This is a genomic window from Streptosporangium sp. NPDC020145 (genome assembly GCF_040631275.1).
Classification (GTDB): domain Bacteria; phylum Actinomycetota; class Actinomycetes; order Streptosporangiales; family Streptosporangiaceae; genus Streptosporangium.
In genome coordinates this window covers 1-56,299 of sequence record NZ_JBEXZT010000029.1, presented here as the reverse complement: position 1 = coordinate 56,299, position 56,299 = coordinate 1, and the positions used below count along the sequence as shown (strand labels likewise).

Here is a 56,299-nt window from a genome sequence, read left to right as displayed (position 1 = left end):
AAAATAAGTTACCGTGAGCCTCTCAAGCCAGGAGGCACCCCCGATGACCCACATCTACAGCCCCACGGTGAGACGACGGCGCCTGTCCGCCGCACTACGTCGAGCCCGTAGTGACGCTGGCCTCACCGCCGAAGCGGCGGCCAAGCTTCTCGGATGGCCCGCATCCAAGGTCACCCGGATAGAACGCAACGAGTGGCGAAGACCCACCGTCAGCGATGTGACCGACATGCTCGACGTGTACGGCGTCACCGATGAGGCCGTACGGAAGGCGATGAGCACCCTGGCCCGTCAGGCACGTGAACGGGGATGGTGGGAAGGGGAGCTACGTGCCGAACTGGGAGGCAGCCTCGTAGAGTTCGAAACCGAGGCATCGAAGATCCGCGTCTTCCAAGCCCTGCTCGTTCCAGGCCTGCTCCAGACCGCCGACTACGCACGTGCTGTCTTTCGCGGCGGCATGATTGTTGATCAAGACATGGTCGAACGGCGCGTTCATGCCCGTCTCGCTCGGCAACAGATCCTGGAACGCGATCACCCCCTGAATCTGTGGGTGATCCTCGACGAGGCGGCACTCATCAAGCACGTGGGAGGCCCTGCGGTCATGCGTGCACAAATTCACCACCTGATCGACATGGCGGCTCGTCCGAACATTGGCATCCAAGTGGTTCCGAACACGGCAGGCGCTCATGCGTCCATGTCAGGCGCGTTCACGATCCTGTCGTACCCCACCCCGGACGACCCCGAGCTTGTCTACATCGAAACGGGTACCAACGGAGACCTGTACCTCGAAGGAACAGAGGAAATTGAGCGCTATACGCTCAAATACGACCACATACGAGGAAGCGCCCTATCAGTGGAAGCCTCAGTGGCGCGCATGATGAACCTGGCCGAACAACTGAAGTGAGGAAAACCGTGGATCGCACCCAGGCCCAGAACCTCACCTGGCGCAAGTCCTCCCTGAGTAGCGCAGATGGAGGCGATTGCGTCGAGGTGGCCTCACTACCCGAAGGTGGACACGCCGTTCGCGACAGCAAGGACCCCTCCGGCCCGGCCTTGGCGTTCACCCCCGCCCAGTGGCGCTCGTTCATCGGCCGCGTAAGGACCGGCGCCTTCGACGCCTGAGCATCTTCACTCTTGGACCCCGGCACCCACACGGGCGCCGGGGTCTTGCATGTGCGATGGGACGCTCACACAGTGAGGACCAGGAACCCGACGAAGGCGAGGAACAGCCATGTCCCCTGACCTGACCGGCGCCCAGTTCCGCAAGTCCAGCCTCAGCGGCGCTGGCGAGAACTGCGTTGAGGTCGCCACCAACCTCCCCGGCCTGGTCGCCGTCCGCGACAGCAAAGACCCCTCCGGTCCCGCCCTGGCCTTCACCCCCGCCCAGTGGCGTTCGTTCGTCGGCCGCGTGAGCACCGGCGCATTCGCCGCCTGATCTCTCTTCGAGGCCCCGGCACCGTACGGCGCTGGGGCCTTGTGCATGTCAGGGACAGCTCACACAGTGAGGACCAGGAACCCAACGAAGGCGAGAAACAGCCATGTCCCCTGACCTGACCGGCGCCCAGTTCCGCAAGTCCAGCCTCAGCGGCGGCAACAACGACTGTGTGGAGGTGGCCACCAACCTCCCCAACCTGATCGTCGTCCGCGACAGCAAAGACCCCTCCGGCCCCGCCCTGGCCTTCACCCCCGCCCAGTGGCGCTCATTCATCGGCCGCGTGAACACCGGCGCCTTCGACGCCTGATCACCCGTTCCCCCGCGAGACCCTGCCGATCCGTAATCGCCTGAAATGGCGGGGAAACCCGGGCGGCGGGCGGAGCGTCTGTCTTACGGTGAGGGGCCGTGGCGGAAGGGGTGGGCGAGTGGAGATCGAGCTGTCCAAGGCGGTCGAAGGGCTGCGTGACGAGTTGCTGGAGGCGGCGGTCACCGGAGCGGGCAGCCACATCGCGTTCGCGGTGGGGCCGATCGAGCTGGAGTTCGCCGTGGAGTTGAAGGCCGACGCCAAGGCCAAGGCCGGGTTCAAGGCCTGGGTCGTCTCCGCCGACGCCGAAGCGGGGGTGAGTCGGGCACGGACCCACACCGTTCGCGTCACGCTCACGCCCAAGCACCGCGACGGCGGTGACCTGCTGATCACCGACACCTCCGGGCAGATCGCCGGGCCGGGCGAGGTCGGCGGGCACCTGGGCCGCTGACTGTCCGGCCTGCTGTTCGACCAGTCCAGGGCCTCGGCGCCGATGCCGGGGCCTTCTGCGGAAGGGAGCGCGGGTGCAGCGTCAGCGGGTGGTCGCCGTCGTCACCACCACCTCGGTGGCCGCGTCCGGGCGGGGGTCGGGGTATGTGGTCGGGCCGCGACTGGTGCTGACCTCCGCCCATGTGACCGGCCCGACCGGCTCGCCGGTGGAGGTGTTCCATCCCGGACATCCGCAGACCTACTGTGGGCGCGTGGTGTGGTCGGGCACACCAGGTGGGTGCGACGACGCCGCCCTGGTCGTCATCGACGACCAGGCCTGGAGGCCGCCGCCGGGCCGGGCGGTGTGCTGGGGCCGCACCCTCACCTACCGGCCCGGCATCCCGTGCGAGAGTTGGGGGCTGCCCGCCCTGGTGCAGCGCGAAGGTCGTCCGGCTGATTTGCTGCAGCCCTCCGGGACCCTCAACCCCGGCGACCGCTACGTGGGCGACCGCTACGTCATGGCCGTGACCGGCACCGCCCCCGAAGCGCCGATGGACGGATCCTCGCCGTGGGCGGGCATGTCGGGGGCGGCGCTGTTCTGCGGGGACCTGCTGGCCGGGGTCATCACCGCCGATCCGGCAGGGCGCGGTCACAGCCATCTGGAGGCGGTGCCGGCCTACGTGCTGCACCACGACCCGGCCTTCCGCGCCGTGCTGGGCGAGCACAGCGCGATCGAGGAAAGGGAAGGGGTGGTGCTGGAGCCGATCGAGTTCCAGCACCTGGCCGAAGCGGCCGACCCCGCCGCAGTCGTCGTGCCCGGCGGGATCGGGGTCTCACCGGCGGGCCTGCTGCGGGCGCGCCGCCAGATCGTGCCCTTCCACGGCCGCCAGGACGTCCTGGCGCGACTGAACGCCTGGGCCGACCTGCCGGGGTTCGGGGCGCTTCTGTTGCACGGTGTGGGCGGGCAGGGCAAGACTCGCCTGGCCACCCACCTGGCCGGGCAACTGGCCGCCTCCGGGTGGGGCACGCTGTGGCTGCGCCCGAACGCCTCCCCTGCCGATCTGGCCGTGATCGCCGACACCGCCGCCGGGCTGCTGGTGGTCATCGACTACGCCGAATCACGCACCGATCAGGTCACCGCCCTGCTGGAGGCCGCCACCCGCCTGGAGAGCCCCTGCCCGCTGAAGGTACTGCTGGTGGCCCGCACCGCCGGCTCGTGGTGGCACAGCCTCAAACACGCCTCCCACACCAACGGGGCCCTGCTGGAGCACGCTCCCCTCATTGACCTGCAGGCCCTGGAGCAGAACCCGGCAGAGCGCGGGCACGCCTACCGCCAAGCCGCGCTCGCCTTCGCCCGCGCCCTGCAACAGGCGCCGACCCTCGCCGGGGCCGGGGAGTCATGGAGCGCCCTGGCCGCCGCCCTGCCCCTGCCGGCCGCGCTGGACGCGGCGCAACGGGGCAACGCGCTGACCCTGCACATGAGCGCGCTGGCCGATCTGCTGGACGCCGCCACCGGCGCAACGGCTGTGGACGGCGGCCACGAGGCGGGCTGGGCGGAGGCGGCCGGGGTGGAGGACCGGCTGCTGGAACACGAGGAGCGTTACTGGAGGTCCGCCGCGGTCGTCTTCGGTCTGTATGACCGTACCCGCGATGGGCTGGTGCTGCCTCAGGTCCTGACCGATGCCCTGGCCGCAGCCATCGCGTTGGGCGCCGCCGACCACTCCCAGGCCCTGGCGCTGCTGGCCCGTCTCCCCGCGCTGGCCGAGCGGTCGGCCGTCGAACGCCGTGAGCGGGTACGCGACTGGCTGGCCGCCCTCTACCCGCCGACCGACCCTCACCAGCCCTGGGGGACACTGCAGCCGGACCTGGTGGCCGAGCGTTTCATCGGCCGCCACCTGCTCACCCGGCCCGGCCTGGCCGACCGACTGACCATCGGAGCCGATACGGCCCAGGCAGTGCAGTTGCTGACCATCTACACCCGGGCGGCCGGCCACCGCGTCTTCGCCAGCAGCCTGGACGCGGCGTTGACCGCGTTGTGCGCACGCCAGGCTGCGGTGCTGGTACCGGCGGCGATCGAGGTCGCTCCCCAGGCCGAACGCCCAGCCCCGTTGCTGGACGCCCTGCAGCAGATGCTGAACGTTCCCGACCTGCCGCACACCACCGTGCAGGCCTGGCATGACCACCTGCCGCAGTACAGCCAGGTACTGGCCGGATGGGCCGTCGACCTCACCACCCGCCTGACCACCTGGCACCGCGACCACCAGGACCTGCCCAACCTCGCGATGAGCCTGAACAACCTGTCGGCCTGGCTGGGGGATCTAGGGCGGCGGGAGGAAGCCCTGGCCGCCATCGAAGAAGCCGCCGGTGTTTACCGGGAACTAGCCCGGACACAACCGGACGCCCACCTGCCCAACCTCGCGATGAGCCTGAACAACCTGTCGGTCCAGCTGGGGAAGGTGGGGCGGCGCGAGGAAGCCCTAGCCGCCATCGAAGAAGCCGCCGCCATCTACCGGAAGCTGGCCCGGGCACACCCGGACGCCCACCTGCCCAACCTCGCGGGGAGCCTGAACAACCTGTCGGTCCAGCTGGGGAAGGTGGGGCGGCGGGAGGAAGCCCTGGCCGCCATCGAAGAAGCCGCCGGTGTTTACCGGGAACTAGCCCGGGCACACCCGGACGCCCACCTGCCCGACCTCGCGGGGAGCCTGAACAACCTGTCGGTCCAGCTGGGGAAGGTGGGGCGGCGCGAGGAAGCCCTGGCCGCCATCGAAGAAGCCGCCGCCATCTACCGGAAGCTGGCCCGGGCACACCCGGACGCCCACCTGCCCGACCTCGCGATGAGCCTGAACAACCTGTCGGTCCAGCTGGGGGAGGTGGGGCGGCGCGAGGAAGCCCTAGCCGCCGCCGAGGAGGCCGTCGCGATCCGCCGGGGCTTGGCCAAGGCTAGGCCCGCGGTGTACCAGGCCGAACTGGAGCGGTCCTTGGCTGTCATGGAGTGGCTAATCAGGACGTAGGGGCAGTGATCATCGGCCCACCACAGGCGATCAAGTCCACGCGTCCGCGCGGGCCAGCCGACGCCCGCCGGAGCGTCGTCGCGCTCCCCCGCCACCTGCGCGCGACCCGTCGGCGCGCCCGGGGTCGAGTGGCCCCGCCTTCGCACATCTTCTGATTAGACACACATCTAATTTGACACACCTCTAATCCGTCGGGCATCCTGCCGACGAAGCTACTTAGACAGGCTTCGAAGCAGCGCGGACCGGTACGGCCCGTGTGAACGATGAGGAGAGGCACCATGAGCGGATGCTGCGGTCCCACCACCGTCGAGCTGGAGGCCAGTCGCCAGGCCGTACGGCTCGATGACCTGCCCGTCGTGGTCATCGGCGCGGGGCCGGTCGGGCTGGCCGCGGCGGCTCACCTGGCCGAGCGGGGCCTCGACTTCGTGGTGCTTGAGGCGGGCGAGCGGGTGGGCGCGTCGGTGGCCCGGTGGGGTCACGTCCGGGTGTTCAGCCCGTGGAAGTACGACATCGATTCGGCCGCGCGCCGTCTGCTGGAGGCCGGAGGCTGGAACGCCCCCGATGAGGAGTGGCTGCCGACCGGGGCCGAGCTGATAGAGGACTACCTGGCGCCGTTGGCCGCGTTGTTCGGTGACCGGGTCCGCACCGGCGCGAAGGTGACGGCGATCAGCAGGCTCGGCTACGACCGGGTCCGCACCGCCGGTCGTGAGCGGGCGCCGTTCCTGGTCCGCCTGGCCGACGGCGGCGAACTGCACGCCCGCGCCGTCGTCGACGCCTCCGGCACCTACGTCACCCCGAACGTGCTCGGCGCCTCCGGCCTGCCCGCGCACGGCGAGGCCGACGCGGCCGACCTGGTCGACCACGCGCTGCCCGACGTGCTCGGCGCCGACCACGACCGCTACGCCGGTAGGCATGTCCTGGTCGTCGGCGCCGGTCACTCGGCCGCCACCACGCTGCTCGCCCTCGCCCAGCTGGCCGACACCCCGATCACCTGGGCCATCCGCGCGGGCGACGCCACCCGCGCGTACGGCGGCGGCGAGGCGGACGCGCTGCCCGCGCGGGGAGCGCTCGGCACCCGCCTGCACGCCCACGTCGAAAGCGGCCGCATCCGCCTGGTGACCGGCTTCTTCACCCACGCCGTCGAACGCGACGGCGAGCGGGTGCGGGTGATCAGCCGTGACCCGTCCGGCCACGAACGGAGCGTCACGGTGGACCGGATCGTCAGCGCGACCGGTTACCGCCCCGACCACACCATCGCCGGTGAGCTGCGCCTCGACCTGGACCCGGTCCTGGGCTCCACCCGGGCCCTCGCGCCGCTGATCGACCCGAACGCGCACTCCTGCGGCACGGTGCCGCCGCACGGCGCCGACGAGCTGGCCCACCCGGAGGACGGCTACTACGCCGTGGGGGTCAAGAGCTACGGCCGCGCCCCGACCTTCCTGCTGGCCACCGGCTACGAGCAGGCCCGCTCGGTGGTCGCGGCGCTGGCCGGCGACTGGCAGGCCGCCCGGGACGTACGGCTGGACCTGCCCGAGACCGGCGTGTGCTCCTCCGGCCTGGCCGAGGCCCAGGAACAGCGGGTCGGCCTGGCCACCGGGATCAGCGGCGGCCTGCTGTCCACCCCGCTTCCCCTCGCCACCGTGAGCGCGACCGCCGGGACCTCCCAGGGCGGCGACTGCTGCGGCTGACCCGAGCACCCCGAACGTCCCGCGTGGGCTCCCTACTCGGCGTGCTCGACCGTGGTTTTCGGGAGGGCGAGCATCACGAGTGCCGTGACCAGGTAGAGCGCGGCGGAGACGATCAGGACGACGCCGAGCGCGTGGCCGTACTCGGGCAGCCCCGGTGCTCCGGTGGCCGAACCGGTGACGGAGGTGAAGAAGACCGTGCCGAGTACGGCGATGCCGACGGCGCCGCCGATCTGGTTGACGGTGGACAGCACCCCGCCCGCCGCGCCCGCGTCGCGGCCGGGGACGCCCGCGAGGACGACGTTGACGAGAATGGGCGCGGCGAGACCGAGCCCGAGGCCACCGATGAGGAGTGCGAGGGCGAGCAGCCAGTACCCGGGATCGTCGCCGTCCCTGACGAAGGACCACAGGACGAGCTGGGAGGCCGCGACGGTGAGCGAGCCGGTGACCAGGAGCGTTCTGCCCGCCCTGGCGGCGAGGGCGACGCCGAGGCCGGAGGTGACGATCGAGCCGAGCGCGTACGGAAGGATCACCAGGCCGGTCTCCCACGCGGTTCGGCCGGTTCCGTTCTGGAGGTAGACCGAGAGGGTGAGGAAGTACGACCCGATGCCGCCGAAGAAGAGCACCGAAGCGGCCAGGCCGACCGTGAAGGCGCGGATTCGCAGCAGAGCCGGGTCGAAGACGGGTTCGTCTCCACGTCCGGTGAGGCGGCGCTCGTGGACGAGGAAGATCGCGAGCACGATGGTTCCGGCCGCCAGGAGGGCGTAACTGCCCCAGGTCCATCCCCATGCCTCGGTCTGGACGATCGGCAGCAGCAGGAGAAGGATGCCCGTGGCCGCCAGGAGCGCGCCGGGGAGGTCCAGCCGGGCGGTCGAGGCGGAGCGGGACTCCGGCAGGACCTTCGCACCGACGACGAGCGCCAGGATCGAGACGGGCACGTTGATCCAGAAGATCGTGCGCCAGCCCAGGCCGAACAGGTCGGCGTCGACGAGCAGCCCGCCCAGCAGCGGGCCTGCGACCGAGGCGAGGCCCTGGACCGCCCCGTAGGCGCCGAACGCCTTGGCACGCTCAGCCGGGGCGAACGACGCCCGGATGATCCCGAACACCTGCGGGACCATGATCCCGGCGGTCAGTCCCTGCCCGGCGCGCATGCCGATGAGCGTCCCCGGATCGGCGGCCAGCGCGCACAGCGCCGAGGTGACCATGAACCCGGCCAGTCCGATCATGAACAGCCGCCTGCGGCCGTACCGGTCACCGAGCCGTCCACCGGTGATCAGGCCCGCGCCCAGGGCGAGGGCGTAGGCGGCGATCGTCCACTGGATCTGGGCGTCGCCGGCACCCAGGTCCTCGGCGATCGCCGGGGCCGCGACGGTGACGATCGTCGCGTCGAGAAGGTCCATGAAGGAACCGAAGAGCACCACCAACAGCGCGGCGCCGGAGACGGGTGCCGGAACGGCCCCGATGGTGCGAATGCCCTTTCGGGGGCTCGGGGAACTGGGGGAATCGGTCATGTCGACCACCGTCGTCGGCGTAGTTGCCATCGAGTGGCCGCTATCGGGGGGAGAATCGAAGAATCATGGCCACCACCTCCGCGCGGGCGCTCAAGCTGCTGTCGATCTTCGGGATCGGCGCGACCCTGAGCGCCGAGGAACTCGCCGCCCGGCTCGGGGCGTCGGTGAGAACCGTGCGCCGCGACATCGACACGCTCCGGGACCTCGGGTACGAGATCGAGGCCGTCCGTGGAGCGGGTGGCGGGTACCGGCTCGGCCACGCCACCCGCCTGCCGCCGGTCGTCTTCGACGAGGACCAGGCCGTCGCCGTGGCCGTCGCGCTCCAGACCGTGCCGACGGTCCTGTCCGGCATCCGCGAGAACGCGGCCCGTGCCCTCGCCACGCTGCACCAGGCGATGCCCACGCGCAGCCGCCTGCACGCGGAGGCGTTCACCGTCTCCTCGGCCCGCAACTACTGGGAGTTCCCCGCGCCACCGATCGACGCCGAGATCGTCCGCGCCGTCGGCAGCGCGATCAACCGGCGGCACCTCGTCCGCGTGGACTACACCGGCGACGGCGCACCCGTCACGCTCACGCTGGAGCCGCACGACCTCGTGGTCTGGGCCGCACGCTGGTACCTGGTCGCCTTCGACCCGGACGCCGACCGATGGCGCGCGATGCGCGTGGACCGCTTCACGCCGCACACGCCCACGCACACCCCCTTCGTCCGGCGTGACATCCCGCACGGCGATCCCGTCGCCTTCGTCATGACCGCGCACGACCGTGGGGACGCCGCCGCCGAATGGCAGTGCCGTGGCTCGGCCGTCCTCGCCCTGCCCGCCTCGACCGTCGCCAGGTTCGCCCCCGGTGGATCGACGGTCGAGTACGACACCGAGAACACGTGCCGGCTCACCCTCGGCGCGTGGTCATGGCCGGGGCTGGCGGGGCTGCTCCTCACCTTCGACGCCGACATCACGGACATCGAACCGGCCGAACTCCGGCAGGCCCTGCACTCCCTGCGCGCCCGGATCGGCAGAGGGCTCGAACCCGCCGCCCCGCCTCGGCCGGAGCGGTGACGTCGCGGGGCGGGGTACTCGAAACGGGCCGCTCGCGATGCGACAGTTGGACCGCGCGGCATCATCCGTAGGCGACGACAGGGTGGCCATCATGCCTCTTGAGGGCGAGTACGGGCCGAGTCCGGCTCAGTGGATACGCGAACAGGTCGAGCTGTACGAGAGTTCGGACGGCACGCGGGGGACGACGCTCTGGGACACGGGGCTGCCCGTCGTCATCCTCACGACGCGCGGCGCGCGGAGCGGCAAGCTTCGTAAGATCCCGCTGATGCGCGTGGAGCACGAGGGGCGGTACGCGGCCGTGGCCTCCAAGGGCGGCTTCCCGCGTCACCCGGACTGGTACTTCAACGTCAGGTCCGACCCGCGCGTGGAACTCCGGGACGGCGCCGTACGCCAGGACATGACGGCCCGTGAGGTCACCGGGGACGAGCGGGCCGAGTGGTGGGAGCGCGCGGTCGCCGCGTACCCGGCATACGCGGAGTACCAGGAGAAGACAGACCGGGTGATCCCCGTCTTCGTGCTGGAACCGGGTACCTGACACCGGGAGGGCGTGTCCCGTTTTCCCAGGTCGGCATGTTCCCTACGTGAGCCGGACACGCGGATTTCACGCGCTCGTGGTCCTGGCCGGGGACCGTTCGACCTATGAGCGCCCTCCTCGCCTCCGCTCTGCTCACCTCCTTCTTCTCCCCCGCCAACGCCGTCACAGGCACCGCCGGGGAGCACGACGGCCGGGCACCCTGGAGGAGGACCGGCCCCACGAATGAGGCCGGTGCGCCAGACGACTCCCCCTTCCCCAACACGCCCTGCCATGTCCTGGGCGTGTGTGGGAGCCGTCCTGCGGAGGTATGCGGCCCGAGTCCCTCCTACCTGAGCCGCACGCTTGAGTACGGCGGGCAGCGGGTGGGATGAATTTCCACCGCCCGCCGTACCGGCTTCAGGAGCGCAGCAACCTGCGCAACGCCGTAGACCGGCTTGAGACAACGGCCTGAACGGCCCGGGAGCCGGACGGTCCTGGCCTGGGGGGCGCGGGCGACGGCCATGGCCCGGATGCTCGACGGCACCGCCGGAGACACCTGGGCGGCCAGCTTTCGGTCCAACTCCTCGGCCGACCCGGCCCGCACCAGCAGCACGTCCCCGGGACCCGGCCTGCCGAACAGAACGCTCCGGTAGGCGCTCCACAGACCGGTCCCCGATTTGTGGAACACCAGCCAGCCGGAGTGGACCCGCTGTACGGCCTCGCAGCTCTGCCGCGCGATACCCGACGTCATGCCGCCCTCCCACCCGGCTTGACGACGTCACCGACCTGTTCCCGCACCAATCTCCGCAGCTCAATCAGTTACGCGTGACTCAGGTCGGTAATATGCGGGAAGTCCAACGGTTCCTCCGTCTCTCGTTGTTTGACACCCCGAGATTCCACGGCAGGAACCGTTGCCTTTTCGTCGCCTGATCAATCCTTTACTCAAATCCAGAGGAACTCGGACCACCGCCCCCGCGCAGCCCCATGATCAAGAACAACGACAAAACCCCTTATGAATAAGCCTCCTAAATTGTAATCGTCAAACGACCCCTGGAGCCCTATCAGGGTCCAGGGGTGTTCAAATTCACATCTAAAGAACTATTTCTTTTGCGATCTTGACTGTCCAGAGTATTAGGCGAACAGGAATATCGCCAACTTGGGGGTCGATGCTTACCATGGCGTCTCGCCACTCCCTCCCTTCGCGAAGGGAGATGGCGAGGAAGGACCCGTGCTTCCATAGGGTTGGATCGCGGAATTCTATTACGCGTTCCTCGATTTTTGTATCGAAAAAGTCAATGACCTCTATAAGTCTGCCCTCGAATGTCTCGTGAGGCACTCTCTTCTCCTAGTCCAAGAACGTCACGAAGCTGCCTGAGAGGGTGAACCTGGCCCCGCGACCGTCGGGAAGGCGCATGTCTATCACATCCTGCCACTGGCCACCCACGCGCCCACGTGTGTTGACCGATGTAGTGCCAGGATTGGTAAGGAACTCGTCGAGCATATCTTGGCCAGTCTTATTCCATGCTTCAGAGTTCTGTCGTCCAGTAGGTGTGGGCCACCCATTTGGATTTCCATCCCTCCCTGCATGTTTCTGAAGTGCGCGTCCTGCGACTGAGTATCCGCCGCGATCTGGCAGCATTCCAGACGACGATGCTGCATTCGGGTCAAGCCCGCAGGGTCCAGCGTTGTGAACCAGGACCGGCGTATCCCCCGCCAGCACATAGTACGTGTGGATGTCGGCGATGGTGAGGTTGTGGACGCGCTGTTGGGCGGTCCAGTGCTTGATTGCGGTTACCCGGGTATGGGCAGTGGTGGAAGTGCGCAGCCACATGCCCGAGGCGAGGTGGTCGGCGTTCACCCAGCCGGGGCCGTACTGGACCCAGAACGGGTGTATCGCAGTGGAGGTCAGGGATGAAGACTTGCCGCCGTCGGTGCTGGTTGTGATTGTTACGAGTTGTTTCTCACCCTTGCCACTGATAAGGGCGGTTACGGGCTTGGCCTCAGTTTTGCCGGTCTCGGGATCGGTGGCGAGGACCTTGTCTCCGACCCTGATGTCTTCGATGGGCTTTTTGGTGCCGTCGGCCATCAGGACCTTGGTTCCCGGTATGAAGCTTTGCCGGCAGGATTTTCCGGCCTTTGTGCCGAGTTCTACGGCTTTCTCGCCCTTCCTGAAAAACTTCCCGGCGATTCGTCCGAGCCTGCCGATCGGGAGCGCTCCGACAAATCCCCATGCGCAGGCACCCGCGTCTCCGTTGTAACAGTTGATGTAGTCGTCGAAGAAGAGGCCGAAATATTCCTTCTCTCGAGCGAGGAGAGTTTCGTACAGAGACGGCTCCCCCAGGAAGGTAGCGGTTATGGGAGGTGAGCCGTTCGGGCAGCTGAACCCGATGCAGGAAGCTGCCGGTTTCTTCGACTTGCTTATCTTTTTTGCTTTCGCTACGGACTTCTTGTATTCCCTGTCGTGCTTCTGAGTGATCTTTGCTTCGGCCTGGTCGCTCTTGTGGGCGGCCTTCAGGGCTTTTGCCTTCTTCTTCTTGTTCTTCTCGGCGTGGGCCCTCGTCCAGTTCATGGCGCTCTTGGTGGGGCAGTCGCCGGGGCGGCAGGAGGCGCGGCCGTCGGGGTCGGACAAGCCGATGGGGTTGTTGCCCGCGTAGCTGTAGGGGTTGGCGAACTGTGGATTGCGCAGGTCCAGCAGTGGGTCGGTGGAGATGAACTTGGCGATGGACGGGTCGTAGTAGCGGGCCGACAGGTAGGACAGGCCGGTGGACTCGTCCTCGACCTTGCCGAGGAATCCGCGGTCGGTGAAGGGCAGGTCGTCGGTGCCGCGGCGCTTGCCGAAGGGCAGGTAGCGTTCCCGGCTGATCTGGCCGGTGGTGTCGTTGACGGCGATCTGGTTGCTGCCGTGCAGGCCGGACAGCATCCAGATGACGCCGGTCGAGGTGCGCAGGGCGACGGTTGAGCCGTCGGCGGCGGTGTAGTAGCGCTTGCCGGCGACCGCTCCGCCGGCCAGTTTGAGTTCGGCGCCTCCGAGATAGAGGGTGCTGCTGCCGTCGGGGTCGCGGCGGATCAGGCGTTCCCCTGAGGCGTCGTAGACCATGGAGGTCTGGGCGCCGTCCACGACGGCCTTGGTGAGCTGGCCGAGTTCGTCCCAGTCGAAGGTGCCCGACTTCCCGGCGACGGTGCGGGCGGTCAGCTGCCCGGCGTTGTCGTAGGTGTAGGTGTCGGTGCCGCCGGGGCGGGTGATGGAGGTGACCGCGTTCGGCCTGACCGTCCCGGTGGGGTAGGTGTAGGTGGCGGTCTGGCCGTTGTCGGTCAGCGTGGTGATGTTGCCGACGGTGTCGTAGGCGTAGGTCTGGTCGTAGGGGTCGACGCCCAGGCCGTCGGCGGCCGAGGTGCAGGAGGCGCCGGTGGTGGTCCATGCGACGCTCAGGCGGCGGCGGGAGTCGTAGGTGTAGCACTCCGACTGCCCGGCGGTGCCGCCCGGGATCGCTGATGCGGCGTCCAGGACGCGGGTGATCTCACCGGCGGTGTCGTAGAAGAACTCGTCGTCCTGCGCGGTGACCGGGGTGGCGGTGTCGGCCTTGGCGATCGTGGAGACCCGCTTGAGCAGACCGGTCGTCCCGTCCCAGGTCAGGGCCCGCTTGACCTGGCCTCCGGCGCCGTGCAGACGCTCGTTCAGGCGGCCGACGGCGGTGTAGGTGGTGTCCTTGACATAGGTGAAGCCACCGCCGTAGTCGGAGGTGAGCGACTTGGGCAGTCCCAGGTCGGTGTAGCCGAAGGTGAGCTTCTCGGCGGCCAGGCCACCGGCCGCGGGCACGTTCTGTTCGATCAGGTCGCCTGCGGCGTCGTAGGCGAAGGTGGAGACGTAGTCTCCGGCCAGCGCGCCCTCGGAGGCCGGGATGGTGACCTTGGAGCCGGTGGGGCGGTAGTCGGCGTCGTAGCCGGTGGCCGCCTGGGTGTAGGCCTGGCCTCCGGTGTAGCGGGTCGAGGCGACCGGCAGGCCCTTGGCCAGAGTGTCGTAGGTCCACTCGGCGAGCTTGGTGCCGGTGCTCACCTCCCCGGCCCACTGCGCCGTGCGGCGGCTCAGGTCGTCGTAGGTGTAGGAGATCTTCTGGTTCTTGCCGTCGATGTTCCAGGTCAGGTTGCCCGCGAGGTCGTAGCCGGAGGAGGAGCTTCCCGAGTCCGGGTCGACGGCGGCGGTGCGCCGTCCCAGCCAGTCGAAGGTGAAGGTCCGCACCTTGCCCTTGGCGTCGGTGATCGAAGTGAGGTTGCCGTTCAGGTCGTAGACGTAGGAGGTGTCGTTGTGGACGGTGGCGTCCACCCACTCCTCGACCTTGACGGTGCGGTCGAAGACGTCCTGAAGGCTGACGGTCTTGGCACCGACCGGCGGAATCGTCTCGATCCGGTCGGCCCCGGGATAGTTCGTGGTGGTACGGCGTAGCTCGGTGGACAGGTGGTAGTCGATGTCGGCGACCGGCCGCTCGAAGGCGTCGTAGACGGTCTTCGACCACTGCGGCAGGTCGGTCAACGCCGGATTCAGCAGACCGGACCCGGCCGCCGAGGCGTTGTGCACCGGGTCGGAGACCGCCGAGGCCAGGCCACGCGGGTCGTAGATGCTGACCGTCACCACTCGCCCTCCGGCCGGGGAGGTGCCCTGGGCCTCACGGGTACGGCCGAGGCCATCCTCGAAGGTGTGCGTGGTCAGCCACTTGGCGCCCGAGCCGGTGCCCGACAGCAACCTCTTGACGGTCGTCTTGCTCGGTGCCGTACCGGTGAGTTCGTAGGCGACGGTCGCGGTCGGGGTGCCGCCGCTGCGTGGCTGCGCGGGGCCCCACAGCATGGTGGCGCGGCCGAACGCGTCGTAGTCGGTCTCCGCCTTCTTGTTGTTGGCGTCGGTGACCGACAGCGGCTGGCCGTGCAGGTGGGAGAACTTGCTGGTCGCGGTGTGTCCCAGCGGGTTGGTGACGGTGACGCCGGTGTGCGGCCACCCGACGGCCGGGCTGTAGGAGGTCGTGGTGGTCTTGTTACGCGGGTCGACGGTGGTCAGTGTGCGGCCGTACTCGTCGTAGGTCGCCTTCGCCACCGAGGGGGTGGTCGCGTTGACGTACGAGCGGGTCTCGGTGACGTTGCCGTCGCTGGGCTTGTTGGTGGCGGGGTCGGAGCCGCCGTCGTACAACGTGACCGCCCTGCCGATCAGGGTGCCCGCCGTACAGTCGTCGCCGGATCGCTTCTCCGTCACCGAGGGGTAGTCGATCATCCACTGGCCGGGGTCGGTGTTGCGGGCGTAGCTGACCGAGACGCAGGTGTTGTCGCTCGCGACGCCGTCCTGGCCGTAGTCGTTGATCTTGTTCGGCAGGCCGTCGGCGTTGTAGGCGGTCTTCTCGTCGGTGTAGCGCCACCCTCCGCCGCTCACGGCCTCCCGGCTGCGCTTCCGGGTGGTCAGCACCTTGACCGGGTCGTATATCCCGGGGCCCGTCCCGGCCGCGACGACCGAGTACTCGTAGCGGGTCGAGGAGTCCTCGGCGAAGGTTCGGGGGCTCAGCGAGGTCAGCTTCCAGGTCTGTTCCTGCAGCACGTTGCCCTGCAGTGCCTTGACGTCGGTGACCGTGGTGTCCTCGAAGTTCGTCACCGTCCCGCCCAGGCCGCGCAGGAAGGTCGCGGAAGTGACGGTGAAGTCGTCCGGGCTCGTACCGGTTCCCTGGGTGGTGCGCACGGTGGCGTAGCCGCGCCAGTCGGTCGCCGGCGGTGACAGGTCCGGCTGGGCGTACTCCACCGGTGAGGCCCAGCCCGGCGTCCCCAGGTACTCGTAGCTGTTGACCATGTCGGGGGAGGCGGCGACGGTGTCCTTCTCGGTGACCTTGGTCACCAGCTGCTTGTAGTAGACCGTCCAGTACTCGTTGCCGACGATGCTCTTGTCGATCTTGTAGCAGTCGCCGACGTGGTCGTTGAAGTAGTTGGTGCCGTCACGGCCCTTGCCGCCGGAACACGGATCGGCCTGCCCGTAGGCGACCTCGACGCGACCGCCCATGCCGTTGGCGATCGCCCCGATCCGGGGCACCATCCGCCACGACAACAGGTTCGTCCAGTCCGACATGTCGTCGTAGGACATCTTCCCGGCCAGCAGCGTGGCGTCGAAGTCGGTCGCGGGCAACGTCTGGCTTCCTCCGGCCAGACCCGTGTGCTGCACGGTGTCCAGCCACAACACCGGGTCGTACGGCGAGCCGAAGTCGGTGCGCGTGTAGACCCACGTGTGGTTCAGGTCCAGCCGGGCCACCGAGTCCCAGCCGCTCCCGGCCGCGTTGAGCGACTCGCTCAGCACCGAGGCCAGTTTGCGCGTCGTGTAGAACGCGATCGCGTCGTTGGCGCACCCGGTCGCGGTGTCACATTTGAGGTCTGTCGGCACGTCGGGGCTGCCCCGGTCCGCCGTGGTGAACACGGTACGGGCGGTCGGCACACTGCCGGCCACCTGGGTGTTGTGCCCCCACTCCACCTTGGCCAGCGCCCCGCCCCGGTCGTAGGGCAGCACCCGGTAGAGCTCGTGGGCACAGCTGGGCAGGCAGAAGTAGTTCGTCTCCCGGTTGTAGGTGTAGTCGATGACGTTCTCGTCGGTGTCGATCTCCTGGTCGAGGTTCCAGCGCCACACCCCGGTACAGGTCGGCGGTACCGCGTCGTTGTAGTAGCGGTCGTAGCACGGCTCACCGGGGTCGTTGCCGACGTAGGGCACCTGCCACTGGGCGTCCTTGCGGTAGCCGAACCGCGACACCTCACCCGTGTCGGAGGTGATCTTCCAGTACTCCTGGCTGTCGGCCCCGCCGGGCAACTGCTCGATCTTCCAACCGAAGTCCGGCACCGTCTTCCACAGTCCGGAGACCCGGTCCTTGACGATCTGCGCCGATCGGCCGCCGACGTTCAGCACCAGCTCCGACTGTGTCCTGTCGTTGGTCGAGGAGTCGCCGTCGTTCTCGTCCGGAGACTCCCAGCACAACGCCTTGCCGTAGCTGCCGATCTCGTAGGCCGTCCAGACCAGATTCGACTCCTCGTCGTACAGGTTGTCCACGACGCACCGGTGGAACCTGCGCTCGATGAAGCCCGCGTTCAGCTCCCAGCCCGCACCGACCACACTGGACTGGTTGTTGGTCCAGTCGCCCTGCCCGTCAAGGGAGGAGGCGTCGTACTGCAACGACAGGTCCGGGCCGTCACCGGCGGGGGAAGGGGCTTCGGGCAGCGGGTAGTCGTAGCTGAACGACCCGCCCGAGGTACCCGCCTGCCAGGTGCCCGAAGGCTTCAGGTCGGTGGCGCCGAAGTTGCCGTCCGGACCGGTCATTCCGCCCGCCAGCAGATACACCGACCCCTCGGCCAGCCGCTGGGCCGCCGTCGCGTCGGAGGCCGCCTTCGCGACGGCCTTCCTGTCGCCCTTCGGCGCCGCCGGAGTCTTGGCGGGCGAGGTCGTGCCGACCTCCACCTCGGCGACCAGCACCCCCGCCTTCAGGTCGTTCCTGGCCTTGACCACCTGGGGGCGTACCACACAAGCGCGCGAACGCGGCGTCTGGAGCACACAGGCGGGCAGCCGCAGGACCTGGAGCCGGGAGGCGAAATTGCCACCGAACCCGTCTCTGAACCCCTCATAGGAGAGCTCCACCCGCACCTTGCCCGGCGCGGTGCTCCCATCGGCCCGTTCGATCCGGGCCGCCACTCCCACACCGCCCAGTTTGCGGACCACGTCAGGGGCCAGCGTCTGGACCTTCACCTTGCCGACGCCCTTGCCAGAACCCGTCCCCACGCGGACCGGTAACTCACCGGCCTTGGTCAGGGCGGTCCTCACCTCGACCTCGGCGCTGCCTGGTCTGGGCCATGTCGGCGGTTTCGGCTTGGCCACCGGTGTGGTCGCCTCCGCGCCCTTGCCGGCCTTCGGTTTTGGCACGGCGCGTCCCTCGACGGAGGGCGCGGGATCCGGTACGGCGGCAGCGGCCTGTTGCACCAGGCCGTCCGGCACCCCCGTTCCGGATATCAGAAGCACCATCGCGATTCCCGTGACCAGTGCCGTCGGCCATACCTGTTTATGCCGAACGCGCATCTCGCTCCTTTCATGGGCATGCTGAAGCGGACCCCGGAAAAAGGGCCTCGCACATCAGGAAGCGAATAAAGGACGATCACCGTGGATCGTGATTCAGTTGACGTTGAAGGTCAACAGGTGGAAAGTATGCCTCCTGTGACACAGCGCGACATTGCGGAATAAAAGGGAATCCGTGCCGGTCCGTTGATGCTGGTCACTTGCGGTTTCGAGGGTGTGGCACGGCAGTCGGCGGAGATGAATCCTTCATTGTGATGTGTGTCACAGAGCCTGTTTCGGCTTTCGATTATGTGCCGCTGATCATGGACCGATTTCGGAGCCGACCTGCGGGAGGGGCGGTCGCTCATGTTTTCCGCCCCAACTGGAATTCGGTCGTTGCTTCGCCGTACTGATCTGGAAATGCGGGCGTGGTCGAGGGCGGGTGCCCAACAGCGGCTGTTTGCCCTGATGGAAGCTTGGAAGCATGAGGTATTCCGGGAAGGGCGGATTACCAGGAGAAGACAGACCGGGTGATCCCCGTCTTCGTGCTGGAACCGGGTACCTGACACCGGGAGGGCGTGTCCCGTTTTCCCAGGTCGGCATGTTCCCTACGTGAGTCGGTCACGCGGATTTCACGCGCTCGTGGTCCTGGGCGGGGACCGTTCGACCTATGAGCGCCCTCCTCGCCTCCGCTCTGCTCGCCGCCCTCCTCTCCCCCGCCGGCGCCGCCGCGAACTCTCCCGCCAACGCCGTCACGGGCCCTTCCACGGACGCCGTCACGGGCGCCGCCGGGGAGTGCTCGGGGGTCGCCTCCGACTTCGACGCCGACGGCCGTCCCGACACCGTGGTCGCCGCGCCGTACGCCACGGTCGGCGGGGTTTTCCGCGCCGGTGAGGTGACCGTCAGGTACGGCACCGGCAGGACCGAACGGCTGTCCCAGGGGAGCCGGGGCGCGCCCGGCGCCGCGGAGACCGGTGACTCGTTCGGCTCGGCCGTCGCGGCCGGTGACTTCGACGGGGACGGGTGCGCCGATCTCGCCGTGGGGGCGTCGGAGGAGTTCCTCGGCGCCAGGAGGCCGGGGGAGGACGGTGACGGGGTGGTGTACCTGTTCCACGGCTCGCCCCGGGGACTGCGCCCGGGGAAGGCGCTGGACGTCACGGGGTTCGGACGGCGCGCGACGGGTGACCGGTTCGGCGCCGCGCTCGCGGTCGGGCAGCTCGACGGCGACAGGGCCGACGAACTGGTCATCGGGGTCCCCGGACTCGGTGTCGGGGGCGGGATCGGCGTCTACGGCGTCAAGGGGCACCGGCCGTACACGCTCACCAAGGAGACCCCGTGGATCGCCCAGGACGCGCTGAGCACCGACGAGTTCGGGGCGACGGTGGCGGCCGGTGACTTCGACGGCGACGGCCGTGACGAGGTGGCGGTCGGCGCGCCGGGGGACGGCGGGCAGCGTTCGGGGGCCGGTTCGGTGACGATCCTGGACCTGGCCGCGCGGCAGGCGGGGGCCTACACCCAGGAGAGCCCGAACGTGAAGGGCTCGGCGGAGAAGTGGGACCACTTCGGCGCCGCCCTCGCCGTGGGGGACTTCGACGCCGACGGCCGCGACGACCTGGCGATCGGTGTGCCGGGCGAGGATCTCGACGCGAACGTTCGTGCCCTGGACTACGGCGCGGGCGCGGTCCACGTGCTGTACGGCTCACGCCGGGGGCTGAGCGCGCTCGGCAGCGAGATGTGGACCCAGAACACCCGGGGCGTCGTGGGCAGGGCCCGTTACGCCGACCGGTTCGGCACCGCGCTCGCGGCCGGTGACTTCAACGGGGACGGGGACGACGACCTGGCGATCGGCGTTCCCGGCGAGAGCGCGGTCCAGGTCCTGGCGGGGACCCGCTCCGGTGGGCTGACCAGGCACCACAACGTCCTCATCCCGCGTGGACGCGACGGTTTCGGCGCCTCCCTGGCCCCGGTCAGGCGGGCGGACGGCTCCCCCGACGATCTCCTCGTGGGCTCCCCCGACCACGGCACGGTGGTCCTCATCGGCGGCGCCGTACGCAAGGGCTCGTATCCGGGGCTGTCCGCCCGGCGGCTGCGCCCGCACGGGTCCGGTCCCGCCGGGTCGCTGTACGGCTACGCCCTCCTGCCGTGAGAGCACTCGGGGGCGTGCGTACGATCGATGGTGAAGCACCCGTTTCCAGTAAGGATGTGTCATGGCTGGTCTGGGAACCGGCGAGATCCTCATCATCGCCCTCGTCCTGGTGGTCCTCTTCGGATCGAGGAAGCTGCCCGACATGGCCAGGTCCGTCGGCCGGTCGCTGCGCGTGTTCAAGGCGGAGACCGCCAAGCCGCACGCGGACGACGAGCCGCGGCCCGTCCCGGCCGCCTCGCTTGAGGAGCAGGCGCGCCTGCTTGAGGAGCAGGCCGCCCGCCTGCGCGCCCAGGCCTCGAAGGCCTAGGACCTGTTTTGTGGATCTTCGCCGTGGCGAGGATCGTCCAGGTGGATGCCCCGCAAGGCGGAGGAGGAGCTCATAACGGAGTTATGGGCGACGACGACAACGCGGCGGGGGGCCGCCTGGACGACCGCAGTAGGCGTAAAGATCCACAAAACAGGTCCTAGGGTCACAGGACCGTCAGCCCCCGGTCGGTGAGGATGGCCGCCGCCTGCCCCGAGGTGATGACGGCCCCGGCGAGGGAGCGCAGGTCGCGGTCGTCGGGCTGACCGAGGTCGGTTCCCCGCAGGTCGGTCCTGGTGAACGTGGTGTTCACCAGCCGCGCCCTGATGATCCGGCAGTCGGTGAGGACGGCGTCGGTGAAGTCGCAGCCGGACAGGTTGGCCTCGTCGAACCGTACGCCCTCGATCTCCTGCTTCCTGAAGGAGCAGCCGGACACGTCGGCCAGGGTGAGGTTGGAGCGCGAGAGGGTGAACGGGGTCCCCCGGGTCCCGGTGAGGGTCGCGCCGATCATCCGGCAGCCGGTGAAGCTCACGTCGGTCAGCAGGGCGTTGCCGAACCGGGCACTCGACAGGTCGGCGTTGACGAAGACCGCGTCGGTCAGCTCCGCGTTGAGGAACCTGAGGTCGGCCCCTCCCCCGCCGTCGAACCTGGCGCCGTCGAGGTCGGCGCCCCGGAAGTCGGCGCCGTCGAGCGCGCACCGGTCGAACACACACCCCACGAGGACGGCCTCGCTCAGGTCGGCCCGCCGCAGGTCACAGTTGACGAACCTGTACGGCTCGGCCGCCAGCACGTCGGTCAGCGCCATCTCCGAGAGGTCCAGCCCCTCCACGTCCCGCTGGGTCGCGAGCAACTCCGTGACGTCCATGCGTAGACATCCAACCAGAGCATCGGCCGACCCTTGACGAGATCACCCAAACGAAAAGAGAGCACTGCTCTTGACTTCCATTCCGCAAGGGGGCACGATTGACCCATCGAGAGCGCCGCTCTCGAAAACAACGAGTGCTCACGGAGGAGACATGGAAACCCGGTTCCTGCAGGTCGACGGTGGCCGGATCGCCTACGACGTCGAGGGTGACGGCCCACTGGTGGTCATGATTCCCGGCATGCTCGACAGCCGTGAGTCCTACCGGTTCCTGCGCCCGCTGCTCGTGCGGGCCGGATACCGCGTGGCGACCATGGACATCCGCGGCTGCGGGGAGTCCTCGGCCGAGTGGGCCGATCACTCCTACGAGGCCCAGGGCCGCGACATCGCCGCCCTGGTCGGGCACCTGGACGCCGGGCCCGCCGTACTGGTCGGCAACTCCTACTCCGCAGGGTCCATCATGTGCGCCGCCGCCGCGGCTCCCGCCCTGGTCGCCGGGGTGGTGCCGATCGCGAGCTTCGTCCCCAACCTGCCGACGGGGCCGGTCAAGAGGGCGCTGCTGGCGCTGGTCGGCAAGGTCGTCGTGGCCTTCCCCTCGGTCTGGGGCGCCTACCTCAGGTCCGCCTACCCCAGCGCGCCGCCCGCCGACTTCGCCGACTACCGCGCCCGGTCGGTCGCCGCCCTGCGCGCCCGCAGGAACGCCACCCGCGCCTACGTCTCCGCGCCCCCGATGAGCGAGGCCTGGCTTGACCAGGTCACCTGCCCGGCGCTGGTCGTCATGGGCACCGCCGACCCCGACTTCGCCGACCCCGTGGCCGTCGCCGAACTCCAGGCGGCCAGGATGAACGCCCCGCTCACGCTGGTCGAGGGGGCGGGCCACTACCCGCACGCCGAGTTCCCCGAGGTGCTCGCCGGCTCCCTGCTGCCCTTCCTCGCCCGGGTGCACGCCCGGGCCGCCGTGTGACCAGGGGACACCGAAACCACGAATACCGGACTGCCGGAATTCCCACGAAGTGCAGTAATAGAATGAAATGACCGAAATCTCATCCTATTTCTCTCCAGACAGGAACCTTTCCCGCCGTTCACGCGTCTGTTATCGCGGGGAGAGACGATAGGAGACAAATGCCCGAAAAGCCGGGGTTGCTGACACGTGTCATCGCGGGATTCAAGGGTGAGGTGCCCGCGACCACCCTGGAGGCGTTGCAGAAGGCGGGGATAGGCGTCTACCAGGTACTCGACGAGGTCGAGGTCCTGCGCAGGGGCATGGCGGTCGAGGGAGTCGACCCGTGGAGCGCCTCCGAGGCGGTCGCCGCGCAGCAGCTGTACTCGTGGAACGCGTTCGTGCTGCAGACGCTCGGCGACAAGATGATCGAGGCGGACTACCGCGCCGACGCCAAGACGGTCGGCTACCTGCCGCAGGTCACCGCCGAGCAGGTGTGGGCCTTCTTCGGCCAGGTCGAGGGATGGCTCTCGCTGGCCCGCCAGGCCGCGGCCAACCCCGGGTTCAAGATCGCCGACCCGCGTGAGCTGCCCGCCGACCTGCCCGGCTGGGTCGAGGTCCAGCCCTGCCCGCGCGCCCACCTGGAGGCGATGATCGCCGCCGCCGCCGCGATCAAGGAGCACGCGGAGCTGGCGCTCGGCCTGCTCGAACAGGCGGGCGTCCCCGACGAACGGCTCGCCGACCGCGACCGGCTGCGGCAGGTCGCCGCGCGGGCCGCGACCGCCGCGGACTACGCGATCAACATGTACTCCCCCAACGCGGACACGCAACTGCACGAGCTGATCGAGGAACGGCTGCGCGGCGCCCTGGAGACCTACCACCACCTGGGACAACTGGTGGCGATGCCCACCCTGCTCAGGACGTACGGCCAGAGCGGCACCCCCACGGCCCCGACCGCTCCCGCGCCCCCGCAGCAGCAGCGCAGGAAGCTGCCGCGTCCCGGCCAGCCCGGCTTCGACCCGTGGTGCCTGACCGACCGCAAGACGCTGAACCGGTGGACGAAGGACCCGCGCGCCGTCGAGTCGATCACCGAGCTGTGGCGGCACGACCCCAACCCGGCCCAGACGTTGCGTTTCCAGGAGGACATCAACGACGGGATCGAGCGCGGCGACGTCTCGGTGCTGAGCCAGCACTACTACTGCTGCCCGTGGGCGCCGATCTACCGGGCGAACAAGCCGATCCTGGTCGGCGACCGGCGGCTGCAGGCGGGGCAGGAGTTCACCTACGAGGCCTCCGCCGAGGAGATCCTGGAGACCGGGCGGTTCGTCAGGAAGATCATCAATGGTCCGTTCACCACGACGAACCAGGTCGACTACTGCAACCCCGGCGACTTCCACGACGACTGACGGACCTTCGGACCTGCGGGGAAAAGCCGCGTTCGCCTTTCAGAAAAAAAGACTCTTTCCCAAATGCCGTCAGACGGTTAGGTTTCCATTCAGTGTCACGTCGCGATTCTCACCGGTGACACGTCAGGAGATTTCTCCGTAATTCTGAGCAGTGGAGGAGTCCAGATGCGCACAAATCTGCGCAGAAACGCGATCCGGCTCGTCGCCGTGGCTTCGGCTTTCGGCCTGCCTCTCGCATTGGTCCCACCGGCCCAGGCCGATCCCGGGGTGAGCGCCGTACAGAGTCAGCTGGTCAAATCTGTGACGGCGCCCCTGGTCAAGAACCACCTGCGGGCGCTGCAGAACATCGCGAACGCCAACAACGGGACCCGCGCCGCGGGGACGAAGGGGCACGACGCCTCCGCCGAGTACGTCGCGGCGAAGCTGCGCAAGGCCGGTTGGCGTGTCACGCTCCAACCGTTCGAGTTCGGCTACTTCACGGAGAACTCGGCCGCGACACTGGCCCAGATCTCCCCCGACCCCAGGACGTACACCCCGACCGAGCCGGGCAGCTCCACCCTCGGTGACTTCTCGACCATGACCTACTCCGCCTCCGGCGACGTCACCGGGACCGTGCAGGCCGTGGACCTGACGCTGCCGCCGTCCCCGGCCCCCAGTTCGACCTCGGGCTGTGAGGCGTCGGACTTCGCCGGATTCACCAGGGGCAACGTCGCGCTGGTCCAGCGCGGCACCTGCGACTTCGAGGTCAAGGCGCGCAACGCCCTGGCCGCGGGCGCCTCGGCGGTCATCATCTTCAACGAGGGTCAGCCCGGCCGTACCAACACCGTTCTGGGACGGCTCGCCGGCCCCGGTGTGACCATCCCCGTGCTGGGAGCCAGCTTCGCCGTCGGCGAGGACCTGGCCTCCCCCGCCGGCACGGTCGTGCACATCAAGACCGACACCACCAGCGAGAACCGCCTCACCCACAACGTGATCGCCGACTCGCGCTGGGGCGACCCGAACAAGGTCGTCATGATCGGCTCGCACCTCGACTCGGTCGTCGACGGCCCCGGTATCAACGACAACGGCTCGGGCAGCGCGGCCGACCTCACCGTCGCCGAGGCGCTCGGCAGGATCCCCACGACCAACAGGCTCCGCTTCGCCTGGTGGAGCGCGGAGGAGCTCGGCCTGCTCGGCTCCCAGTACTACGTCGACAACCTGCCCGCCGACCAGCGCGCGAAGGTCAAGCTGTACCTCAACTTCGACATGGTCGCCTCCCCCAACTACGCGCTGAAGATCTACGACGGTGACGACTCCGACCAGACGGGCTCGCCCGCCGGTCCCGCCGGTTCCGCCGAGATCGAGAAGCTCTTCGAGAAGTACTTCGACACCCTGCGCCAGCCCCACAACGGCACCGACTTCGACGGCCGCTCCGACTACGGACCGTTCATCGAGGTCGGCATCCCCTCCGGTGGCCTGTTCACCGGCGCCGAGGGCATCAAGACGGCCGAGGAGGCCGCGCTGTTCGGCGGCGTCGCGGGCCAGCCGTACGACGGGTGCTACCACCAGGCCTGTGACACCATCGCCAACATCAGCGACAAGGCCCTTGCGCTGAACACCGGCGCGATCGCCACCGCCGCCGTGGTGTACGGCTTCAGCAGGAACCTGCCCGGTTCCGGGGCTCCGGCCGCGGCCGCCCCCCAGAAGAAGTCCCTGGCCGCCGTGGCCGCCGACGGTCGCGTCAGCGGCTGACGACGGGCACGCCCCCGGCGAGACTCCTGACGGCCCCCGGTCACCCGACCGGGGGCCGTCCCGCGTCACAACCCGGACCGGCCGCACCCGCTTCGCCGTCTCACTCGACCGAGACGTCCCCCAGGGACTCCAGCAGCACGCGGAGCGTCCCGGCGAGCCGTTCACGATCGTCGAGGTCCAGTACGGCCAGCAGCCGTGCCTCGTTGGCCACGTGCAGCCCGACCAGTTCCTCGACGATCTCCCATCCCCTGGGCGTGAGCCGTACGGGCACCAGGCGGCGGTCCCTGACGTCCCTGACCCGCTCGACCAGGCCCCTGGCCTCAAGCCTGTCGATCCTGTTGGTGATCGCCCCCGAGGTGACCATCGCCGCCCGCAGCAACGCCACCGCCGTCAACTCGTACGGCGGGCCCGCCCTGCGCAGCGTGGCCAGCACGTCGAACTCCCAGTGCTCAAGCCCGTGGGCGGCGAAGAACTCCTTCAGCTCGCGCTCGAACAGCCGGGAAAGGCGCGAAATCCGGCCGACGATCCCCATCGGCCACACGTCAAGGGTCGGCCGTTCCCGCTCCCACTGGGCCAGCAACGCGTCCACCGCGTCACCCATCGCACCTCCTGGCCAGAGCGCCACGGCCCATGTCTTCCCGTCGGCAAGGGTAGCGGCGACGGGCCGTACCGGTGCGCGCCACCGGATCACATCGTGACAGGTCGTGCCGGAGGGGCCGGGAGGCGGCCTGAGGCTAGAGCTTGAGCAGGTCGAGGTCCACGGTCTCGGCCATCGCCTGGGCGCCCGCGTCGTTGAGGTGCGTGTGGTCGCCGCTGTCGAACTCGGCGCGCAGGTGGTCGGGCCGCTCCGGATCCTGCACGGCCGCCGCCACGTCGAACACCCCGTCGAAGACGTCCGTGCCGCGGATCCACTCGTTGACCGTCCGCCGGATCTCCCGCACCTCGGGCGAGTCCAGCCCGGGGTAGGTCGAGTCGGCGAACGGGCCGATGGTCGCCACGAGAATCCGCAGGCCCGCCTCGTGGCTCCTGCGGGCCAGTTCGGTGAACCCGGCGACGAGTTCCCCGGCCGACACGGGCGGCTGCCCCCACATGCCGGGCAGACCCAGGTCGTTGATGCCGAAGTTGACCAGCACGTGGCTCACACCCGGCACCTGGAGCACGTCGCGCTCGAAGCGGGCCAGGCCGTGCTCGCCGATCCCGTCGGCCAGCAGGCGGTTGCCCGCGATGCCCTGGTTGACCACCCAGCCCCGTTCCAGCCGCCGGTTCAGCAGGTTCGGGGAGCGCCGGTTGGCCCCCGTGGTCGTGCCGACCCCCTCGAACCAGGAGTCACCGAAGGCGACGGCGACCGTGGTGCCCTCGGGGGCGAGCACGTCGACCCCGGTGACGTAGAAACGCGCGCCGACCTCCCGCGCGCCGGGAAGCGTCGTCGCCGAGACGGCGTCGCCCTCGACCACGTACCCGGTCTCGGCGGGCTGGTGGGAGAAGGTGGCCAGGCCCGTCTTCTCGGGGAGGTACAGGCTCAGCACCAGGTCGGTTCCCGCCTCGACCGCCAGCTCGACCGGGTCGCTCACGACCTCGCCGCCCGCCGGGACCGTCGTGCCGTCCCGCCCGTCGAAGCGGAGCCCGGTGTCGGTCTCGGGGTCGATCTCCCCGCCCCGTCCACCGGCGGGCCGTACGGCGACGCGGGCGGCGGCGACGCTGAGCGGGTCGGTGCCGTACCGGTTGCTGAGCCGTACGCGCAGGGTGGTTCCCCCGCCGTCGAGGTGGAGGATCTGCCGCAGGGTCATGCCCGTGAAGGAGAGCGGCTGGTTGAACGAGAGCTGCGAGGGGTCGATCACCGCGGACCTGAAGGCCGCTACCCATGTCGTGGTCACAGTCGTCCCAACCCATGGTCAAACAGCCATATTCCGTCCAGGAGGCCGGTGTCGCCGAGCCCTGGAAAGGCGAATTGATTTCCGTCCCGCATTCGCCCGTCAGGTGAATTCCGACGCCCCCGGATTTACCGGAGACCCGCCCCCGGCGGGGTATTCGAACTGATCTGCGACAAGCCGGAGCCCCGTCCCCGTCGGGGGTGGCGGGCGAGATGAACCCTTCCCTACAGGCATGAAATGTTCTCATCCCGCAATCTCCTCTCCGCCCCCTTTGCGTGAAGTCGGCATATGATCGACAGGCTCTATAGCTATATGACTCGATGTCGAGCCAAAGACCGGAGGATCATCCTTGTCGGGAAACTTGGACTGGTCCAGACTCACGCCTGACAGCGCGAAGCCTGTCGACCTGCGCACCAACCAGCCGCACTCCGCCCGGGTCTACGACTACATGCTGGGGGGCAAGGACAACTTCGCGGCCGACCGCAAGGTCGCCGAGGAGGTCATGGCCCTGTCGCCCTACCTGCGGACATCCGTACGGGCGAACCGGAACTTCATGATCCGCGTCGCCCGCCACCTCGCCTCGGACCTGGGCATCACCCAGTTCCTGGACATCGGCACCGGGTTGCCGACCTCGCCGAACCTCCACGAGGTCGTGCAGCAGGTCAACCCCGACGCCCGGATCGTCTACATCGACAACGACCCCATCGTGCTGCAGCACGCCCGCGCCCTGCTCGTCGGCACCCCGACCGGCAGGACCACCTACATCGATGCCGACATCCACGACCCGCAGGGCATCCTCAACGCGGCCGAGACCCAGGACACCCTCGACCTGAGCAAGCCCGTCGCCCTCTGCCTGATCGCCATCCTGCACTTCATCCCCGACGAGAACGAGGCGCACGAGATCGTCAGGCAGCTCATGCGGCCCCTGCCGTCCGGCAGCGCCCTGGCCCTGTCGACCATCGCGATCGACGCCGCCCCCGAGCGCGTCACGTCGGCGGTCAAGGCCTTCAACGACCGCGGCATCGCCTCCAAGACCCGCACCAGGGCCGAGGTCGACCTCTTCTTCGAGGGCCTGGACATCGTGCCCCCCGGCCTCGTCCCCGTGCACCACTGGCACCCCGACGACGAGGCGCGCTCCCTCAGGGACGACGAGGTCTCGATGTACGGCGGCATCGGCGTCAAACGCTGAGCCCCGGTCGCCCCGCCCTCCCCGGGTGGGGCGGCCCGTGTCGTGGCATGCTGGCCGGGTGACACCCGAGGACCTCGCCCACCTGCGCCGGGCCCGTGACCTCATGGACCGTGAGTACGCCCGCCCTCTCGACGTTCCCGCGCTCGCCCGCGCCGCGTTCATGTCGCCCGGCCACTTCTCCCGCAGCTTCAAGGCCGCCTACGGCGAGACGCCGTACAACTACCTCATGACGCGCCGCATCGAGCGGGCCAAGGCGCTGCTGCGCCGGGGCGACCTGTCGGTGACCGAGGTCTGCGTCGAGGTCGGCTGTACCTCCCTCGGCTCGTTCAGCTCGCGCTTCACCGAACTGGTCGGCGAGAGCCCCAGCGCCTACCGGGCACGCGACCACAGCGGGAACGCCGCCATGCCCGGCTGCTACGCCAGGATCATCACCCGGCCGAGCAGAATCCGAGAAGCCCCCGTTGAGGACGCCTGAGTACGGTTTCCCCCATGGCACTCATGCTCTCCCACGTCTTTCTCGAAGTCCGCGACCAGGACGAGGCCCTCGCCTTCTACCGGGACGTTCTCGGCCTGGAGGTCAAGTCCGACGTCGTGATCGAGGGGTACCGCTGGCTCACCCTCACCACCCCCTCCCAGCCCGACGTCGAGATCGTCCTGAACCAGGTCGGCACGGTCTACCCGACCGACCGCGAGCAGCTCGAAGCCCTGCTGGCCAAGGGGGTGCTGAACGGCGTCTTCTTCAAGGCCGACGACGTCGACGCCACCTTCGAGAAGATCCGCGTGTCCGGGGTCGAGGTGCTCCAGGAGCCCATCGACCAGCCGTACGGCGTCCGCGACTGCGCCTTCCGCGACCCCTCCGGCAACATGATCCGTTTCTCCGGACCGCAGCTTCGCCGGTCCTAGGGTTCCGGCTTCCACTCCTGGGCCAGGAGACCGAGCAGCACCTGGTCCAGGAACTCGCCCATCACCCAGGCCGAGGAGCGCAGCACGCCCTCACGGACGAAGCCGTTGCGCTCGGCCGAGCGCAACATCGCGGCGTTGTCCGCCAGCGTCTCGACCTGCAGCCGTTGCAGGCCGCGCACGACGAACCCGTAGTGACACAGCACCGCGACCACGTCGGTGCCGTAGCCCCTGCCCCGGGAGGACGGCAGCAGCCCGAGCCCGACGTGCGCGGACCGGTTGTGGGTGTCGATGCCCCACAGCGTCGCGGTGCCGACCAGCGCGCCGCCGTCCAGCTCCACCACGGAGAAATGGACGTTCTGCTGGTTGGTGTCGTCCACCACGAACTGTGAGTCCTTCGAACCGGGCGTGATCGGCCGCCACGGATGGCCCATGGCCCGCGAGGTGGTGACCACATCCCCGTGGAGTTCGGCCTCCAGGACCGGAATGTCGTCCTCGTGCCGAGCCCTGAGCCCTACCTTGCTTCCCCTTAGCATGCGAGTTTCCTACCCGACCAGCCCAATATGCGGCAAACCAATAAAAGTGATCGATTTCGGGTGGCCATCCGCAGGGCACTAGGCTGGCCGCATGGCGGAGATCTTCGTCCCGGACGGGTCGTGGACATTCGACGGCGAGACCCTGAGGATCGTCCCGGGTGGCGACAAGAACATCCATGAGCTGCGCAAACTCGTCGGCGAGCTGACCATCCCGCTCGCCGCGATCAGCAGCGTCTCCTTCGAGCCCGCACGCAAGGGCGGCAACCTGCAGCTCCGGCTGCGGCCGGGCACCGACCCGCTCACCGACGTCGCCGCCGGACGGCTCACCGACCCCGCCGACCCCTACCGGCTGTCGATCCCCAAGGACCGCACCGGGGCCGCGGGCTACTTCGCCGACGAGGTGCGCGCCTACCTGGAGGTCGGACGGACCCCGGAGGCGCTTCCCGAGGGGTTCCTGCTGCCCGGGCCCGCCGTACCGATCTCCGCGACCGCGGGCGACGGCACGGTGAACTTCGACGGCCACACCGTCTGGCTCGACTGGACCGGCTTCGCCAAGACGGCCAAGCAGTCCGCCGGGTCCCGGATGTTCCCGCTGCGGGAGGTGACCGGCGTCGAATGGGCCCCGCAGTCGGGCATCGGCTACGGACGGCTCCGCTTCCACCTCAGCGGCGTCCCCTCGGGGAAGTCCCCGGAGGAGGACCCCAACTGCATCTCGTGGGGGGTGCAGCGCTACGGCGGCTCGACCGTCCTGGTCGCCGCCGCCGTGCTCGCCCGGCTGCCACGCCGTACGGCCGTCGCGCCCACGCCGGCCCTCGACCCGAAGGACGAGCGGGAGAAGCTGGTGCGCCGGGTGGCCGAGCTGGAGAACCACGACGCCATCCTGCGCCGCCTGGGCGAACTCGGCGAGCTGCGCCGTTCCGGCGTGCTCACCGAGGACGAGTTCACCTACGCCAAACAGGCCCTGCTGGCCCGCCTCAACGAGGAGTGACCCCTCAGAGGGCTCCGAGGTAGACCCAGGCGCCGCCGTGCCTGACGAACCGGCTGTTCTCCTCCATCTCCCCCGGCACGCCCCGCTCCAGATAGTGGGCGCGGAAGCGCACCGTCCCCTCGGTGTGCACGGCGCTGCCGCCGGTGGTCTCCAGGATCTCCAGGCGCACCCAGCGCGTCCCGCCGCCGAGGTCGAGATGCCCAGGACGCGTACTCGGGTGCCAGGTGCGCAGCAGGTAACCGGCGTCCCCCACGCTGAAGGCGCTGAACCGGGAGCGCATCAGCGCCTCCGCCGTGCTCGCCGCCGCCTCCCCCCGGTGCAGCGGACCACAGTGGTCGCGGTACGGCACGGCCGCCCCGCAGGGACACGAGGTGGCGGAGGGGCGAAGCTGGGTGCGACGTGACATTCCCTCATTGTGCCTGGCCGATTCCGCGTGTGGTTCAACGCCGGATCGTCCAGTCCGGCACCCAGGTTCCGGCGGCGTCGTGACCGGCCGCCGTGGCGGCGAGATACGCGCGGAGGGTCGCCAGCGCGGGGTGGGGGTTGTCGCGGCGCCACAGGAGCGAGTGCGGGTAGACGGGCGTGGGATCGGTCACCGGGATGCGGCGAAGACCGTGGTCGGCGGGCCAGACGAGGCGGGTCCGCTCGCTCATGAAGGTGGCCAGGGCCGGGGTGTCGGCGACGGTGTCGATGAGCACGTCGGAGCCGAAGTTCGGGCCGGTCGCCTCGATGGTGAGGCCGAACTCGGCGACGAGGTCGTCGTAGTAGGCGCCCCACTCGGTGCCGGGGACGATGCCGGGCATCCAGATCCGGTGTCCGACGAGCTGGGCCACGGTCACCGAACGGGCGCCCGCCAGCGCGTGGGCGGGGCCGGTGAGAAGCTGGAGCGGCTCGTCGAGCACCCGGACGGACTCGACGTCCTCGGGAAGGGGTCGGCCGGGCATGGCGACGGCACGGAAGGACGCGTCGATCACGCCGGACCTGATCGCCGCGACGGCCTGCTCGATGTCGAACAGCATCACCACGTCGAGTTCGATCTCGGGATGAGCCTGGTGGAAGCCGCGCATCAGGCCCGACGTCGCACCTCGTGAGGCGATCACGTCGACGCGCAGCGGACGGCCGCCCGGACGCACGGACGCGACCGCGCGTTCGGCGACCCTGAGCAGCTCCCGCGCGTGGGGCAGGAACGCCTGCCCGTCGATGGTGAGCTCGGCGCCGCGCGGCGTGCGGGTGAACAGCCGAACGCCGAGGTCGCGCTCCAGCGTGGCGACGCGCTTGGAGACGGCCTGCTGGGTGACCGCGAGCTCGGCCGCGGCCTCCTGGAACTGCCCCGCCTCCGCGGCGGCGACAAAGGTCCGGACGGCTTCTAGATCCATGCCGACACCCTAGTGACACAACCATCGGTTGTGGCCCGGTGGCCTTCCGGTTGTTTGATCGCAGGGTGTGACTCTCGCTTTGATACTCCCGATCGCCGAACGGTTGTGCGACGGCGACCACCAGAGATGGGCGGCGGTTCGGATGGCCTTGAGAGACAGACACCGGTTGGGGCGGTCGTTCGGGTGGCTCTGGGGGGCGTACGGCACCAGCGCGCTCGGCACCTGGCTCGCCTTCGGCGCGTTCCCGCTGATCGCCGTCCAGGTGTTGCACGCCGGACCCGCCGAGGTCGCGGCGCTGTCCTCCGTGGGGGCGGCGGTCGGCGCGGCCGTGGCGGTGCCGCTCGGCCCGTGGGTCGAGTTCCGCCGCAAACGGCCGGTGCTGATCGGGATGGACCTGGCGCGGTTCGCGGCGCTGCTGACGATCCCCGCCGCGTTCGTGCTCGGCGTGCTCACCTTCGTCCAGCTCCTGCTGGTCTCGGTCGTCGTCGCGGCGGCCGACATCACCTTCCGCGCCGCCTCCGGCGCCTACCTGAAGACGCTGCTGCCCGCCGAGGACCTGCTTGTCGCCAATGCCCGGTTCGAGTCCACGACCTGGACGACCACGATCGTCGGACCCCCGCTCGGCGGTGCCGCGATCGGCCTCCTCGGCCCGGTGGCGACGGTACTGGCCGACGCGATCAGCTACCTCCTCTCAGCCCTGGGCATCCGCCTCTCAACCCCGAGCCGTCACCCGTCCTCCCCGAACAACCGCCTGTCCTTCCTGAGCAGTCGTTCCTCCACCATGAACCGTCGCCTCGACACCCCAGACGACCGCCCCTCCGCTTCGGGTGACCGTACGACGGACGGTCGGGAGCCACGGCCCGGACGCCGGGAGGTCTCACGGGCCGGGGACCTGCTCGACGGCTGGCGGTACATCCTCGCCGACCCGGCGCTGCGGCCGTTGTTTCTCAACACCGCCCTGTTCAACGGCCTGGTGATGGCCGCAGACGCGCTGCTGGCCGTCCTGATGCTCGGCCCGCTCGGGTTCACCCCATGGCAGTACGGCCTCGCCTTCGCCGTACCCGCGATCGGCGGGCTGGTCGGCTCGCGACTGGCCCGGCCGCTCGTCACCCGGTTCGGGCAGCACCGCGTCCTGGTGGTGGCCGGGACACTACGCGCGCTCTGGCCCATCGGGCTCGCCTTCCTCGGGCCGGGCACCGGAGGACTGCTGCTGGTGATGGGTGTCGAACTCGGGCTCATCCTCTGCTGCGGGGTCTTCAACCCCGTCTACGCCACCTACCGCCTCGAACGCACCGCGAACGACCGGATCACCCGCACGCTGTCCGCCTGGGCGGTGACGACCAAGGCCTCGACGGCGCTCCTGACGGCGATCTGGGGCGTACTCGGCAGCCTGCTCGGCCCGCGCACGGCCATCGGCCTGGCCGGCGCGCTCCTGCTGGTGACCCCCCTGTTCCTCCCCCGACGCCCCGCGGCACCCCGCACCGAACCGCTCCCGTCGCTCACCGAAACGCCCACAGAAACACCTGCCGCAGCCCCCACCCGAACGCCCGTCGAAGGCCCCGCCGGATCGCCCCCCGAAGCCCCCGCCCAAGCGTCCACCGAAACGCCCGTCGAAGCCCCCGCCCAGGAGAGAAGATGACCGACACGACCCCGACGCTGGACCCCAGGACCACCGCGCTGCTCGTCATGGACTACCAGCGGGGAATCCTGGACGCGCTCCCCGACCCCCAGTCACTGCTGTCACGGACGGCCGACGCCGTCGCCGACATGCGGGCGTACGGCGCCGCCGTCGCCTACGTGCGGGTCGGGTTCACCGAGGCCGACTGGGCGGCGATCCCGCCAGCCAACAAACCCTTCTCCTTCCTCGGACGGCAGCGCCTCATGCACCACGCGGACGCCGCGACGGACATCCACCCCCGGCTCGCTCCCGAGCCCGGCGACATCGTCGTCCGCAAGACCCGCTTCGGCGCGCTGTCCACGACGGACCTGGACCGGCGGCTGCGGGATCGCGGAGTCACCACCCTGGTCATCGCGGGCGTCACCACCGGCGGCGTCGTGCTGTCCACCGTCACCGACGCCGCCGACCGCGACTACCGGCTCCACGTCCTCTCCGACTGCGTCGCCGACCCGGACACACAGGTTCACCGGGCCCTGATGACCGGTGTCTTCCCGAGGGTGGCCCACATCATCGACACCGCGGAACTCCGCTCACTCCTGCGCACGAAGTGACCGTCGCCTTCCCAGGAAGCCTTTCCCCAAGGCGCTTCGCTCCGAGGCGTCCCTGCTCGGGCAGAGGGCCAGGGAACCATCCCTGCATGCGCGGGGAGCGCCCGTCGGAATCGCTGAGCGCGAACCTACCGTGGGGACCATCCCCGCGTGCGCGGGGAGCACAGCAGCCATGTGCCGACATTCGCGAACGCCGTGGGACCATCCCCGCGTGCGCGGGGAGCACCCTCGATGACCTGCGGGTTCATGGCGGGGCAGGACGGATTTTTATTACTTTCGTTGAGTCGGACATTTCAGACATCCCCAGACCCTGATCGACAACCACCGTCACCGTCCATAGCGACGACGTTTGGAGGCCTTGCTCCAGCCCTTCGGGGCCTCCGTGGTGGCCGAGGTGATCGCGGGTCGTTCCTTGGGGCGGCGGATCAGGACGAGTCCCTCGTAATCGATCGGGTGCCACTTGTGGTCGTACGTCGCGAAGGCGAAGCCCTGCTCGGGACCATCCCCGCGTGCGCGGGGAGCACGGCCGGTGTCCACGTACTGCGCCACCTCGGCCCACAGCGCCTCCCGAACCCTGGTCGAGGGTCTCCCGATGAAGACACCCGGGGAGATCTCCATCAGCCAGCGGGTCAGGAATCCCCGAAGGCCGGCGGGACAACGGGTGAGCACGATGACGGTCACCAGGGCACTCCGTCATCGTGGTTGTAGCCTGCCTCCACCTCGACCCCGTCGTCACTCTGGAGCATCACCTGGTCCATGTCGTCCTCGACGGGGACCTCCTGCGCCTCGCCCAGCAGTACGAGGTGTTTGATGTCGTTCACGCAGCGCCGCAGCAGGCCGAGTCTGTTGACCTCGTCCCGGATCGCCCGCCGGGTACGGGGGCCGATGTCCTCCTCGCTCTCGGCCACCACATCGAACGCGACGGGAATGGCGATCTCCGTCTTGTAGAGGTCGGCGATGTCCAGCACGAACGCCAACTCGTGCCCCGAGTGGACGAAGCCGAGCCCCGGGGCACAGCCGAGGGCGGAGACGGCGGTCTGGGCGATGCCGTACATGCACTGGGCGGCGGCGGTGACGGCGCGGTTGATGGGGTCGCCGGAGTCGAAGTCTCCGGGGACGTAGACCCGGCCGTTCCAGGAGACCCCGGTCCGGCCGGACTCCCTGCGGTAGCAGTCCTTGACCCTGCGTCCTTCCCTGCCGAGGAGCTCCTGCCGGGTGAGACCGGCCGGGTCCTCCTTCGGGAAGCGCATGCGGTACATCTCGCGGGCGACGTCGAGTCGAGTACGGCGGTTGGCCCACCTGGCCGCCTGCGCCTCGACCAGGTTGGAGGAGCGGTTCAGCGATCGGCCGCCCGCGTAGAAGCGCACTCCCTGCTCCCCGACCCACGCGACACCCGCGCCGCTGTCGCCCAGCACGCTCATCGCCTGGTGCGTGACGCGTACCCCGGGGCCGAGCAGGAGCGTCCCGATCGTCGCGGACGGGATGTGGGTGACGCCCTCGGCGTCCTCCGCGGTGAGGGCGTTGTCCTCACGGTGCAGAACGCATCGTTCGAGGTAGACGAACGACAGCCGGTCGCCCATCCGGGTGAGTTCACGCGGCGAGGAAGCGCCGCGTCTGCCGACCGTGGTCACGTCACACCACCGCCAGCGTCATCAGGCCGCAGCCATACGCCTTGGCCCGGCCGAGGCCGTGGGTCAGAGTACGGCGGAGCGCGTCCGGGTCGGTCACCTCAAGGCGCCCGTCGAACGTGACGGCGGTCAGCGTCACCGGTTTCCGCTGCCCGGCCTTGGTGAAGGAGAGCTGTCGCTGGTCATGGACGACCAGTTCGTACCGGTCGCCCTTCGGCGTCAGCGCGTACTGCTCGTCCTCCGGCAGGAGACGCCGTTCCTGCGACGTCTCGATCACTCTGAACCCCGCCTTCTCCTGGTGGGTCAGCAGCCAGCCCGACTGGTGACGCCGTCCGACGTGCGCGGTGACCTTGGTCGGTTCCTCCGAGGAGCGGCGGATGCTGTGGACGGGGTTGGCGGTGAGCCGGAAGGCCCACTGGTCACCCTTGGCAAGCCGGGCCAGGAAGGACTCGTAGTCACGGGTGTCCCACCGGCCTGTCTGGGGCCAGCCCGCCTGCTCGACCAGATGGGTGAGGTCGGGTTCGCCGGGACTGGCGATGTAGAGGAAGGTCTCGGCCGCCCCGCCGCGATCGAGTCGCCACAGCACCCTCGGACCTTCGCCGACCTGTGGAACCTTCGCGAAGGAGGACATCACCGCGGCGTGCAGCCGCTGCGGTGACGCCAGCAGTTTGCGGGCACCGATCCTGGCGGTGTTGAGACGGAACCTGGTCAGATACATCAGACGCTCTCCAGCGCGGACATCGGATCGTGGCCGGGCCGTACGACGGCGCCGGGCACCTGCATCCGCACCGGTGGCAGGTGCCGGACGCCGCGCAGGGCGTATCGGCGGTGCAGTGGGTCGAAGCTGAGCGGCTGGTCACGCAGGGTGTCCTCCCCCGGCCCCTCGACGAGGATCTCCAGGTTGACGGTGTCGCGCTGCCGCCGTTGGTACCACCGCGCGGCCCGCCACTCCTCCGCCCGTAGCGCCTCCTCCAGGGTGAGGTCGTGACGAACCCCCAGCTCCACCGGCCGGGACGGCGGGCAGGAGCGGCGACCGAGATAGAGCGGGAAGACCGGCTCCCGCAACGCCCGGTACAGCCCCTCGACCGTCTTGCCCTCCCCCTCGACTCCGGCGACGAAGACCGCGTCGGCCAGGTAGAACCGCTCGGAGACCGGCATGGCCTCGCCGCCCGCGAAGTGGTGTGCGGTGTGGAAGTCACGCAGGAGCGTGCCACGCTGGTCGACCCGCACCCCGAAGCGCAACGCGGCCAGGTCGTCGATGTCGTCGGTCCGCAGCCGCCCCTCCGCCGCCGCGAGCAGTCCGATGACGCCGCTCTTGGTCGGAGCCGCCTCGGTCGTACGGCGCGCGAAGCGCGAGGACGCTCCCCATGACTGCAGAGGACCGGCCAGCTGCATCAACAGGACGCTCATGCCCCGCCCTGTCGCCGGACGACCTCGGCGCCGACCGCCTTCACCAGTTCGTCGAGGGACACCTCCGTGGCGAGGCCGGACAGCGCCTCGGTGCTGCTCCCGATCCGTAGCAACCACGCGGGGTCACCGCCTGCGACGCCGTACGCCTTCTCGACCTCAGGGACGTAGGACGCCAGCGCCCGTGCCGCGTGCCGGACATATCCACCGGTCTCCGGTTCCGTACGGCACGGCTCCTCGAAGGCTCCGGCGAAGCTGACCGGCCTGGTGGAACGGACCTTGACCAGCACCGCGTCCGGCAGCGTGTGGTTGGCGAAGGTGTTGATCTTCCCGGTGGGCATCGAGGTCAGGAAGCACCGGGTGAACGCCTCGACGGCCCGCCGTACGGGCTCGGTGGTCCGCTCGTCCTCCCGCAGACCCTCCCCGAGGTTGCGGCGCAGCAGGTCGACGTCCACGGCGGCGTAGCGGTAGAGGGTGGCGGAGTTGAACTCCACGGTGCCGATCATGCCCGCGCCCGCGTCGTCGTCCTCCCGCTCCTTGTAGTCGTCCACGGCCGTGTAGTAGTCGGACTCGTTGTCCGCCCGGTGCACGCTGATGGCGTGCGCGACCTGCGCCGCAGCATCGACGTTGATCTCGGCGCCGTCGGCGACCATGCGGCCGAACAGCGCGATGTCCACTGAGTGCCTGCCACCCGCGAGCTGCCTGGCCAGTTCCTTGGTGGTCTTGTCCTTGAAGTAGTCCTTGCCCGCCCCGTGCCCCTTGGCCGCGATCTCGGCCAGCCCGTCGAGCTGGTGCGCGCTGAGGAACAGCAGGTACTTCGCCTCGGGCGCGACCGCGGCCTCCTGCCCCTCCTTGGCCCTGCGCTTGGGGGCCTCGACCTTGCTGCCGGTGGCGAGCTGGACCGTCTGCGCGGCCAGGTTCCACGCCTCCGCCTCCGCGATCGTCCCGTCGATCCGCCCGATCCGTACGGCCAGCAACTCGGCGATCCTGCGGGTACGGACCCCCAGCTCGGCGGGGTCGAGCAGCTCGTGGAACTCCTGCCGGGTCGCGCGCTTCCACGCCTGGCTGGAGACCCGGGCACGGCGCACCCCGCCGTAGACGGCGGTCTTGGGGGTTCCGGTGTCGTCGCGGTTCAGACAGCTCGGCGGAACGGTCTGCAGCACGTGGAAGTCGAGGATGGTGCGGGTCATCGGGAGTCCTTGTCGGTGGAACCGGCGTCGCCGGAGTCGGTGGAACGGTATGCGTGGAAGCTGCGCCCCCACCTGGCACGGACCTGGCGCATCCCCTCCGGGGTCTGGGCCAGGTAGAGCTGCTCGGCCAGCAGGGCGTAGTCGAGCGGGATCGACTCCCTGCGCAGCAGCGAGACGATCTGACGCAGCCGCTCGGCCAGCGCCGCACGGGTCTCGGCGGCTCCGACACTTTTGAAGCGCTCCAGGATCGGCACGTCGAGGTCACCGGGCGGCATGAGCCGCCGTACGGCGGCGCCCAGCTCGACCCCGCGCCGGTGCATGCCCTGCTCCGAACGTGACTGCTGGTGCAGCGCATAGAGGGTGACGGCCAGGAACAGCGCGGCCTCCGCCCTGATCTCCTCGGTCTCGGAGAGCCCTCCCTCGTCGTAGAGTCCTTCGGCACCGGTCAGTCCGACCAGGTCGTGCGCCTCTTCGGGGAGTTTGCCCGCGCCACCTCTGAGCTGGGCCAGAGCCGCGACGGCCCAGCTCTCGTCCTTGAGGTAGCCCCGCTGCAACGCGCCGACACGGGCACCGGCTGCCTCACTGACCTGTTTCGCCACGGACCGCCGGATGGTTGGGGTGGTCATGCTCATACCTCCGTATCCGGCGACTCGCCGCCGTCCGGGGAATCACTGGACAGATAGCCCGTACCGGGCAACGCCTTACGCAGCCGGGTGCGAAACACCAGGTCGGCCCGTGAGGTGTTCAACCAGACCTGCTTGCCGTTCCACGTCTCGACGCGCCCCTGCCAGGCGTCCTCCCCCGCCTGTTTGACCAGGTCCTCGCCCAGGCTCCTGACACACCGGTGCGCCTCGTCCTGCCAGGCCGCGCGGGGATCCGCGGGAGTGTCCTCTGAACCGAGCGTGGCGAGCCAGTCGCGGAACACTCCGTCGAGGGTGGCGAAACCGAGGTTCCTGGCCGTGGCCTTGGGAGCCTCCATGTCAGCACCGGCCGCCCTGGCGAGGTCGGCGGCCAGGTCGCCCAGCAGGGTCACGGCCCGCTCCGCGTCGGCCACCGCGTCGATCGCCGTCTGACCGAGCCGCCGGTCGTCCTGTCTCAGCAGGACGAGCCGCATCTCCACGGCGTCGTCCACGATCTCGTCGATGACGGACTGCTGCGTGCCGTACACCACGCCGAACAGCCGGGCGCGGATCAACAGGTCGGCGGGCAGGTCGCCCTCGACGGTGAGGCGGGCGACCCAGTCGAGGACGCGCGGCCGGACGAAGGCCGCCGCCTCGCCCCGCTGCTCGCCTCCCTCGGCGTGAGGGGCGATCAGCGCCCCGAGCCCTCGCCACGCGCTGCGGCTGGGGTCGTGCTCGCGCGGGAGGTACACCTGTGCCAGGCCCAGCTTCTTCTCCTGCGCCGGGCTGCGCCGCCAGCCCGTCATCGGCTCGTGGGTGTGCCTGTTGTGCGGGGTGAGCGGATCTCCATAGGTCAGGACGACGCCGTGCACACCGTCGGCGTCGAAGGCGAGCCTGACCCGCCTGGACTGCCAGGTGTACAGGTCACGCGGCCCGTTGGGGCGGGTGCTCAGCTCAACGGGTTTGAGCTGGCCCGGCTTCGACGGACCACGCCGCCAGGCGGGCAGGTCGTCATGGGCGTCGATCCGCAGACCGGGGGTGTCGAAGGCGACCAGGTTGAGCAGCAGCGTCTCGGCGAGGCTGTCCTCCTCGGCCAGGACGCCACCGAGGGTGCCCGCCCAGGCGACCCCCTGGGGGTAGGTCTTGCCGCCCTTGACCCGGTCGTCGCCCTTGACGCCGGTCTTGATGCCGGAGGTGTCGAAGGCGTGGGCGTGCACCAGCCACCGGGCAGCCTCGGCGAAGCCGAGCCGATCGACGCCCCTGGCCCGCATGGTGAAGAAGGGCCTGCCGTTGGGAACGTCGGCGACCAACCGGTCCAGCGCGCTGACCTCCCCGGACACGGCGCTCAACCCGGCCGTCTGGAAGAACGGCCACTCCGGGTGGAGAAGGTCGAACCTGTCGCGGTGCTCGTCCAGATATTTCGTGATCCGATCGACGGGCAGGCCGTCGTCCCACAACTCCTGCCAGTCCTCGATCTCCTTCGGCCCGTCGATCGCGTCGTGCAGGATCGCCAGCAGCAGCCGCAGCAGCGCGAACTCCTGCGTCGGCACGTCTCCCACGATCCGCCTCAGATCAGCGGCCTGCACGAAGACGTCCCGCAGGGAAAGCTCATCCGCGCTGCCGTCGCGGCGCCGTACGGGCAGCCACCGCTCACGGGTCAGGTCGAAGGACAGATCACTCGGCACGGGTCACCTTCAGGCCGTCGTCGGGGGTGTAGTGCAGGTCGTAGCCCGCCAGCCGGGCCCGGCCCTCCTCGTCGAGCACGAGCAGCAACTCCCCAGCCAGCCAGGGGCTCTCCTTCGACTGCCAGGCCGGGAGGTAACCGGCCTCAAGCTCCTCGATCGCCTGGTCGATCACCCCGGGATACGAGAAGTGATGCGGCAGCCGCAGGCCACACGAGGCGACGACGCGGGCGAGGCCCGGCTCGGGTGCCGTGTCCACCGGGAGTTCGAGCCCTCCCCGGTCTTTGTCCAGCCACGGCGGCGTGACCAGGGAGCCGTCCGCCCGGCGCTGAACCACCAGCACCTCTATGGAGTCGAGGCCGTCTCTGACCTGCGCCCGGCCCCTGGGGCTGTCGTCCGCGTCGCCGACTCCCGCCTCGATCCAGCCGAGCAGCGACCGCCCCGCCCTGGCCACCGCCGCGAGCTGGAAGCCCTGCGCCTTGTCGTGCTGTTTGCCCCGGTGCAGATCATGCTCCTCGCGGGCACGGGCCAGGGCCTCCTGCCAGCCGTCCGGGCCGACCGGCTCCGTGCCGTATGCCCGCTGCACGAGCGGGCTGATGTCCTGCGGCAGCCGTACGGCGTGGCCCGTCGGGGCCGTCCCGGTGAGGTACGGCTCAAGCACGGCGGCCGACCGCAGCAGCGCGTACGACCCGTAGACGGCTCGCGATCCCTTCACCGGATCGATCGGCGTCGCCGTCCAGTCGGCACCGGCCACCAGGCAGCGGGCCGTACGCAACGGCTCGGGACGGTCGTCACGCACATGCCGGTGCAGGCGGCCCATACGCTGCAACAACAGGTCGATGGGGCACAGGTCGGTCACCAGCAGGTCGAAGTCGATGTCGAGGGACTGTTCGGCGACCTGGCTGGCGACCACGATGTGTGGGCTGCCGACGGGTCTGCGCCCCTCGCTGCGCTCAGGAGGGCCGAAGCGGTCCAGCAGGCCGGCGTCCTTGGCGGCCCGGTCCAGGTCGACGAACCGGGCGTGCGCCACGGTGACGTTCTCCGCGCCGAACTCCTCCCGCAGGCAGCCGACCGTCTCCAGCACCCGGTCAACGGTGTTGCGCACCACCAGCGCGCAGCCGCCCTGGGCCAGCTCCTTCGCGAGCCGCTCACGCAGTTCGTCGAGATCGTCGTCCAGCCGTTCGAGCAGCACCTCGGTCTCCCGGCCCGACGCCGCGACGGGCTCGCACGCGGGCTCACCTCCCGGCTGGACCGTCGTCAGCAGCGGGTAGCCCTCCGCGACCTCCAGCTTCGCGAAGCTCTCGCTGCCCTTCGCCGCCCCGGCATACGCCTCGGCCAGCTCACGCCGCCGTGCGGCCGGGAGCGTCGCCGACAGCACGACGACCGGCACCCGGTAGGCGCCCAGCCATGTCAGCACCCGGTCGAGGTAGGAGTTCATGTAGGCGTCGTAGGCGTGGGCCTCGTCGATCACCACGACCTTGCCCGCCAGGGCCAGGTGACGCAGCGCGAGATGGCGGCTCTTCAAGCCCATGAAGAGCAGTTGGTCGATCGTCCCGGTGACGAACGACGCGAGCATCCCCTTCTTGGCGCCCCTCAGCCACCGGTGCGCGACCAGAACTGTGGAACGTTCCCCACGCCGCCGCTCGCCGTCCTGATCGATCGCACGCATCCCGCGCTTACCCGCCCGCATCAGGTCGGCGTAGTCCTCGTTCAGCGCCGCCTTGGAGTGTGCCAGCAGCACCGAGCGCCGCTCGCCGGGAAGCCTGCGCAGCCACTTCAACAGCCGGGGGAACATGGCGCTGCCCGTCGCCATGGTCGGCAGCGCGACGAAGCAGCCACCCGCGCCCGACCTGGCCGCGAAGATCTCGGCGACCGCCAGCGCGGCCTCGGTCTTCCCCTCCCCCATCGGGGCCTCGATCACCATCAGACCGGGCACGTCCATCTCCCGGGCGAGCCGTACGGCCTGCTCCTGAACAGGGCGAATCTTCGCCCCGGCGGGGAACTCGAACCGGGAGGCGAAAAGATCGGCCGCCTCCCCCATGGGTTCCGTCGCCCGCCACGGCTCGGGAAGATCCAGCCCACGCCACGCCGCCCTGACCCGCTCCCCGTCGCTCTGGTTGGCCGCATCGGGGAAGTAGGGGAACAGGTCGGAGTTACTGGCGATCCAGTCGGCCACGATGACCAGCCCGGTCAGCAGCACCTGCGCGGGCTGCGTGAGTTTGACCTCCCGCCACGCCGTGAGCCGGCCCTCGACCTCACACGCCCGCGCGCACCGGTCGAGGAGCTCCCACTGCACGTCCTGCCACCGGTTCGCGCAGCTCGGGGTACGCAACAGCTCGGGACGGTCGTTCAGGTTCTTGACGTCCGAGCTGGTGGGCGGGACGCCGTGGTGCCCACCGGCGACGATCCCGAACGGCAGGGCCGCCGTCTTCGCCCAGCCGTACCGCTCGATCAGCCACTCCTGGAGCAGCACCAGCCCGGCCAGGCCATGCGGAGCGAAACGACGGTCGGTCAGCCGCTCACGCACGGGCATCTCCAGCCCGGCCTCGCGCATCTTGTCGCCCAGCGACTCGACCTGGCAGGCGAAGGCCGGGGTGGCCTTGCCGATGTCATGGGTGGTGGCCATCCAGACCGCCAGCCTGCGCGCGTCGGCCTCCCCCTCGGGAAGCGCCTCGGCGATCAACCTGCGAACCTGCGCGGGAAGCCAGTGGTCCCACAGCAACCCGGCGACCGCACCGCTGTCCGCCATGTGCCGCCACAACGGAAGCCACCCGTTGGCATCGTGATCATGCTTGGCCCACACCTTACGGCCGGCCTCAGAAAGCCCCTGAGCGAAGGGCTTGTTCGACCTTGTGTTCGACACGGGAGTTAATTAAGCACACGTCCGCCGAACGTGTCTCGAAAATTTCGAATTTCCCCTGCCCCTGATATTCAGGGAGGAAAGATCATCCTATTGAGTATGAATTCCTTCCATTTGCGTCCTATATATCCCACTAAAGGACTTCACCCTAGAAAATCCCCGCGTGCGCGGGGAGCACTGCCAGAGCGGCGGCGGCGGAGGGACGGGGCGGGCGGGACCATCCCTGCGTGCGCGGGGAGCACCTTCGCAGCCATGCGCGTGTCTCCTGTCGTGTGGGACCATCCCCGCGTGCGCGGGGAGCACCCGATCGGCCCCATCGCCGATCTGTATCGATGGGGACCATCCCCGCGTGCGCGGGGAGCACGAACCGGCGCACCTTCTCCAGGGAAATGCCTAGGGACCATCCCCGCGTGCGCGGGGAGCACCTCGCCGACCTGCGGGTTTACCAGCGCAGAGAGCCGAAATTCATCACTTTCATCGACTTGGACATACCGGACACACCATCAAGTTCACTGAGACAGCGCCGACCACAGGCTAACGTGCGACACAACACAAAACCCCCTGATCCACAAGCACGCCCCAAGACGAGAAACCCACCCACCAGAAAGCCACGCCGCCACCCTTGCCTTCAGAGCCCTCCACACCCGCCAAACAACATGCCCGAAATGTCTAGCTCAACGAAAGTAATGATTTTCAGCCCTCACCGCCGACAAACCCGCAGGTCGCCGAGGGTGCTCCCCGCGCACGCGGGGATGGTCCTCGGGGGTCTGCTGATCCCGGGAGAGCGAAGTAGTGCTCCCCGCGCATGCGGGGATGGTCTCAGCATCTACCGCTTCGACGATGAAATGCTGATGCGCTCCCGGCGCATGCGGGGATGGTCCCCGATCCGCCGCCGTCGCTCTGGTGCCCCCTGCGCTATGGCCTTCACGGTCCCACCCCCTGTCGCGCGCCGTACCCGGCCCGTTCAGAGGTTCACCGCCGAGGCGGTCTCCTTCAGTTCCGTCTCGTCCATGTGCGCGACCCGGCTGGTGAAGAACCAGGAGTGGCCGAAGGGGTCCTCCAGTTCGACCTGTAGGTCGCCGTGGAACTGCATCTCCACCGGCCGGATGACGCGGGCGCCTGCGGCGACGGCCCGTTCGGCGAACGTCTCGACGTCCGTCACGAAGACCATCAGGTTGATCGGGGTGCCGCCGATCGTCTTCGGGCTGCGGAAGCGGTATTCGGGGTACTCGTCACGCAGCATGAAGACCGCGTCGCCGATCCGGAACTCGGCGTGGGCGACCTTGTCGCCCTGGCGGGGGATCTCGATGCGCACGTCGGCGTCGAAGGCCTCCTTGTAGAAGGCGATCGCCGCCTTGGCGTCGTGCACGTTGAGGTAGGGGACGCCGCCCCTGTACTCCTCGGGGATGGGGTTCTGCTTCGTCGTTGTCATGACTCCATCCTTGGCACCGCGCCGACCTGCGACAACGACGAGATCCGAAACGGTCGCTAACCCCTGGGTTATCGATCGAGCCCGGCCAGGAGAAACGATTGGCGATCGAGCTCGGCCAGGAGGAGCGCGAGGAAGGACCGCACCCTGCTGGTCTGGCCGCCGACCGGCCAGACGGGCCCGTACTCGATCGGCGGCATGTCGGCGATGGGCACGTAGACGATGTCCGGCCGGGCGTGGTACCGCGTGGCCTGGCCGCCCACGACGGCCATTCCCGCACCGCCGCTGACCAGCGTCAGCAGTTCCTGCCGTGAGGTCAGCACCTTCTCGCGCTGGATCGGACGCCCTCCGGGGGTCTGCGGCGGGATGAGCGTGTCCAGCAGGTAGGCGGGGGCGTCGGCGGGCACGAGCACGGTGTCCCTGGCGAGGTCCTCCACGGTGACGCTGTCGCGGCGGGCGAAGGGGTGCCTGGCGGAGACGGCCAGCATGCGGGGGTCGCGCAGCAGCGCGGGCCCGCTGGACAGGTCGTTCTCCTGCACGGGCAGCTCGGTGATCTGCAGGTCGAGTTCGTCGCCGCGCAGCGCGTGGAACGCCTCCGACAGGTGCACCTCGCGGATGCGCACCTCGCAGTCCGGATGGCGGGCGCGGAACGCCTCCCCGGCGGCCATGATGGCCTCCCCGACCAGGGGGCTGGAGAAGCCCACCCGCAGGGTGCCGGTGAAGCCACGCCCGGCGGCGACCGCCTTGGCGATGCCTTCCTGAATGCGTTGGTATCCGGCCTGCACGTCCTCTCGCAGCGCGTTGCCGACCGGGGTGAGCGCCACCTGACGGCTGGTCCGCTGGAACAGCGCGACGCCGAACCGGCGCTCCAGTTGCTTGATCGTCTGACTCACCCGGGCGCCGCTGACGCCCAGCCGCTCGGCCGTACGGGCGAAGTGCAGTTCCTCGGCCAGGGTCAGGAAGATCTCAATGTCACGCCGTTCCATAACCCACAGGTTAGCGATCGTTGCGAAAGTCGTCGTTGTCGCAGGTCAGGGCAGCGACAAGGCTGAACACCATGAAGAAAACGGCACGTGTGGACATCACCCTCGACGTCATCTGCATCTGGTCCTACCTGGCCTTCACCCGGTACCGGCGAGCCGCCGCCCGCTTCCGCGCGGAGGGCGGGCACGTCGATCTGACGATCCGTTCCTGGCAGGTGGAGCCGGGGGCCGTGGGCGGCCGGTCCAAGCTCGACCAGAGCCTGGCCCGATTCGGTGAGAGCGGGGTGGCGCGGGTCAACGCCCTGGCCGCGGCCGAGGGCATCCCGCTGGCCTTCGCCAAGGCGGTGACGGCCGACACCCGCCACGCCCACCACCTGATCGCCATGGCCGCCGACCAGGGCCTGGCCGAGGTCGCGACCGCGCGACTGTTCCAGGCCCACTTCGTGGACGGCGCCCACATCGGCGACCTCGGCGTCCTGCGCGCGCTGGCGGCCGAACTCGGTGTGCGCTGGGACGAGACGGTCCCCGTGTCCTGGGCTCGTGATGTCACCGCCGTGCCGGTGTTCCGCTTCGACGGCAGGCCCGCGCTCAACGGCGGCACCCTGTCGGAGGAGGTCCTGTACGGCCAGCTGGCCGTCCTCTAGCTCGAAGGAACCGGTGGGGCCGCACCGCTCCCGCCGACAGTACGTCTCGGATCTCCTTCCCGACCCGTGTTGGTTTTTTCGACCGTTCGGTCTAACTTTGGACCATGAGGTCGAAAGAATCGGGGAGTCCTTCTCGTACGCGGCGGGCTCGGCGGGAGGATCTGATCGCCGCCGCCGTCCGGGTGATCAGCCAGGACGGTTACCCGGCCGCCTCGTTGGAGCGGATCGCGCGGGAGGCGGGGACCAGCAAGGGCACCGCGCTGTATCACTTCGCCTCGAAGGAGGAGCTCTACCAGGCGGTCGTCACGACGCTGTTCGAGGACGGAGCGGCGTTCATGGCGGAACGGCTGCGGGCCGCGAAGACCCCGACCGAGAAGCTCCGCACCTACGTCGAGACCAACCTGCGCTTCATCACGCTCAATCCCGCGCACGTCGGAGCGACCCAGCGGATCATCGAGAACTCCGGCGCCGTCCAGGTCGTCCAGGTCGAGGACGCCGCCGCCCCGCTTCGGCGGCTGCTGGAGTCCGGCCAGGCCAGTGGCGAGTTCGCCGTGTTCGACGCCGAGGTCACCGCCCTGTCGATCCGCACCGTCATCGACGGGGCGGCGTTCTACTTTCTCGCGCGTCCCGAGTTGGACCTCGATCACCACATCAGCGAGATCGTCGCGCTCTTCCTGCGGTCTGTCAGGCCGGTTCCGACCGCTCCCACCGCCGATTCGGAGGAATGACCATGCCTGCCTCCCCGCTACGCACGGCCAAGTTCCTGGTCGTCGCCTACGCCGTGTTGAGCGTGCTGACCGTCGCGGCGATCGCCGTCCTCTCCTCCGTGGCCCCGTCCCTCGTCACGCCGCAGGCGTGGGTGCGCGGTGTCATCGTGGCGGCGACGTCGGTCCTCACCTTCGTGTTCGCCCGTCGCGCCCAGCAGGGGGGTGGCCGGGCGCTCCTGCGCCTGCGGATCGTGCTCGTCGTGATCCTCGTCGCCCTGGGCGGGGTCGTGCTGTTCCTGGCGCTGCCGGCCTGGATGGTCGTGGAGCAGGCCGTGTGCGGGGTGTTGCTGCTCGTGGCGGCGGTGCTCGCCTTCCGTGCCTCCCCGGTTCCGGCGAACGGACCGTGAAAGGAGGTCAGCAGACCGTGTCCCGCGGGGGCGTCCTGCGGTCTGTGAGGTAGCGGTCGATGTGGTCGCGGGCGCAGGGGTTGAAGGGGTAGAGCGTGTGTCCCGGTCCCTCGTGGCGGATGGTGACGCTGCCCGGCACCTGCCGTACGACCCGGGCGGTCGTGGCGGACTCCACCCACGCGCCCGCGCCCAGCAGCGGCGGCAGGCCACTCGGCAGGGGCTTCGGCGGGTTGGTCGTTTCCACCGGCCAGCCGACGCAGGCCAGCGCCCCCGCCGCCAGGGTGAAGGCGGCCCCGGTGTCCGGTGCGATCCGGCGTAGCCTGGTCAGCGCCGCCGCCGTCTCCGCGCGGTCGCGGAAGCGTGGCCAGTCGAGACATTCGGTGACGGGGGTCGTGAGGTCCGGATAGCGGGCGCCCCGCGGCGGGGCGAAACCCGAGGCGTCACCCTTGAGGGCGTCCTGGACGGCCCTGCCGAGCGCGGGCCACTGCTCCTCCCCCGCCCTGGCGAGGCCGAGCGCGAAGCTCCGCAGGTCCTGGGCGTCGTAGGACGCCTCGACCCGGCGGGCCGCGATCGGCGCGTGTTCCGCCTTCGCGAGCAGTCTGCGCCAGTCGCGGGCCGCGTCACCCAAGGGGCAGGTGTCCTCGCCGTCACACCAGTCGAAGAAGCGCCGCATCGCCGCCTGGTTGTCGCGGGCGGACTCACCGACCTCCTTCAGCCAGTCGGCTTCACTGTGGTTCACGGTGCCGTCGAGCACCATCGTGCGTACCCGGGCGGGGAAGAGGCGGGCGTAGGCCTGGGCGTACAGGCCGGCGTAGGAGGCGCCGTAGAAGTTGAGTCCCGCCTCGCCGAGGGCCTGCCTGATCGCCTCCATGTCACGGGCGTGGTCGGCCGAGCTCATGTGGGCGAAGAACTCCGGGTCGCCGTGGCGGCAGGCCTGGGCGTATCCACGGTTGGTGTCGGAGAGCCTGCCGAAGTCGGCTTCGTCGGCCGGGAACTCCGGGTAGGGAACGCGGGTCCAGACGCACGGCAGGCCGTCGCTCCGGCCGCCGAACTGCTCGCCGTACCCCCGCGTGTCCCAGGTGACGACGTTCATGCGGGTGCGCAGGTTCGCCCAGATCTCCGCGTGGGCCTGGGTCGTGGCGATGCCGGGGCCGCCTGGCCCGCCGTACGCGATGAGGACCGAACCCTCGGCGGTGCCGGTCGCGGGCAGGCGACCGAGCCGTAGTGTGATCTTGCGTCCGTCGGGTTCGTCCCAGTCGAGGGGGACCGCGAGGTCGGCGCACTCCAGTTCGCTCTTCTCACCGGGGCAGGGCCGCCATCCAAGAGCGGCCCCGCGCGCCGAGGCCGCCGTCGGGAGCGTCTCCGAAAGCACCGCCGAGGCCGCCGCAGGAAGCCCCGTCGAGGCCGCCGTGGGAAGTGCCGTCGAGGCCGGGAGTGCCGTGGCGATCGTCAGCGCGACCGTGGCGCCGGACATCCATCGTGTGATCATGCCGCCCCACGCTAGGGACGCCATCCCACCCGGTCTGCCCGAGAAAGTGGACGTTTCCGCTAACGAAAGTTGACACTCCGGCCCTGTCATACCGCGCTTGGATTCCGGCCCGGCCCGCGCTCTCTTTCCCGCCGTACCGCGAAAAAACGATTTTTTACGGCTGCGCCACCCGGCCCCGGGGAAATCCCCGAGCGGGTGATGGCTATGCTGCGGCGCATGGACATCGTGATCCCGCTTTTCGACGGCTTCGAGCCGCTCGACGCGATTGGACCGTATGAAATCCTCGCTTACGTGCCCGGCGCGACCGTGCGGTTCGTCACGGCGGAACCCGGGCTGGTGCGGGACGTGCTGGGGTCCCTCCCGGTGCACGTTCCGACCGGATACGCCGAGGTCGAGCGCTGCGACGTCCTGCTGGTTCCGGGCGGGGGAAGCTTCCAGGCCATGGTGGCCGACGCCGCCTTCCTCGACTGGGTGCGCCGGATCCACGCCGGGACCCGCTTCACCACCTCTGTCTGCACCGGCGCCCTGGTGCTCGGCGCGGCGGGCCTGCTCGACGGTCTGACCGCCACCACCCACTGGGCCGCGACCGCCGCCCTGGAGTCGTACGGCGCGACCTACACCTCCGAACGGGTGGTCAGGCAGGGCCGGGTGATCACCTCAGCCGGGGTCTCCTCCGGCATCGACATGGCCGTACGGCTGGCCGCCCTGCTCTCCGACGAGGTGACCGCCCAGGCGATCCAGCTCTACACCGAGTACGACCCGCAGCCGCCCTTCGACACCGGTTCTGTGGCCAAGGCCCCGGCCGAGGTCCTCGAACGGGCCCACACCCTGCGCTGACCGCTCCCTTTTTGTTTCCCGGGCCGGGAAAGCGTCCCACCGGTCCGGGAGAACCTTCTGCGGCCCCGAAAGAACGCCGGAAGGACACCGGAAAAGCACCGGAACAAATCCACCGTTTCGGTTTCTCGATGGCGTGTCGTTCACCCGCAACGCAACTTTTCGTTTTCCTGACACGTCCATTCCGGTGACGAAGACATTCCGGGGGACGAAAGGAAAAGCGATGACGCCTTCCCGTGGACCCGCTCTGTTCGCTCTCACCGCCGCGACAGCGGCCCCCGTCGTGGCAGCGGCTCCCGTCATCACGGCGGCTCCTGCCGTGGCGGCGGCTTACGGCGGGCCGTTGACCGGGGCATCCCCGAGACCCCGGTCACCGGCCCTGCCGGACGTGACGCCGGGCGCGCGTCACCAGGGCAGCGTCACCAGGGCAGGGGGCCGTCGATGTCGAAGTAGCCGCCGGTGGGTCCCTCGGGGCCCACCTGGGCCATGCGGACGATGATCTCGGCCCCCTCCTCGACGGTCTGGTGGCCGGTGCGCCCGTTCAGGTCGGTCGCGGTGTAGCCCGGTTCGACCGCGTTGACCCGCATCCAGGGGAACGCCTTCGCGAACTGCACAGTGATCATGTTGACCGCGGCCTTCGAGGCCGGGTAGGCGAGTCCCGGGTAGGCGTACAGCGGTGTGCCCGGGGTGGCGACGCCGCTCAGCGAGGCCAGGCCGCTGCTGACGTTGACCACGACCGGGGCGGACGAACGCCGCAGCGACGGCAGGAACGCGTGAGTGACCCGCACCACGCCGAAGACGTTCGTCTCGAACACCGTCCGTGTCATGTCGCCGGTGGTGTCCGCGGTGCCGACCACGCCGCCGTCCGGCAACCGCCCTTCGACACCGGCGTTGTTGACCAGTACGTCCAGCCCGCCCTCGGCCTCGACGACCTTCGCCGCGGCCGTGACGGACGCCTCGTCGGTGACGTCGATGAGAACCGTCCGCGCGCCCAGTTCCTCCGCGGCCCGGCGTCCTCGTCCTGCGTCCCGGCTGCCGATGTAGACGGTGTGACCTGCCGCGACGAGCCGGCGTGCGGTCTCCAGGCCGAGTCCCTTGTTCGCTCCGGTGATCAGCGTTGTCGTCATGCCCCCATGCTCGGGCCCCGCCGTACGGTCGACCAGTGGACTCGTCGTCCAGGGACCGCCGATCCCGGGAAGTCCGGGCTTGGGCGGGGTCCGTGGAGGCGGTGGTTCCGAATACCTGGTAGGACAGGGGGAACGTCCGCCTGTGAGCAGCGGGCCTAAGAGGAGTTCCGATGTCACCGGAGAGCACGAGCGCACTGTCCGTATCGTCGGGCTCCCACGGGGACGCCGTGGTGGTCCGCGCGGTCGGCGATCTCGACTACGACTACGCGCCGGTGTTCCGGCGGCAGCTCGCCGATCTTTGGGGCACCTCCCCCGCCCCCTGTCTCGTCATCGATCTCAGCGGGCTCACCTTCTGCGACTCGACCGGGCTGGCCGAGCTGTTGTGGGTGCTCCAGCGCAGCAGGGAGGCGAAGACCCGGCTCGTCCTGGCCGGTGCGAACCGTACCCTGCGCCACATGCTGGCCGTCACGGGACTGCTGACGTTCTTCGAGCTGGCCGACTCGGTCGAGGACGCCCTGGAGGGACGCTAAGGAAGGACACCGGGAAGGGTGACGTGCAGGCGGATGATCGTGCCCGTCTCCGGGGCCGAGCGGACCTGCACCAGGTCGCAGATCTGGTGCACCAGCCACATGCCCCGGCCGCGCAACGAACGCGGGGAGGGCGCCATGCGGCCGATCATGGGGTCGCTCATCACCCCCGCGTCACGGAACTCGCAGATCAGCGACCCCTGCTGCACCCACGTGCGCAGAGTCCCGTGGCCGCCGCCGTGCGCGATGCTGTTGCCCGCGACCTCGGTCACCGCGACGAGGGTCTCCCGCAGCCGGTCTCCCGTCAGCCCGTGCGGCGCGGCGCAGGCGATCACCTTCTCCCTGACTGCCGCGAGGTCCCCCCTGGCGTAGGGGAACTCCTCGTACGGGTCGCAGGCGGGTTCGAGCTCCGCCCAGGAGAACGGTTCCCTGACGTAGTCGGAGGAGGGCCGCGAACCGTCGTCCGTCAACGTGTACGGATGACAGCGGCTGATCGCCCGCATCGTCTCGGGGTCGATCGTCGCGGTGTCGTAGGGGCACAGCAGCCACCAGGCGGGGGAACCGGTGAAGGCGAGGTTCAGCAGCCATTCGTGGTAGCGAAGCTCCTCGATCTCCGCGCCTCCCCGGCCGTGCCAGTCGGTCTCGCCGATGCCGCGCACCGGTCTGCCCTCCGCCGTCCGTTCGCCGATCCAGCGCTGCCAGGCGGGGATGAGCCTGGCGGGGTTGCGGCCGAGCGCCTCGGTGTCCATGAACACCACGCCGGGGTCGGTGCCGGGCAACTCCTCGCGCAGCATCCGTTCGCGGTCCTCGGGCACGGAGATCAGGACGATCTCCCCCGCCGCCAGGGCGTCGTCGATGAAGGAGCGGACCCCGGCGAGGAACTGCTCCTCCCCGGAGTAGGTGTAGAGCTCGTGGCGCAGGCCCGCCGTGTCCATCACACCGGTGGTCTCGGTAGTCATGGCGTCAGCTCCACGCGTATCTCGCAGTTGCCGTAGCCGAGCATCTCCCAGCACGACCTCACTGTCGGATTCGCGCCCTCGATCGTGATCCGGTGGACCGAGGTGTCGGCGGCGGCCTCGACGAGCGCGCGCATTCCGGCGGCGTCCATCAGCTCCAGCTCGTCGAGATGGAGCCGTAATGTCGGTGAGAGCGCCGTCGCGGCGGCCAGGGCGGCACCGAACGCCGCGGCTCCGTCGGAGTCGACGACTCCGCACACGGCCCAGTCTCCGGGCCCCGAGCTGAACATCCGAAACGACGGTCCCGCGCGTCCGGTACCCAGTTCGCTGGGGTGCACACACGCCACATGGTCCAGGGTCGCGGCGCCGAAGCTGTCGTGGCCGTACGCGCAGACCATGATGGCCTCGTGGTCGGCCACCAACCGGTCGAGGCGCAGTTCGTGGTCGATCAGCGCCTCGATCCCGATCTCGGGTGGGACGAGCTGATCCATCACGGCCAGTACGCGCAGGGCTCGATATCCCTGTCGTCCCGCCATGTCGGCCTCGCGCCGTACGAGACCGAGCATCGGGCCGAGGTCGGGGGTCGGGCCGTCGCCGAGGACGGAGCGGGGGTCGACGAGGATGGCGTCCCGGGGGACCTCCGCGGAGGCGATGGGGTCGAGGGGCGAGCCGACGATGACGACCTTGTCGCCGAACAGCTCACCGTCGGCCAGGAAGGCCGAGGTCACGGCCGCGTATCCCTGGTGGGGCTCGACGATCCAGCACACGTGCTCGCCGACGTCGACCAGGTCGAGTGTCGGCGTAGTGCCTGACTTCCGCACCGCGAACCACCCCGCTCTCGCCGCGTCACCCCGGCGTAGCCTACTGCGCCTGGATCAGCCGACTGCCCCACGAGGCCCGCCGGAACCGTACGGCCAGCCGACCGCCCAGAAGCCCCGTGGGTCGTACGGCCAGGCGGTCGTGAAGGCCGGGGGACGGGGTCAGCTCGCCTCGAAGGCCGCCGCGACCGCGGCCCTGACCCGGTCCATGACGCCCGTCGTCGAGGTGATCTCCCTGTCCAGGGAGGTCATGTCCACCTCGGGCATGCCGCAGGCCACCGCCCAGCCCCACGGGGTCAGGTCGCCGTCGACGTTGAGGGCGAAGCCGTGGCTGGTCACGCCACGGCTCTGCCGCATGCCGATCGAGACGATCTTCCGCCCGGTTCGCTTCGTCCAGACGCCGGTGAGCAGCGGTGAGCCGGGCGGGGTGTCGCGGCGCTCGGCCGGGACGTCGAGCGCGTCGAGCGCCCGCACCAGCCTGAGCTCCACCTCACGGACGTAGTCGACGATCCCCTCGTCGTCGCCCAGCTTGACGATCAGGTAGCCGACGAGCTGTCCGGGGCCGTGGTAGGTGAGCTGGCCGCCCCTGCCCGTGTTGACGACGGGAATGCCGTGGGAGGGGTCGGGCAGATGCTGCTGCAGGGTTCGTCTGCCCGCGGTGTAGACCTGCGGGTGGCTGAGCAACCAGAGCGTGTCGGAGCGCTCGTCGCGCTGCCGCTGACCGACCAGGTCGGTCATCCGTTCCATCGCCTTCTCGTAGTCGACCAGGTCGTCCTGCAGCAGTGTCAGCGGCCGTTCCCTCATGCCCCCAGATTAGTTGTCAGTAGCGAGTCGCCGGTGCCTTGGGGAGGAAGATCCACATCAGGACGTAGGCGACCCACATGGGGCCGGGCAGCAGGGAGAGCAGCAGCCAGAGGATCCGTACGACGGTGGGTGACCAGCCGAGGCTCTCCGCGATGCCGCCGCAGACTCCAGCGATGATCTTGTGGTTTCTCGAACGGTGCACTTCTTCTCCCCGTGTCGTGGTCTGTTCGTCTGGTTCAACGAGTGGCGGGAGAACCCCCGTTCCCTCGCCGACCCTGAGAAAACCCTGACAGGGTTCGACGGGCGGGCGCCCAAGGCGAACCGACGCCCCAGACCGGACCGACGGCTCAGGCGGAGCGGCGACATGGACGGGCCGTGACCCAGGCGGGTCACGGCCCGCATGGATCACGGCCCTTGTGGGTCACGGCCCTTGTGGGTCACGTCCGGGTGGGTCACGTCCGGGTGGGAACCTCAGCGGCCGAGGATCCTGCGTACCCAGGTGTCGCGGGTCCGCAGCGCGTCACGGCCGAGCCCGCTGTCCGGGAAGTACATCTCGAAGCCGTGGAAGCCGCCGTTCCACACGTGCAGTTCGGCCTCGCCGCCCGCCGCCCAGATACGGCTGGCGTACTCGACCGACTCGTCGCGGAACAGCTCGGCCGACCCCAGCTCGATGTACGCCGGGGGCAGACCGGACAGGTCCGTCGCCCTGGCGGGAGCGGCGTACGGCGAGACGTCGGGGCCGCCGACCCCGTCGCCGAGGACCGACTTCCAGGCGAAGAGGTTGGCGGCCCTGTCCCAGGTGCCGATCCCGTCGTACTGGTGGGTCGAGACGGACTCGTTGCGGTCGTCGAGCATGGGGACCAGCAGCAGCTGCCCGGCCAGCTTGGGACCCTTGCGGTCGCGGGCCATCAGCGACATGGCGGCGGCCAGGTTGCCTCCGGCGCTGCCGCCCATGACGATCAGGCGCTCCGGGTCGTAGCCGAGCTCCTCGGCGTGGTCGGCCGTCCAGAGCAGGCCGGCGTAGCAGTCCTCGGCGGGCCCGGTTCCGGGGTTCTCCGGGGCGAGGCGGTACTCGACGTTGACCACGACGAAGCCGAACTCGACCACCATGTCGACCAGGCGGGGGGTGTCCATGTGCCGGTCGCCCATGACCAGGCCGCCACCGTGCATGTTGTACAGGCCCGGCGCGCCGGGCACGCGCTCCTTGGGCCGCAGGATGGTGACGGCCAGGTCGGGGGTTCCCGGCCTGCCCGGGATCGTGCGTTCCTCGGCCTCGACGGGCCGGTCGCCGATGACCACCGCGGCGGGCTGGGCCATGGCCTCAAGTCCGGCCCGGGAGGCGGCCAGCGTCTCGGCGTTCAACGGCTGGGGCGGGCTGTCGCCGCGCATCGCGGCGAGCAATTGTCCGAGCTCGGGGTCGAAGGGGACGGGGGAGACAGTCGTCATGGGGACCTCGGTCGTTGTGGAACGGCAGGCAGGGACAGCCTAAATCGCCCTTTTCTCCCCCTTCACCTGGCCCCTCTTCGATATACGATTTTTATATACGATTTCCTGCTCCGGTCCCTGTCCGCCCCGGAAGGCGGACAGGGACCGGAGCGCCCGGTCGTCGAACGCCTACTTCGACGCCGGCTAGGAGCTGTTTAGAGTTCGGATCATGTGGTTGAAGTGAGGAGCTTCAACCACATGACCGAGCCTCGGAGATAGAGCCCGGCTTCATAGCT

Annotated in this window: 52 protein-coding genes and 1 CRISPR repeat array; of the genes, 25 read left to right on the top strand and 27 right to left on the bottom strand. The window is 69.5% G+C overall.

The window, feature by feature from the left end:
• The first annotated feature begins 43 nt into the window (after positions 1–43).
• The 7 genes from ABZ463_RS34840 (at position 44) to ABZ463_RS34810 (ending at position 6,864) form a co-directional block, all read left to right on the top strand.
• Positions 44–901, top strand: coding sequence for a helix-turn-helix transcriptional regulator (locus ABZ463_RS34840; RefSeq protein ID WP_362782885.1), 858 nt, complete (start codon positions 44–46; stop codon positions 899–901).
• 8 nt (positions 902–909) lie between these two features.
• Positions 910–1,119 carry a DUF397 domain-containing protein gene (locus ABZ463_RS34835; RefSeq protein ID WP_362782882.1) on the top strand — a complete coding sequence of 70 codons (210 nt, stop codon included), beginning with the start codon at positions 910–912 and terminating at the stop codon, positions 1,117–1,119.
• Between the two features lie 109 nt (positions 1,120–1,228).
• The gene (locus tag ABZ463_RS34830; RefSeq protein ID WP_362782879.1) at positions 1,229–1,432 is read left to right on the top strand and encodes a DUF397 domain-containing protein; all 204 of its coding nucleotides are present in this window, start codon (positions 1,229–1,231) and stop codon (positions 1,430–1,432) included.
• A 103-nt stretch (positions 1,433–1,535) separates the two neighbouring features.
• Positions 1,536–1,739: a DUF397 domain-containing protein gene (locus ABZ463_RS34825; RefSeq protein ID WP_362782876.1), complete on the top strand. Its 204-nt coding sequence runs from the start codon at positions 1,536–1,538 to the stop codon at positions 1,737–1,739.
• Between the two features lie 118 nt (positions 1,740–1,857).
• Positions 1,858–2,187 carry a trypco2 family protein gene (locus tag ABZ463_RS34820; RefSeq protein WP_352015462.1) on the top strand — a complete coding sequence of 110 codons (330 nt, stop codon included), beginning with the start codon at positions 1,858–1,860 and terminating at the stop codon, positions 2,185–2,187.
• 73 nt (positions 2,188–2,260) lie between these two features.
• Positions 2,261–5,176, top strand: a complete 2,916-nt coding sequence (locus ABZ463_RS34815) for a tetratricopeptide repeat protein (protein ID WP_362782872.1) — start codon at positions 2,261–2,263, stop codon at positions 5,174–5,176.
• 278 nt (positions 5,177–5,454) lie between these two features.
• On the top strand, positions 5,455–6,864 hold the full coding sequence (locus tag ABZ463_RS34810; protein ID WP_362782869.1) for an FAD-dependent oxidoreductase: 1,410 nt from the start codon (positions 5,455–5,457) through the stop codon (positions 6,862–6,864).
• A gap of 32 nt (positions 6,865–6,896) precedes the next feature.
• Here the strand turns inward: ABZ463_RS34810 and ABZ463_RS34805 are convergent, their stop codons facing one another.
• Positions 6,897–8,372 carry an MFS transporter gene (locus tag ABZ463_RS34805; RefSeq protein WP_362782866.1) on the bottom strand — a complete coding sequence of 492 codons (1,476 nt, stop codon included), beginning with the start codon at positions 8,370–8,372 and terminating at the stop codon, positions 6,897–6,899.
• Between the two features lie 65 nt (positions 8,373–8,437).
• Between ABZ463_RS34805 and ABZ463_RS34800 the strand changes: the two genes are divergently transcribed.
• Together ABZ463_RS34800 and ABZ463_RS34795 are read left to right on the top strand one after the other, a co-directional pair.
• Positions 8,438–9,427, top strand: coding sequence for a WYL domain-containing protein (locus tag ABZ463_RS34800; protein WP_362782863.1), 990 nt, complete (start codon positions 8,438–8,440; stop codon positions 9,425–9,427).
• 91 nt (positions 9,428–9,518) lie between these two features.
• The gene (locus ABZ463_RS34795; protein WP_352015468.1) at positions 9,519–9,962 is read left to right on the top strand and encodes a nitroreductase family deazaflavin-dependent oxidoreductase; all 444 of its coding nucleotides are present in this window, start codon (positions 9,519–9,521) and stop codon (positions 9,960–9,962) included.
• A 325-nt stretch (positions 9,963–10,287) separates the two neighbouring features.
• Here the strand turns inward: ABZ463_RS34795 and ABZ463_RS34790 are convergent, their stop codons facing one another.
• The 3 genes from ABZ463_RS34790 to ABZ463_RS34780 form a co-directional block, all read right to left on the bottom strand.
• The gene (locus ABZ463_RS34790) at positions 10,288–10,692 is read right to left on the bottom strand and encodes a hypothetical protein (protein ID WP_352015469.1); all 405 of its coding nucleotides are present in this window, start codon (positions 10,690–10,692) and stop codon (positions 10,288–10,290) included.
• Positions 10,693–11,031: 339 nt separating this feature from the next.
• Positions 11,032–11,277 carry a hypothetical protein gene (locus ABZ463_RS34785; RefSeq protein ID WP_352015470.1) on the bottom strand — a complete coding sequence of 82 codons (246 nt, stop codon included), beginning with the start codon at positions 11,275–11,277 and terminating at the stop codon, positions 11,032–11,034.
• Positions 11,278–11,286: 9 nt separating this feature from the next.
• On the bottom strand, positions 11,287–18,015 hold the full coding sequence (locus tag ABZ463_RS34780; protein ID WP_362782859.1) for a polymorphic toxin-type HINT domain-containing protein: 6,729 nt from the start codon (positions 18,013–18,015) through the stop codon (positions 11,287–11,289).
• A 646-nt stretch (positions 18,016–18,661) separates the two neighbouring features.
• Here ABZ463_RS34780 and ABZ463_RS34775 point away from each other — a divergent pair.
• The gene (locus tag ABZ463_RS34775; RefSeq protein WP_362782856.1) at positions 18,662–20,137 is read left to right on the top strand and encodes an FG-GAP and VCBS repeat-containing protein; all 1,476 of its coding nucleotides are present in this window, start codon (positions 18,662–18,664) and stop codon (positions 20,135–20,137) included.
• 61 nt (positions 20,138–20,198) lie between these two features.
• Positions 20,199–20,444, top strand: a complete 246-nt coding sequence (locus ABZ463_RS34770; protein WP_362782853.1) for a twin-arginine translocase TatA/TatE family subunit — start codon at positions 20,199–20,201, stop codon at positions 20,442–20,444.
• Between the two features lie 163 nt (positions 20,445–20,607).
• Here the strand turns inward: ABZ463_RS34770 and ABZ463_RS34765 are convergent, their stop codons facing one another.
• On the bottom strand, positions 20,608–21,306 hold the full coding sequence (locus tag ABZ463_RS34765) for a pentapeptide repeat-containing protein (RefSeq protein WP_352015474.1): 699 nt from the start codon (positions 21,304–21,306) through the stop codon (positions 20,608–20,610).
• Positions 21,307–21,457: 151 nt separating this feature from the next.
• Here ABZ463_RS34765 and ABZ463_RS34760 point away from each other — a divergent pair, with 151 nt between their 5' ends.
• The 3 genes from ABZ463_RS34760 (at position 21,458) to ABZ463_RS34750 (ending at position 25,380) form a co-directional block, all read left to right on the top strand.
• The gene (locus ABZ463_RS34760; RefSeq protein WP_362782850.1) at positions 21,458–22,267 is read left to right on the top strand and encodes an alpha/beta hydrolase; all 810 of its coding nucleotides are present in this window, start codon (positions 21,458–21,460) and stop codon (positions 22,265–22,267) included.
• Positions 22,268–22,425: 158 nt separating this feature from the next.
• Positions 22,426–23,649: a hypothetical protein gene (locus ABZ463_RS34755; RefSeq protein ID WP_362782847.1), complete on the top strand. Its 1,224-nt coding sequence runs from the start codon at positions 22,426–22,428 to the stop codon at positions 23,647–23,649.
• A gap of 165 nt (positions 23,650–23,814) precedes the next feature.
• Positions 23,815–25,380, top strand: a complete 1,566-nt coding sequence (locus ABZ463_RS34750; RefSeq protein ID WP_352015477.1) for a M28 family metallopeptidase — start codon at positions 23,815–23,817, stop codon at positions 25,378–25,380.
• 100 nt (positions 25,381–25,480) lie between these two features.
• Here the strand turns inward: ABZ463_RS34750 and ABZ463_RS34745 are convergent, their stop codons facing one another.
• A complete protein-coding gene (locus tag ABZ463_RS34745; RefSeq protein ID WP_362782844.1) occupies positions 25,481–25,981 on the bottom strand; it encodes a MarR family transcriptional regulator in 501 nt (166 codons plus the stop codon).
• Between the two features lie 133 nt (positions 25,982–26,114).
• The gene (locus tag ABZ463_RS34740) at positions 26,115–27,254 is read right to left on the bottom strand and encodes an SGNH/GDSL hydrolase family protein (protein ID WP_362782841.1); all 1,140 of its coding nucleotides are present in this window, start codon (positions 27,252–27,254) and stop codon (positions 26,115–26,117) included.
• A 346-nt stretch (positions 27,255–27,600) separates the two neighbouring features.
• Here ABZ463_RS34740 and ABZ463_RS34735 point away from each other — a divergent pair, with 346 nt between their 5' ends.
• The 3 genes from ABZ463_RS34735 to ABZ463_RS34725 all read left to right on the top strand — a co-directional run bounded on the left by ABZ463_RS34735 (position 27,601) and on the right by ABZ463_RS34725 (position 29,343).
• Positions 27,601–28,440: an SAM-dependent methyltransferase gene (locus tag ABZ463_RS34735; protein WP_362782838.1), complete on the top strand. Its 840-nt coding sequence runs from the start codon at positions 27,601–27,603 to the stop codon at positions 28,438–28,440.
• A gap of 103 nt (positions 28,441–28,543) precedes the next feature.
• The gene (locus tag ABZ463_RS34730; protein ID WP_352015505.1) at positions 28,544–28,915 is read left to right on the top strand and encodes a helix-turn-helix transcriptional regulator; all 372 of its coding nucleotides are present in this window, start codon (positions 28,544–28,546) and stop codon (positions 28,913–28,915) included.
• 14 nt (positions 28,916–28,929) lie between these two features.
• Positions 28,930–29,343: a VOC family protein gene (locus ABZ463_RS34725; protein WP_352015481.1), complete on the top strand. Its 414-nt coding sequence runs from the start codon at positions 28,930–28,932 to the stop codon at positions 29,341–29,343.
• On the opposite strand, the gene ABZ463_RS34720 is transcribed toward ABZ463_RS34725, so the two are convergent.
• On the bottom strand, positions 29,340–29,876 hold the full coding sequence (locus tag ABZ463_RS34720) for a GNAT family protein (protein ID WP_362782836.1): 537 nt from the start codon (positions 29,874–29,876) through the stop codon (positions 29,340–29,342). The genes ABZ463_RS34725 and ABZ463_RS34720 overlap by 4 nt on opposite strands.
• 91 nt (positions 29,877–29,967) lie before the next feature.
• Between ABZ463_RS34720 and ABZ463_RS34715 the strand changes: the two genes are divergently transcribed.
• Positions 29,968–30,864, top strand: a complete 897-nt coding sequence (locus ABZ463_RS34715; protein WP_352015483.1) for a DUF4429 domain-containing protein — start codon at positions 29,968–29,970, stop codon at positions 30,862–30,864.
• A gap of 4 nt (positions 30,865–30,868) precedes the next feature.
• Here ABZ463_RS34715 and ABZ463_RS34710 read toward each other — a convergent pair whose 3' ends face one another.
• Together ABZ463_RS34710 and ABZ463_RS34705 are read right to left on the bottom strand one after the other, a co-directional pair.
• Positions 30,869–31,270, bottom strand: coding sequence for a YchJ family metal-binding protein (locus tag ABZ463_RS34710; protein WP_352015484.1), 402 nt, complete (start codon positions 31,268–31,270; stop codon positions 30,869–30,871).
• Positions 31,271–31,304: 34 nt separating this feature from the next.
• Positions 31,305–32,240 (bottom strand): LysR family transcriptional regulator, encoded by a 936-nt coding sequence (locus tag ABZ463_RS34705; protein WP_352015485.1) that lies wholly within the window; start codon positions 32,238–32,240, stop codon positions 31,305–31,307.
• 142 nt (positions 32,241–32,382) lie between these two features.
• Between ABZ463_RS34705 and ABZ463_RS34700 the strand changes: the two genes are divergently transcribed.
• Both ABZ463_RS34700 and ABZ463_RS34695 read left to right on the top strand, forming a co-directional pair.
• Positions 32,383–33,879: an MFS transporter gene (locus ABZ463_RS34700; RefSeq protein ID WP_362782830.1), complete on the top strand. Its 1,497-nt coding sequence runs from the start codon at positions 32,383–32,385 to the stop codon at positions 33,877–33,879.
• Positions 33,876–34,469, top strand: a complete 594-nt coding sequence (locus ABZ463_RS34695) for a cysteine hydrolase (RefSeq protein WP_362782828.1) — start codon at positions 33,876–33,878, stop codon at positions 34,467–34,469. The genes ABZ463_RS34700 and ABZ463_RS34695 overlap by 4 nt, the downstream gene beginning before the upstream one ends.
• A 324-nt stretch (positions 34,470–34,793) precedes the next feature.
• On the opposite strand, the gene cas2e is transcribed toward ABZ463_RS34695, so the two are convergent.
• The 10 genes from cas2e to ABZ463_RS34645 form a co-directional block, all read right to left on the bottom strand.
• Positions 34,794–35,147 (bottom strand): type I-E CRISPR-associated endoribonuclease Cas2e, encoded by a 354-nt coding sequence (cas2e, locus tag ABZ463_RS34690; protein WP_362782825.1) that lies wholly within the window; start codon positions 35,145–35,147, stop codon positions 34,794–34,796.
• On the bottom strand, positions 35,144–36,097 hold the full coding sequence (cas1e, locus tag ABZ463_RS34685) for a type I-E CRISPR-associated endonuclease Cas1e (RefSeq protein ID WP_362782822.1): 954 nt from the start codon (positions 36,095–36,097) through the stop codon (positions 35,144–35,146). The genes cas2e and cas1e overlap by 4 nt, the downstream gene beginning before the upstream one ends.
• A gap of 1 nt (position 36,098) precedes the next feature.
• On the bottom strand, positions 36,099–36,812 hold the full coding sequence (gene cas6e / locus ABZ463_RS34680) for a type I-E CRISPR-associated protein Cas6/Cse3/CasE (protein WP_362782819.1): 714 nt from the start codon (positions 36,810–36,812) through the stop codon (positions 36,099–36,101).
• Positions 36,812–37,504, bottom strand: a complete 693-nt coding sequence (cas5e, locus tag ABZ463_RS34675) for a type I-E CRISPR-associated protein Cas5/CasD (protein WP_362782816.1) — start codon at positions 37,502–37,504, stop codon at positions 36,812–36,814. Before cas5e ends, cas6e begins: the two co-directional genes overlap by 1 nt.
• A complete protein-coding gene (gene cas7e, locus ABZ463_RS34670) occupies positions 37,501–38,691 on the bottom strand; it encodes a type I-E CRISPR-associated protein Cas7/Cse4/CasC (protein WP_362782813.1) in 1,191 nt (396 codons plus the stop codon). Before cas7e ends, cas5e begins: the two co-directional genes overlap by 4 nt.
• Entirely contained in the window at positions 38,688–39,317 is a 630-nt protein-coding gene (gene casB / locus ABZ463_RS34665) for a type I-E CRISPR-associated protein Cse2/CasB (protein ID WP_362782810.1), read from the bottom strand. The genes cas7e and casB overlap by 4 nt, the downstream gene beginning before the upstream one ends.
• Positions 39,318–39,319: 2 nt before the next feature.
• A complete protein-coding gene (casA, locus tag ABZ463_RS34660) occupies positions 39,320–40,996 on the bottom strand; it encodes a type I-E CRISPR-associated protein Cse1/CasA (protein WP_362782807.1) in 1,677 nt (558 codons plus the stop codon).
• The gene (cas3, locus tag ABZ463_RS34655; RefSeq protein ID WP_362782804.1) at positions 40,986–43,856 is read right to left on the bottom strand and encodes a CRISPR-associated helicase Cas3'; all 2,871 of its coding nucleotides are present in this window, start codon (positions 43,854–43,856) and stop codon (positions 40,986–40,988) included. Before cas3 ends, casA begins: the two co-directional genes overlap by 11 nt.
• 146 nt (positions 43,857–44,002) lie before the next feature.
• A CRISPR array of direct repeats spans positions 44,003–44,278; the repeat unit is 29 nt; unit sequence GGGACCATCCCCGCGTGCGCGGGGAGCAC.
• 539 nt (positions 44,279–44,817) lie between these two features.
• A complete protein-coding gene (locus ABZ463_RS34650; RefSeq protein WP_362782800.1) occupies positions 44,818–45,285 on the bottom strand; it encodes a VOC family protein in 468 nt (155 codons plus the stop codon).
• A gap of 68 nt (positions 45,286–45,353) precedes the next feature.
• Entirely contained in the window at positions 45,354–46,268 is a 915-nt protein-coding gene (locus tag ABZ463_RS34645; protein WP_362782798.1) for a LysR family transcriptional regulator, read from the bottom strand.
• A gap of 71 nt (positions 46,269–46,339) precedes the next feature.
• On the opposite strand from ABZ463_RS34645, the gene ABZ463_RS34640 reads away from it, so the two are divergent.
• The 3 genes from ABZ463_RS34640 (at position 46,340) to ABZ463_RS34630 (ending at position 48,023) form a co-directional block, all read left to right on the top strand.
• Entirely contained in the window at positions 46,340–46,909 is a 570-nt protein-coding gene (locus ABZ463_RS34640; protein WP_362782795.1) for a DsbA family protein, read from the top strand.
• 104 nt (positions 46,910–47,013) lie between these two features.
• Entirely contained in the window at positions 47,014–47,637 is a 624-nt protein-coding gene (locus ABZ463_RS34635; protein ID WP_362782792.1) for a TetR/AcrR family transcriptional regulator, read from the top strand.
• A gap of 2 nt (positions 47,638–47,639) precedes the next feature.
• On the top strand, positions 47,640–48,023 hold the full coding sequence (locus ABZ463_RS34630) for a hypothetical protein (RefSeq protein WP_362782790.1): 384 nt from the start codon (positions 47,640–47,642) through the stop codon (positions 48,021–48,023).
• Positions 48,024–48,030: 7 nt separating this feature from the next.
• Here the strand turns inward: ABZ463_RS34630 and ABZ463_RS34625 are convergent, their stop codons facing one another.
• Positions 48,031–49,512, bottom strand: coding sequence for an alpha/beta fold hydrolase (locus ABZ463_RS34625; protein ID WP_362782787.1), 1,482 nt, complete (start codon positions 49,510–49,512; stop codon positions 48,031–48,033).
• Positions 49,513–49,728: 216 nt separating this feature from the next.
• Here ABZ463_RS34625 and ABZ463_RS34620 point away from each other — a divergent pair, with 216 nt between their 5' ends.
• Complete coding sequence (locus ABZ463_RS34620; RefSeq protein WP_352015497.1) at positions 49,729–50,349, top strand: DJ-1/PfpI family protein; 621 nt, start codon at positions 49,729–49,731, stop codon at positions 50,347–50,349.
• 416 nt (positions 50,350–50,765) lie between these two features.
• Here the strand turns inward: ABZ463_RS34620 and ABZ463_RS34615 are convergent, their stop codons facing one another.
• Positions 50,766–51,473 (bottom strand): SDR family NAD(P)-dependent oxidoreductase, encoded by a 708-nt coding sequence (locus ABZ463_RS34615; RefSeq protein WP_352015498.1) that lies wholly within the window; start codon positions 51,471–51,473, stop codon positions 50,766–50,768.
• A 170-nt stretch (positions 51,474–51,643) separates the two neighbouring features.
• Between ABZ463_RS34615 and ABZ463_RS34610 the strand changes: the two genes are divergently transcribed.
• Positions 51,644–52,003 (top strand): STAS domain-containing protein, encoded by a 360-nt coding sequence (locus ABZ463_RS34610; protein WP_362782783.1) that lies wholly within the window; start codon positions 51,644–51,646, stop codon positions 52,001–52,003.
• Here the strand turns inward: ABZ463_RS34610 and ABZ463_RS34605 are convergent.
• From ABZ463_RS34605 to ABZ463_RS34585, 5 genes are all read right to left on the bottom strand, one after another.
• A complete protein-coding gene (locus ABZ463_RS34605; RefSeq protein ID WP_362782780.1) occupies positions 52,000–52,959 on the bottom strand; it encodes a sensor histidine kinase in 960 nt (319 codons plus the stop codon). The two genes, ABZ463_RS34610 and ABZ463_RS34605, sit on opposite strands and share 4 nt — an antisense overlap.
• The gene (locus ABZ463_RS34600) at positions 52,956–53,777 is read right to left on the bottom strand and encodes an MEDS domain-containing protein (protein ID WP_362782777.1); all 822 of its coding nucleotides are present in this window, start codon (positions 53,775–53,777) and stop codon (positions 52,956–52,958) included. Before ABZ463_RS34600 ends, ABZ463_RS34605 begins: the two co-directional genes overlap by 4 nt.
• Before the next feature lie 159 nt (positions 53,778–53,936).
• Positions 53,937–54,578: a lipoyl(octanoyl) transferase LipB gene (lipB, locus tag ABZ463_RS34595; RefSeq protein ID WP_352010745.1), complete on the bottom strand. Its 642-nt coding sequence runs from the start codon at positions 54,576–54,578 to the stop codon at positions 53,937–53,939.
• Positions 54,579–54,594: 16 nt separating this feature from the next.
• Positions 54,595–54,780 (bottom strand): PspC domain-containing protein, encoded by a 186-nt coding sequence (locus ABZ463_RS34590; protein WP_352010746.1) that lies wholly within the window; start codon positions 54,778–54,780, stop codon positions 54,595–54,597.
• 269 nt (positions 54,781–55,049) lie between these two features.
• The gene (locus ABZ463_RS34585; RefSeq protein WP_362782773.1) at positions 55,050–56,024 is read right to left on the bottom strand and encodes an alpha/beta hydrolase; all 975 of its coding nucleotides are present in this window, start codon (positions 56,022–56,024) and stop codon (positions 55,050–55,052) included.
• Positions 56,025–56,299 lie beyond the last annotated feature (275 nt).

Bases quoted from the DNA above. Each gene is read 5' to 3' on its own strand.
- ABZ463_RS34840 (WP_362782885.1), top strand. From the start codon at position 44: ATGACCCACATCTACAGCCCCACGGTGAGACGACGGCGCCTGTCCGCC.
- ABZ463_RS34830 (WP_362782879.1), top strand. From the start codon at position 1,229: ATGTCCCCTGACCTGACCGGCGCCCAGTTCCGCAAGTCCAGCCTCAGC.
- ABZ463_RS34825 (WP_362782876.1), top strand. From the start codon at position 1,536: ATGTCCCCTGACCTGACCGGCGCCCAGTTCCGCAAGTCCAGCCTCAGC.
- ABZ463_RS34810 (WP_362782869.1), top strand. From the start codon at position 5,455: ATGAGCGGATGCTGCGGTCCCACCACCGTCGAGCTGGAGGCCAGTCGC.
- ABZ463_RS34805 (WP_362782866.1), bottom strand. From the start codon at position 8,372: ATGACCGATTCCCCCAGTTCCCCGAGCCCCCGAAAGGGCATTCGCACC.
- ABZ463_RS34800 (WP_362782863.1), top strand. From the start codon at position 8,438: ATGGCCACCACCTCCGCGCGGGCGCTCAAGCTGCTGTCGATCTTCGGG.
- ABZ463_RS34795 (WP_352015468.1), top strand. From the start codon at position 9,519: ATGCCTCTTGAGGGCGAGTACGGGCCGAGTCCGGCTCAGTGGATACGC.
- ABZ463_RS34790 (WP_352015469.1), bottom strand. From the start codon at position 10,692: ATGACGTCGGGTATCGCGCGGCAGAGCTGCGAGGCCGTACAGCGGGTC.
- ABZ463_RS34780 (WP_362782859.1), bottom strand. From the start codon at position 18,015: ATGCGCGTTCGGCATAAACAGGTATGGCCGACGGCACTGGTCACGGGA.
- ABZ463_RS34775 (WP_362782856.1), top strand. From the start codon at position 18,662: ATGAGCGCCCTCCTCGCCTCCGCTCTGCTCGCCGCCCTCCTCTCCCCC.
- ABZ463_RS34770 (WP_362782853.1), top strand. From the start codon at position 20,199: ATGGCTGGTCTGGGAACCGGCGAGATCCTCATCATCGCCCTCGTCCTG.
- ABZ463_RS34765 (WP_352015474.1), bottom strand. From the start codon at position 21,306: ATGGACGTCACGGAGTTGCTCGCGACCCAGCGGGACGTGGAGGGGCTG.
- ABZ463_RS34760 (WP_362782850.1), top strand. From the start codon at position 21,458: ATGGAAACCCGGTTCCTGCAGGTCGACGGTGGCCGGATCGCCTACGAC.
- ABZ463_RS34755 (WP_362782847.1), top strand. From the start codon at position 22,426: ATGCCCGAAAAGCCGGGGTTGCTGACACGTGTCATCGCGGGATTCAAG.
- ABZ463_RS34750 (WP_352015477.1), top strand. From the start codon at position 23,815: ATGCGCACAAATCTGCGCAGAAACGCGATCCGGCTCGTCGCCGTGGCT.
- ABZ463_RS34745 (WP_362782844.1), bottom strand. From the start codon at position 25,981: ATGGGTGACGCGGTGGACGCGTTGCTGGCCCAGTGGGAGCGGGAACGG.
- ABZ463_RS34730 (WP_352015505.1), top strand. From the start codon at position 28,544: ATGGACCGTGAGTACGCCCGCCCTCTCGACGTTCCCGCGCTCGCCCGC.
- ABZ463_RS34725 (WP_352015481.1), top strand. From the start codon at position 28,930: ATGGCACTCATGCTCTCCCACGTCTTTCTCGAAGTCCGCGACCAGGAC.
- ABZ463_RS34720 (WP_362782836.1), bottom strand. From the start codon at position 29,876: ATGCTAAGGGGAAGCAAGGTAGGGCTCAGGGCTCGGCACGAGGACGAC.
- ABZ463_RS34715 (WP_352015483.1), top strand. From the start codon at position 29,968: ATGGCGGAGATCTTCGTCCCGGACGGGTCGTGGACATTCGACGGCGAG.
- ABZ463_RS34710 (WP_352015484.1), bottom strand. From the start codon at position 31,270: ATGTCACGTCGCACCCAGCTTCGCCCCTCCGCCACCTCGTGTCCCTGC.
- ABZ463_RS34705 (WP_352015485.1), bottom strand. From the start codon at position 32,240: ATGGATCTAGAAGCCGTCCGGACCTTTGTCGCCGCCGCGGAGGCGGGG.
- ABZ463_RS34700 (WP_362782830.1), top strand. From the start codon at position 32,383: ATGGCCTTGAGAGACAGACACCGGTTGGGGCGGTCGTTCGGGTGGCTC.
- ABZ463_RS34695 (WP_362782828.1), top strand. From the start codon at position 33,876: ATGACCGACACGACCCCGACGCTGGACCCCAGGACCACCGCGCTGCTC.
- cas6e (WP_362782819.1), bottom strand. From the start codon at position 36,812: ATGTATCTGACCAGGTTCCGTCTCAACACCGCCAGGATCGGTGCCCGC.
- cas5e (WP_362782816.1), bottom strand. From the start codon at position 37,504: ATGAGCGTCCTGTTGATGCAGCTGGCCGGTCCTCTGCAGTCATGGGGA.
- cas7e (WP_362782813.1), bottom strand. From the start codon at position 38,691: ATGACCCGCACCATCCTCGACTTCCACGTGCTGCAGACCGTTCCGCCG.
- casB (WP_362782810.1), bottom strand. From the start codon at position 39,317: ATGACCACCCCAACCATCCGGCGGTCCGTGGCGAAACAGGTCAGTGAG.
- ABZ463_RS34650 (WP_362782800.1), bottom strand. From the start codon at position 45,285: ATGACAACGACGAAGCAGAACCCCATCCCCGAGGAGTACAGGGGCGGC.
- ABZ463_RS34645 (WP_362782798.1), bottom strand. From the start codon at position 46,268: ATGGAACGGCGTGACATTGAGATCTTCCTGACCCTGGCCGAGGAACTG.
- ABZ463_RS34640 (WP_362782795.1), top strand. From the start codon at position 46,340: ATGAAGAAAACGGCACGTGTGGACATCACCCTCGACGTCATCTGCATC.
- ABZ463_RS34635 (WP_362782792.1), top strand. From the start codon at position 47,014: ATGAGGTCGAAAGAATCGGGGAGTCCTTCTCGTACGCGGCGGGCTCGG.
- ABZ463_RS34630 (WP_362782790.1), top strand. From the start codon at position 47,640: ATGCCTGCCTCCCCGCTACGCACGGCCAAGTTCCTGGTCGTCGCCTAC.
- ABZ463_RS34625 (WP_362782787.1), bottom strand. From the start codon at position 49,512: ATGATCACACGATGGATGTCCGGCGCCACGGTCGCGCTGACGATCGCC.
- ABZ463_RS34620 (WP_352015497.1), top strand. From the start codon at position 49,729: ATGGACATCGTGATCCCGCTTTTCGACGGCTTCGAGCCGCTCGACGCG.
- ABZ463_RS34615 (WP_352015498.1), bottom strand. From the start codon at position 51,473: ATGACGACAACGCTGATCACCGGAGCGAACAAGGGACTCGGCCTGGAG.
- ABZ463_RS34610 (WP_362782783.1), top strand. From the start codon at position 51,644: ATGTCACCGGAGAGCACGAGCGCACTGTCCGTATCGTCGGGCTCCCAC.
- ABZ463_RS34605 (WP_362782780.1), bottom strand. From the start codon at position 52,959: ATGACTACCGAGACCACCGGTGTGATGGACACGGCGGGCCTGCGCCAC.
- lipB (WP_352010745.1), bottom strand. From the start codon at position 54,578: ATGAGGGAACGGCCGCTGACACTGCTGCAGGACGACCTGGTCGACTAC.
- ABZ463_RS34585 (WP_362782773.1), bottom strand. From the start codon at position 56,024: ATGACGACTGTCTCCCCCGTCCCCTTCGACCCCGAGCTCGGACAATTG.